Annotated in this window: 67 protein-coding genes and 2 tRNA genes (2 of these 69 running past the window's edge); 36 read left to right on the top strand and 33 right to left on the bottom strand. The window is 54.4% G+C overall.

What is annotated here, in order from left to right; genetic code table 11:
* The 6 genes in view from flgG to flgL are tightly spaced (at most 30 nt apart) and all read left to right on the top strand, a layout consistent with a single transcriptional unit that may run on beyond the window.
* Positions 1 to 52, top strand: the end of a protein-coding gene (gene flgG, locus PS2015_RS10070; protein WP_058022123.1) for a flagellar basal-body rod protein FlgG. Its footprint begins 734 nt before the window's first position; the window shows 52 of its 786 coding nt (coding positions 735-786); its start codon lies off the left edge, out of view; its stop codon occupies positions 50 to 52.
* A 30-nt stretch (positions 53 to 82) separates the two neighbouring features.
* Positions 83 to 754: a flagellar basal body L-ring protein FlgH gene (gene flgH / locus PS2015_RS10065; RefSeq protein ID WP_058022122.1), complete on the top strand. Its 672-nt coding sequence runs from the start codon at positions 83 to 85 to the stop codon at positions 752 to 754.
* A 20-nt stretch (positions 755 to 774) separates the two neighbouring features.
* On the top strand, positions 775 to 1,920 hold the full coding sequence (locus PS2015_RS10060) for a flagellar basal body P-ring protein FlgI (protein WP_058022121.1): 1,146 nt from the start codon (positions 775 to 777) through the stop codon (positions 1,918 to 1,920).
* A 12-nt stretch (positions 1,921 to 1,932) separates the two neighbouring features.
* A complete protein-coding gene (gene flgJ / locus PS2015_RS10055) occupies positions 1,933 to 2,892 on the top strand; it encodes a flagellar assembly peptidoglycan hydrolase FlgJ (protein WP_058022120.1) in 960 nt (319 codons plus the stop codon).
* Entirely contained in the window at positions 2,889 to 5,570 is a 2,682-nt protein-coding gene (gene flgK / locus PS2015_RS10050; protein ID WP_058022119.1) for a flagellar hook-associated protein FlgK, read from the top strand. The genes flgJ and flgK overlap by 4 nt, the downstream gene beginning before the upstream one ends.
* Before the next feature lie 2 nt (positions 5,571 to 5,572).
* Positions 5,573 to 6,817, top strand: a complete 1,245-nt coding sequence (flgL, locus tag PS2015_RS10045; RefSeq protein ID WP_058022118.1) for a flagellar hook-associated protein FlgL — start codon at positions 5,573 to 5,575, stop codon at positions 6,815 to 6,817.
* Between the two features lie 14 nt (positions 6,818 to 6,831).
* Here the strand turns inward: flgL and PS2015_RS10040 are convergent, their stop codons facing one another.
* Positions 6,832 to 7,179 (bottom strand): flagellar protein FliT, encoded by a 348-nt coding sequence (locus PS2015_RS10040; protein ID WP_058022117.1) that lies wholly within the window; start codon positions 7,177 to 7,179, stop codon positions 6,832 to 6,834.
* Between the two features lie 244 nt (positions 7,180 to 7,423).
* Between PS2015_RS10040 and PS2015_RS10035 the strand changes: the two genes are divergently transcribed.
* Together PS2015_RS10035 and PS2015_RS10030 are read left to right on the top strand one after the other, a co-directional pair.
* Entirely contained in the window at positions 7,424 to 9,529 is a 2,106-nt protein-coding gene (locus tag PS2015_RS10035; protein ID WP_058022116.1) for a flagellin N-terminal helical domain-containing protein, read from the top strand.
* A 140-nt stretch (positions 9,530 to 9,669) separates the two neighbouring features.
* Entirely contained in the window at positions 9,670 to 10,146 is a 477-nt protein-coding gene (locus PS2015_RS10030; protein WP_058022115.1) for a flagellar protein FlaG, read from the top strand.
* 85 nt (positions 10,147 to 10,231) lie between these two features.
* Here the strand turns inward: PS2015_RS10030 and PS2015_RS10025 are convergent, their stop codons facing one another.
* Positions 10,232 to 11,272, bottom strand: a complete 1,041-nt coding sequence (locus PS2015_RS10025) for a hypothetical protein (RefSeq protein ID WP_058022114.1) — start codon at positions 11,270 to 11,272, stop codon at positions 10,232 to 10,234.
* A 256-nt stretch (positions 11,273 to 11,528) separates the two neighbouring features.
* Between PS2015_RS10025 and fliD the strand changes: the two genes are divergently transcribed.
* From fliD to PS2015_RS10010, 3 genes are all read left to right on the top strand, one after another.
* The gene (fliD, locus tag PS2015_RS10020; protein WP_058022113.1) at positions 11,529 to 14,348 is read left to right on the top strand and encodes a flagellar filament capping protein FliD; all 2,820 of its coding nucleotides are present in this window, start codon (positions 11,529 to 11,531) and stop codon (positions 14,346 to 14,348) included.
* 23 nt (positions 14,349 to 14,371) lie between these two features.
* Positions 14,372 to 14,770: a flagellar export chaperone FliS gene (fliS, locus tag PS2015_RS10015; protein WP_058022112.1), complete on the top strand. Its 399-nt coding sequence runs from the start codon at positions 14,372 to 14,374 to the stop codon at positions 14,768 to 14,770.
* Positions 14,771 to 14,886: 116 nt separating this feature from the next.
* Positions 14,887 to 16,359, top strand: a complete 1,473-nt coding sequence (locus PS2015_RS10010) for a sigma-54 dependent transcriptional regulator (protein ID WP_058023262.1) — start codon at positions 14,887 to 14,889, stop codon at positions 16,357 to 16,359.
* A 45-nt stretch (positions 16,360 to 16,404) separates the two neighbouring features.
* On the opposite strand, the gene PS2015_RS10005 is transcribed toward PS2015_RS10010, so the two are convergent.
* Genes PS2015_RS10005 through purM form a run of 3 tightly spaced genes read right to left on the bottom strand, consistent with a single transcriptional unit; the run spans position 16,405 to position 18,986 of the window.
* Positions 16,405 to 17,190, bottom strand: a complete 786-nt coding sequence (locus PS2015_RS10005; RefSeq protein ID WP_058022111.1) for a DUF3108 domain-containing protein — start codon at positions 17,188 to 17,190, stop codon at positions 16,405 to 16,407.
* A gap of 60 nt (positions 17,191 to 17,250) precedes the next feature.
* On the bottom strand, positions 17,251 to 17,916 hold the full coding sequence (purN, locus tag PS2015_RS10000) for a phosphoribosylglycinamide formyltransferase (protein ID WP_058022110.1): 666 nt from the start codon (positions 17,914 to 17,916) through the stop codon (positions 17,251 to 17,253).
* Positions 17,913 to 18,986: a phosphoribosylformylglycinamidine cyclo-ligase gene (gene purM, locus PS2015_RS09995; RefSeq protein ID WP_058022109.1), complete on the bottom strand. Its 1,074-nt coding sequence runs from the start codon at positions 18,984 to 18,986 to the stop codon at positions 17,913 to 17,915. The genes purN and purM overlap by 4 nt, the downstream gene beginning before the upstream one ends.
* A 107-nt stretch (positions 18,987 to 19,093) precedes the next feature.
* Between purM and PS2015_RS09990 the strand changes: the two genes are divergently transcribed.
* Together PS2015_RS09990 and hda are read left to right on the top strand one after the other, a co-directional pair.
* Entirely contained in the window at positions 19,094 to 20,194 is a 1,101-nt protein-coding gene (locus PS2015_RS09990) for a DUF2066 domain-containing protein (protein ID WP_156412715.1), read from the top strand.
* On the top strand, positions 20,194 to 20,943 hold the full coding sequence (gene hda / locus PS2015_RS09985; RefSeq protein WP_169792297.1) for a DnaA regulatory inactivator Hda: 750 nt from the start codon (positions 20,194 to 20,196) through the stop codon (positions 20,941 to 20,943). The genes PS2015_RS09990 and hda overlap by 1 nt, the downstream gene beginning before the upstream one ends.
* Here the strand turns inward: hda and PS2015_RS09980 are convergent.
* The 6 genes from PS2015_RS09980 to PS2015_RS09955 all read right to left on the bottom strand — a co-directional run bounded on the left by PS2015_RS09980 (position 20,921) and on the right by PS2015_RS09955 (position 25,918).
* Positions 20,921 to 21,337: a DUF2069 domain-containing protein gene (locus PS2015_RS09980; protein ID WP_058022106.1), complete on the bottom strand. Its 417-nt coding sequence runs from the start codon at positions 21,335 to 21,337 to the stop codon at positions 20,921 to 20,923. The genes hda and PS2015_RS09980 overlap by 23 nt on opposite strands.
* Entirely contained in the window at positions 21,334 to 21,945 is a 612-nt protein-coding gene (gene wrbA, locus PS2015_RS09975; RefSeq protein ID WP_058022105.1) for an NAD(P)H:quinone oxidoreductase, read from the bottom strand. Before wrbA ends, PS2015_RS09980 begins: the two co-directional genes overlap by 4 nt.
* Before the next feature lie 16 nt (positions 21,946 to 21,961).
* A complete protein-coding gene (gene arsC / locus PS2015_RS09970) occupies positions 21,962 to 22,339 on the bottom strand; it encodes an arsenate reductase (glutaredoxin) (RefSeq protein WP_058022104.1) in 378 nt (125 codons plus the stop codon).
* Positions 22,336 to 23,682 (bottom strand): YihY/virulence factor BrkB family protein, encoded by a 1,347-nt coding sequence (locus tag PS2015_RS09965; RefSeq protein ID WP_058022103.1) that lies wholly within the window; start codon positions 23,680 to 23,682, stop codon positions 22,336 to 22,338. The genes arsC and PS2015_RS09965 overlap by 4 nt, the downstream gene beginning before the upstream one ends.
* A 32-nt stretch (positions 23,683 to 23,714) precedes the next feature.
* Positions 23,715 to 25,454 (bottom strand): proline--tRNA ligase, encoded by a 1,740-nt coding sequence (locus PS2015_RS09960; RefSeq protein ID WP_058022102.1) that lies wholly within the window; start codon positions 25,452 to 25,454, stop codon positions 23,715 to 23,717.
* Positions 25,455 to 25,549: 95 nt separating this feature from the next.
* On the bottom strand, positions 25,550 to 25,918 hold the full coding sequence (locus PS2015_RS09955; RefSeq protein WP_058022101.1) for an HU family DNA-binding protein: 369 nt from the start codon (positions 25,916 to 25,918) through the stop codon (positions 25,550 to 25,552).
* Positions 25,919 to 26,129: 211 nt separating this feature from the next.
* Here PS2015_RS09955 and PS2015_RS09950 point away from each other — a divergent pair, with 211 nt between their 5' ends.
* From PS2015_RS09950 to PS2015_RS09885, 14 genes are all read left to right on the top strand, one after another.
* Positions 26,130 to 26,390 (top strand): FmdB family zinc ribbon protein, encoded by a 261-nt coding sequence (locus PS2015_RS09950; protein ID WP_058022100.1) that lies wholly within the window; start codon positions 26,130 to 26,132, stop codon positions 26,388 to 26,390.
* A 57-nt stretch (positions 26,391 to 26,447) separates the two neighbouring features.
* Positions 26,448 to 28,229, top strand: a complete 1,782-nt coding sequence (gene aspS / locus PS2015_RS09945; protein WP_058022099.1) for an aspartate--tRNA ligase — start codon at positions 26,448 to 26,450, stop codon at positions 28,227 to 28,229.
* 46 nt (positions 28,230 to 28,275) lie between these two features.
* Positions 28,276 to 28,800: a crossover junction endodeoxyribonuclease RuvC gene (ruvC, locus tag PS2015_RS09940; protein ID WP_058022098.1), complete on the top strand. Its 525-nt coding sequence runs from the start codon at positions 28,276 to 28,278 to the stop codon at positions 28,798 to 28,800.
* A 42-nt stretch (positions 28,801 to 28,842) separates the two neighbouring features.
* Complete coding sequence (gene ruvA, locus PS2015_RS09935) at positions 28,843 to 29,463, top strand: Holliday junction branch migration protein RuvA (protein ID WP_058022097.1); 621 nt, start codon at positions 28,843 to 28,845, stop codon at positions 29,461 to 29,463.
* A 20-nt stretch (positions 29,464 to 29,483) separates the two neighbouring features.
* Positions 29,484 to 30,494 (top strand): Holliday junction branch migration DNA helicase RuvB, encoded by a 1,011-nt coding sequence (ruvB, locus tag PS2015_RS09930; protein ID WP_418054918.1) that lies wholly within the window; start codon positions 29,484 to 29,486, stop codon positions 30,492 to 30,494.
* Between the two features lie 121 nt (positions 30,495 to 30,615).
* Complete coding sequence (gene tolQ, locus PS2015_RS09925) at positions 30,616 to 31,308, top strand: protein TolQ (protein ID WP_058022095.1); 693 nt, start codon at positions 30,616 to 30,618, stop codon at positions 31,306 to 31,308.
* A 21-nt stretch (positions 31,309 to 31,329) separates the two neighbouring features.
* Positions 31,330 to 31,764, top strand: coding sequence for an ExbD/TolR family protein (locus PS2015_RS09920; protein WP_058022094.1), 435 nt, complete (start codon positions 31,330 to 31,332; stop codon positions 31,762 to 31,764).
* Positions 31,765 to 31,768: 4 nt separating this feature from the next.
* Positions 31,769 to 32,596, top strand: a complete 828-nt coding sequence (locus PS2015_RS09915; RefSeq protein WP_058022093.1) for an energy transducer TonB — start codon at positions 31,769 to 31,771, stop codon at positions 32,594 to 32,596.
* Positions 32,596 to 33,903, top strand: a complete 1,308-nt coding sequence (gene tolB, locus PS2015_RS09910) for a Tol-Pal system beta propeller repeat protein TolB (RefSeq protein WP_058022092.1) — start codon at positions 32,596 to 32,598, stop codon at positions 33,901 to 33,903. The genes PS2015_RS09915 and tolB overlap by 1 nt, the downstream gene beginning before the upstream one ends.
* Positions 33,904 to 33,965: 62 nt before the next feature.
* On the top strand, positions 33,966 to 34,499 hold the full coding sequence (gene pal / locus PS2015_RS09905; protein WP_058022091.1) for a peptidoglycan-associated lipoprotein Pal: 534 nt from the start codon (positions 33,966 to 33,968) through the stop codon (positions 34,497 to 34,499).
* 6 nt (positions 34,500 to 34,505) lie between these two features.
* The gene (gene ybgF / locus PS2015_RS09900; RefSeq protein ID WP_058022090.1) at positions 34,506 to 35,324 is read left to right on the top strand and encodes a tol-pal system protein YbgF; all 819 of its coding nucleotides are present in this window, start codon (positions 34,506 to 34,508) and stop codon (positions 35,322 to 35,324) included.
* Positions 35,321 to 35,962 carry a 7-carboxy-7-deazaguanine synthase QueE gene (gene queE / locus PS2015_RS09895; RefSeq protein WP_058022089.1) on the top strand — a complete coding sequence of 214 codons (642 nt, stop codon included), beginning with the start codon at positions 35,321 to 35,323 and terminating at the stop codon, positions 35,960 to 35,962. Before ybgF ends, queE begins: the two co-directional genes overlap by 4 nt.
* A gap of 8 nt (positions 35,963 to 35,970) precedes the next feature.
* Positions 35,971 to 36,660: a 7-cyano-7-deazaguanine synthase QueC gene (queC, locus tag PS2015_RS09890; RefSeq protein WP_211271209.1), complete on the top strand. Its 690-nt coding sequence runs from the start codon at positions 35,971 to 35,973 to the stop codon at positions 36,658 to 36,660.
* 74 nt (positions 36,661 to 36,734) lie between these two features.
* Positions 36,735 to 36,809: transfer RNA gene (locus PS2015_RS09885), tRNA-Lys, on the top strand.
* A 70-nt stretch (positions 36,810 to 36,879) separates the two neighbouring features.
* Here PS2015_RS09885 and PS2015_RS09880 read toward each other — a convergent pair.
* The 18 genes from PS2015_RS09880 to PS2015_RS09800 form a co-directional block, all read right to left on the bottom strand.
* Complete coding sequence (locus PS2015_RS09880) at positions 36,880 to 38,034, bottom strand: site-specific integrase (protein WP_058022088.1); 1,155 nt, start codon at positions 38,032 to 38,034, stop codon at positions 36,880 to 36,882.
* On the bottom strand, positions 38,031 to 38,240 hold the full coding sequence (locus PS2015_RS09875; protein WP_058022087.1) for a hypothetical protein: 210 nt from the start codon (positions 38,238 to 38,240) through the stop codon (positions 38,031 to 38,033). The genes PS2015_RS09880 and PS2015_RS09875 overlap by 4 nt, the downstream gene beginning before the upstream one ends.
* Before the next feature lie 4 nt (positions 38,241 to 38,244).
* A complete protein-coding gene (locus PS2015_RS09870) occupies positions 38,245 to 38,712 on the bottom strand; it encodes a hypothetical protein (RefSeq protein WP_058022086.1) in 468 nt (155 codons plus the stop codon).
* 93 nt (positions 38,713 to 38,805) lie between these two features.
* Positions 38,806 to 39,060 (bottom strand): hypothetical protein, encoded by a 255-nt coding sequence (locus PS2015_RS09865; RefSeq protein WP_058022085.1) that lies wholly within the window; start codon positions 39,058 to 39,060, stop codon positions 38,806 to 38,808.
* Positions 39,057 to 39,212: a hypothetical protein gene (locus tag PS2015_RS15625; protein WP_156412714.1), complete on the bottom strand. Its 156-nt coding sequence runs from the start codon at positions 39,210 to 39,212 to the stop codon at positions 39,057 to 39,059. Before PS2015_RS15625 ends, PS2015_RS09865 begins: the two co-directional genes overlap by 4 nt.
* The gene (locus tag PS2015_RS09860; protein ID WP_058022084.1) at positions 39,209 to 40,045 is read right to left on the bottom strand and encodes a zinc metalloprotease; all 837 of its coding nucleotides are present in this window, start codon (positions 40,043 to 40,045) and stop codon (positions 39,209 to 39,211) included. Before PS2015_RS09860 ends, PS2015_RS15625 begins: the two co-directional genes overlap by 4 nt.
* A gap of 31 nt (positions 40,046 to 40,076) precedes the next feature.
* On the bottom strand, positions 40,077 to 40,289 hold the full coding sequence (locus tag PS2015_RS09855; RefSeq protein WP_058022083.1) for a hypothetical protein: 213 nt from the start codon (positions 40,287 to 40,289) through the stop codon (positions 40,077 to 40,079).
* Positions 40,286 to 41,062, bottom strand: a complete 777-nt coding sequence (locus PS2015_RS09850) for an HNH endonuclease signature motif containing protein (RefSeq protein WP_169792296.1) — start codon at positions 41,060 to 41,062, stop codon at positions 40,286 to 40,288. The genes PS2015_RS09855 and PS2015_RS09850 overlap by 4 nt, the downstream gene beginning before the upstream one ends.
* A gap of 19 nt (positions 41,063 to 41,081) precedes the next feature.
* Positions 41,082 to 41,336, bottom strand: a complete 255-nt coding sequence (locus PS2015_RS09845; protein WP_058022081.1) for a hypothetical protein — start codon at positions 41,334 to 41,336, stop codon at positions 41,082 to 41,084.
* Positions 41,333 to 41,560 carry a hypothetical protein gene (locus tag PS2015_RS09840; protein ID WP_058023259.1) on the bottom strand — a complete coding sequence of 76 codons (228 nt, stop codon included), beginning with the start codon at positions 41,558 to 41,560 and terminating at the stop codon, positions 41,333 to 41,335. Before PS2015_RS09840 ends, PS2015_RS09845 begins: the two co-directional genes overlap by 4 nt.
* Positions 41,561 to 41,575: 15 nt before the next feature.
* A complete protein-coding gene (gene ssb, locus PS2015_RS09835; protein WP_058022080.1) occupies positions 41,576 to 42,037 on the bottom strand; it encodes a single-stranded DNA-binding protein in 462 nt (153 codons plus the stop codon).
* On the bottom strand, positions 42,034 to 42,657 hold the full coding sequence (gene tmk / locus PS2015_RS09830) for a dTMP kinase (protein ID WP_058022079.1): 624 nt from the start codon (positions 42,655 to 42,657) through the stop codon (positions 42,034 to 42,036). Before tmk ends, ssb begins: the two co-directional genes overlap by 4 nt.
* Before the next feature lie 106 nt (positions 42,658 to 42,763).
* Entirely contained in the window at positions 42,764 to 43,612 is an 849-nt protein-coding gene (locus PS2015_RS09825) for a YfdQ family protein (RefSeq protein WP_058022078.1), read from the bottom strand.
* Positions 43,613 to 43,617: 5 nt separating this feature from the next.
* Entirely contained in the window at positions 43,618 to 44,007 is a 390-nt protein-coding gene (locus PS2015_RS09820; RefSeq protein WP_156412713.1) for a YfdP family phage-associated protein, read from the bottom strand.
* On the bottom strand, positions 43,982 to 44,164 hold the full coding sequence (locus PS2015_RS09815; RefSeq protein ID WP_058022076.1) for a hypothetical protein: 183 nt from the start codon (positions 44,162 to 44,164) through the stop codon (positions 43,982 to 43,984). The genes PS2015_RS09820 and PS2015_RS09815 overlap by 26 nt, the downstream gene beginning before the upstream one ends.
* Positions 44,161 to 44,811, bottom strand: a complete 651-nt coding sequence (locus PS2015_RS09810; protein ID WP_058022075.1) for a hypothetical protein — start codon at positions 44,809 to 44,811, stop codon at positions 44,161 to 44,163. Before PS2015_RS09810 ends, PS2015_RS09815 begins: the two co-directional genes overlap by 4 nt.
* Entirely contained in the window at positions 44,801 to 45,055 is a 255-nt protein-coding gene (locus tag PS2015_RS09805; protein ID WP_058022074.1) for a hypothetical protein, read from the bottom strand. The genes PS2015_RS09810 and PS2015_RS09805 overlap by 11 nt, the downstream gene beginning before the upstream one ends.
* Positions 45,052 to 45,816: a helix-turn-helix transcriptional regulator gene (locus PS2015_RS09800; protein ID WP_082628084.1), complete on the bottom strand. Its 765-nt coding sequence runs from the start codon at positions 45,814 to 45,816 to the stop codon at positions 45,052 to 45,054. The genes PS2015_RS09805 and PS2015_RS09800 overlap by 4 nt, the downstream gene beginning before the upstream one ends.
* A 247-nt stretch (positions 45,817 to 46,063) precedes the next feature.
* Between PS2015_RS09800 and PS2015_RS09795 the strand changes: the two genes are divergently transcribed.
* The 3 genes from PS2015_RS09795 (at position 46,064) to PS2015_RS09785 (ending at position 47,579) form a co-directional block, all read left to right on the top strand.
* Entirely contained in the window at positions 46,064 to 46,465 is a 402-nt protein-coding gene (locus PS2015_RS09795) for a hypothetical protein (RefSeq protein ID WP_156412711.1), read from the top strand.
* 11 nt (positions 46,466 to 46,476) lie between these two features.
* Complete coding sequence (locus PS2015_RS09790) at positions 46,477 to 47,052, top strand: helix-turn-helix domain-containing protein (protein WP_058022071.1); 576 nt, start codon at positions 46,477 to 46,479, stop codon at positions 47,050 to 47,052.
* A 62-nt stretch (positions 47,053 to 47,114) separates the two neighbouring features.
* Positions 47,115 to 47,579, top strand: a complete 465-nt coding sequence (locus PS2015_RS09785) for a hypothetical protein (RefSeq protein ID WP_156412710.1) — start codon at positions 47,115 to 47,117, stop codon at positions 47,577 to 47,579.
* Between the two features lie 21 nt (positions 47,580 to 47,600).
* On the opposite strand, the gene PS2015_RS09780 is transcribed toward PS2015_RS09785, so the two are convergent.
* A complete protein-coding gene (locus tag PS2015_RS09780) occupies positions 47,601 to 48,215 on the bottom strand; it encodes a hypothetical protein (protein ID WP_156412709.1) in 615 nt (204 codons plus the stop codon).
* Between the two features lie 41 nt (positions 48,216 to 48,256).
* Positions 48,257 to 48,931 carry a type VI secretion system-associated protein TagO gene (locus PS2015_RS09775; protein ID WP_058022068.1) on the bottom strand — a complete coding sequence of 225 codons (675 nt, stop codon included), beginning with the start codon at positions 48,929 to 48,931 and terminating at the stop codon, positions 48,257 to 48,259.
* Positions 48,932 to 49,608: 677 nt separating this feature from the next.
* Here PS2015_RS09775 and PS2015_RS15470 point away from each other — a divergent pair.
* Together PS2015_RS15470 and PS2015_RS09765 are read left to right on the top strand one after the other, a co-directional pair.
* Positions 49,609 to 49,860, top strand: a complete 252-nt coding sequence (locus PS2015_RS15470) for a transcriptional regulator (protein WP_082628083.1) — start codon at positions 49,609 to 49,611, stop codon at positions 49,858 to 49,860.
* Between the two features lie 36 nt (positions 49,861 to 49,896).
* Positions 49,897 to 49,972 (top strand) — tRNA-Met (locus tag PS2015_RS09765).
* Between the two features lie 65 nt (positions 49,973 to 50,037).
* Here the strand turns inward: PS2015_RS09765 and PS2015_RS09760 are convergent.
* Positions 50,038 to 50,367, bottom strand: coding sequence for a hypothetical protein (locus PS2015_RS09760; RefSeq protein WP_058022066.1), 330 nt, complete (start codon positions 50,365 to 50,367; stop codon positions 50,038 to 50,040).
* A 465-nt stretch (positions 50,368 to 50,832) separates the two neighbouring features.
* Between PS2015_RS09760 and PS2015_RS09755 the strand changes: the two genes are divergently transcribed.
* Positions 50,833 to 51,444 carry a hypothetical protein gene (locus PS2015_RS09755; RefSeq protein WP_156412708.1) on the top strand — a complete coding sequence of 204 codons (612 nt, stop codon included), beginning with the start codon at positions 50,833 to 50,835 and terminating at the stop codon, positions 51,442 to 51,444.
* Here PS2015_RS09755 and PS2015_RS15620 read toward each other — a convergent pair.
* Entirely contained in the window at positions 51,406 to 51,669 is a 264-nt protein-coding gene (locus PS2015_RS15620) for a hypothetical protein (protein ID WP_156412707.1), read from the bottom strand. The two genes, PS2015_RS09755 and PS2015_RS15620, sit on opposite strands and share 39 nt — an antisense overlap.
* A 173-nt stretch (positions 51,670 to 51,842) precedes the next feature.
* Here PS2015_RS15620 and PS2015_RS09750 point away from each other — a divergent pair, with 173 nt between their 5' ends.
* The 3 genes in view from PS2015_RS09750 to PS2015_RS09740 are tightly spaced (at most 10 nt apart) and all read left to right on the top strand, a layout consistent with a single transcriptional unit that may run on beyond the window.
* A complete protein-coding gene (locus PS2015_RS09750; RefSeq protein ID WP_058022064.1) occupies positions 51,843 to 52,811 on the top strand; it encodes a helix-turn-helix domain-containing protein in 969 nt (322 codons plus the stop codon).
* Positions 52,812 to 52,821: 10 nt separating this feature from the next.
* Complete coding sequence (locus PS2015_RS09745) at positions 52,822 to 53,229, top strand: hypothetical protein (protein WP_058022063.1); 408 nt, start codon at positions 52,822 to 52,824, stop codon at positions 53,227 to 53,229.
* Positions 53,226 to 53,415 carry the start of a hypothetical protein gene (locus PS2015_RS09740; RefSeq protein ID WP_058022062.1) on the top strand. The gene runs 356 nt beyond the window's last position, so the window shows 190 of its 546 coding nt (coding positions 1-190); its start codon is at positions 53,226 to 53,228; its stop codon lies beyond the right edge, outside the window. The genes PS2015_RS09745 and PS2015_RS09740 overlap by 4 nt, the downstream gene beginning before the upstream one ends.

The raw sequence follows: 53,415 nt of genomic DNA, 5'->3' as shown, positions 1-53,415 counted from the left end.
AGTCATCTCCACGGCAGATCAAATGCTGCAGTTTGTCACGCAGAATCTTTAAACATTGATTTACCGGGATTGGAGAAGCGCCATGCACACCATATTCAGATTTGTCAGCCGTTTTGCACCCTTGCTGCTGTTGACCGCCTGCGCCTATCAGATGCCGCAGCCGCCCGCACCCGATGATCCGCGTTACGCGCCGGTGTGGGTAGGGCAGCAGCAGGCTGACGATGCGCTGGCAGGTTCCATCTATCGACCGTCCACGGCATTGAATCTTTACCAGCGCCGCGCTCATCGTCTGGGCGATGTACTGACTATAGATTTGAATGAGGCAACCACGGCCAGTAAGTCTTCCGGGACTTCGTTCAATCGAGAGAGTAGTAACAGCGTTGGCGACATGACGTTATTTGGTGCCAATATTGAAACCAACACATCAGTGGGCAGCAGTGCCGATTTTGGCGGTTCAGCCAACACCGACCAGAGTAATCAGCTGCGCGGTAATATCACAGTGACTGTGACCGATGTATTGCCCAATGGTCTGCTGGAAGTGCGCGGCGAAAAATGGCTGCAGCTTAACTATGGCGAAGAATTTATCCGTATCACCGGCCTGGTGCGCAAAGAAGATATCTCTCCGGATAACACCATTTCCTCTACCCGTGTTGCCGATGTGCGCATTGCCTACAGCGGCACCGGCTCCCTGGCCGATGCCAATCAGCCGGGCGTGTTGAGTCGCTTTTTTGTCAGCCGCTGGTGGCCGCTGTAGGTTTACGCGAGGAACAGATAATGTCAGTGATGAAATTTACCGAGCTTCGCAAGTCTTCATTTAGCAGTGTGCTCAGTCTGCTGTTGATCGCACAGCTTTGGCTGGGCAGCTCGCCGGCGCAGGCCGATCGTCTAAAAGACATCGCCAATCTGCAGGGCGTGCAGTCCAACCAGTTGGTAGGTGTGGGTCTGGTGACCGGTCTGGACGGCACGGGTGACCAGACTACACAGGCACCATTTACGGCGGAATCCTTTCGCGCCTATCTGGATCAGTTTGGCATTCCCATGCCAGCGGGACAGACTTTTCAGCTCCGTAACGTCGCGGTTGTGTCTGTGCAGGCCGAATTGCCAGCATTTACCAAGCCTGGTCAGACCATCGATGTAACAGTTTCCTCGCTGGCCAATGCGTCCAGCCTTCGCGGCGGCAGTCTGGAGCGAACCTTCCTGATGGGTGTGGATGGCGAAGTGTACGCCATGGCGCAGGGCAATCTGATTGTTGGCGGCCTGGGTGTCGAAGGTGCGGACGGATCGCGCATTTCCATCAATGTGCCCAGCGTCGGTCGCATCCCCGGCGGTGCCACAACCGTTAAAGAAGTTGAGACTGCTTTCAACATGGGCGACCACATCACCTTTAACCTGAAGCGTGCCGACTTCACGACTGCGCGCCGTGTCTCCAAGGCCATCAATGATTTTATGGGAGAGGGGACGGCGGCCGCTATTGATGCCGTGTCAGTACGTGTGCGTGCTCCTGTGGACTCTCAATCTCGAGTTGCCTACGTCTCTGAGCTCGAAAACATTGAGGTTGAACAGGGTTCTGCGCCCGCACGAGTGATTGTCAATTCCCGCACCGGCACCATTGTTATTGGCGAAAACGTGCGTGTATCCCCGGCTGCTGTCACACACGGCAGCCTGAGTGTCACCATTTCCGAAGGTTTTGGTGTAAGCCAGCCAGCGCCGTTCTCTGATGGGGAAACCGCCGTGCTGCCGCAGACAGACATCACAGTGGCACAGGAAAACAATCGTATGTTCCTGTTTGATACCGGCGCCACCTTGTCTGACATCGTGCAGGCGATTAATGCCGTGGGCGCTGCCCCCGGTGATTTGAGTGCCATTCTGGAAGCATTAAAACAGTCCGGCTCCCTGCGCGCCGACCTGATCGTGATTTAAGGACGCAAATCGATGAGCGCCACATTGTCAGATGCATCTGTTTTTACCGAGCTGAATGGCCTGAACTCCATTCGCCAGTTGGGTAAGGAAAATACCTCGCAGGCCATGCGCAAGGTGGCTGAGCAGTTTGAAGGTATTTTCCTGAGCATGATGCTGAAGGGTATGCGCGCCGGCGAAGACTCGCTGTTTTCGGACAATTACCTGAACAGCAATGAAATGAAGTTTCATCGCGAAAACATGGACAATCAATTGGCTCTGCACATGGCATCTTCCGGCGGCATTGGCCTGGCCGACGCCCTGCACCGGCAGTTGATGGCGCGTTATCCGGAAGAGGCGGCACGTGCCGCCGGTAGCGCAACCGAGCCTGCAGAGATGAATGGTGCGATTAATCCGCAGCGCCGCTTCAGTGGTCGCCCGGCAGCGATGTCGGTACCTGCGCCGCATGGCCAGGCCGCCGCCACCGCGCAACACTTTGAAACCCAGCAAGACTTTGTAAATGCCCTGCTGCCATTGGCTGAAAATGCAGCCGCCCGCCTGGGTGTGCAGCCGCGCGAGCTGATTGCTCAGGCCGCACTGGAAACCGGCTGGGGCCAAAAAATGGCTATCGGTGATAACGGCGAGCCAAGTTTTAACTTGTTTGGCATCAAGGCCGGCGCGTCCTGGCAGGGTCGTTCAGTCAGTGTCAGCACACTGGAGTTTCGCGATGGTGTGATGCAACGCGAGCGGGCAGATTTCCGTGCCTACAACTCCTTTGCTGAAAGCTTTGAAGACTATGTGACGCTGCTGAGCAGCCAGCCGCGCTATCAACTGGTGCTGGCTGACAGTGCCGACAGTCATGCCGGAAACAGCAGTCTGGGTCACCGCCTGCAACAGGCCGGTTATGCCACCGACCCTGAATACGGCAACAAAATTGAGAGTGTCATGAACAGCCCGGTGCTGCGTGATGGCTGGCAAGAGGTCAATCTTAGATGAGCGCTCTGTTAAATACAGCTATCACCGGTATTCGTCTTAACCAGACGGCCATGTCGGTCACCGGTCACAATATCGTCAACGCCAACACCGAAGGGTACACACGGCAGTCGGTGATTCAGAGTACCAATCCGGCGACCGCGACAGCAGCTGGCTATCTGGGCACTGGCGTCAATATTGACCAGATTAACCGTCACACAGAAAAGTACCTGGTTGATCAGGTCATCCGGGATATGGGTGTGCTTAGTGAGGCCGACGCTTACCTGGTAAATGTCTCGCAGGTCAACAATCTGCTGGCGGCTGATCAGACCAACCTGGCCAACACCATGAATGGCTTTTTTGATGCCGTCAATCAGGCTGTCAACGATCCCGGCTCCATGCTCGGCCGCGAGCTTCTGATGACCCAGTCGCAGCAAATGGTGGCCGGATTTAAAGCCATTGAATCTCGCCTGCTGGAGCAAAACAGCGCGGTTAACAAACAGCTACAGGGCGCGGCCGACAATATTACCTCCCTGGGTCAACAGATTGCCGCACTTAATAAATCCATTGGCGATGCTGGCAGCGGCAACGGTTCACCCAATGATCTGCTGGACAAGCTGGATGTACTGGTGCAGGAGCTCGGCCGTTACGTGAATGTCTCAACCGTTGCCCGAGACAACGGTGCGCAGGATATTTTTGTCGGCCAGGGACAAGCGCTGGTGGTCGGGACAGCCAGTCAAACGGTAAGAGCCATACCTGGCGCCACTGATGCGAGTCGCTTTGATCTGGTGTTTCAGAGTAAGTCCGAATCCAAGGTAGTCAACCGGCTGATGACGGGTGGTGAGGTGGGCGGTTTGCTGCGTTTCCGGCAGGATGCACTATTGCCAGCCATTGGGTCAGTGGGCCTGCTTGCCACTTCCATCGCTGCTGGCGTGAATGAACAAAACAAACTGGGCATGAACCTGGAAGGCAGTCTGGGCGGCAATATTTTTCGCGATGTGAACGATCCGCGCATCGCTGCGAGCAGGGTCAAGTCCTCACTCAACAATTTGCCACCGAATGACCGGGAGTTAAACGTCACCATCGAGTCGCTGGCTGATCTGCAGGTCAGTGACTACGAATTAAAATTTGATGGTCCCGGCAAAAAATATACACTCGTCCGGTTGTCTGACAACAAAGTGGTGGCCGATGGATTGTTGTCCGATGCCATGCCGCAATCTGTGAAAGTGGACGGGTTCAGTCTTAACTTTGAAGGCGGCAGTTATCAGGTCGGCGATCGCTTTTTGCTGAAACCGACCAGTAGCGGCGCGACCGATATGTCGGTTCAGATCAAGCGTGCAGAAGAGTTTGCCTTTGCGTCACCGATTCGCGTGCAGACCGGCAGTGCCAACCAGGGTGGGGCGAGGGTACTCAGTTCCCGGGTGATGAGTGTGGATACGCCGTTGTTCAGTAAAGACGGACAACTGACCCCACCGCTGATGGTACGTTTTACCTCGCCTACCACTTACGATGTTCTGAATTATTCCGATCCGGCCAATCCCGTACATACTGATCCGCCCATGCGCAATCTGAGTTTTGTACCGGGTTCAGACAACAGCCTGTTCCCGACGGAGCCTGGCGGACTGACGCTGACCAGCAACGGCCTGGCTGCTGGTGCCTTACAGGTGGGATCGGCAAGCAATGGTTATCCGGGCGAGGAGCTGCGCTTTCAGACGACTGACCCCGAAACCGGTTTTATCCGATATCAACAGCTAACAGTGGTCGCTGATGAAAGTGCGGCCAGTATGGCGCGTCGACTGTCCGGCCTGAATGGCGTGCAGGCAACGGCCTATACAGAAACGGTGATCGCGGGATTTGATGCCAGCGATGCCGGTAATGATCTGGTTATTCAATTAAACGGCAAGGATGTCACAACCGCCGGTTGGTTGTCTGGTGACCCGCTTAACAATATCGCCCCGGACCCATCCTATAGCGGCAATATGCCTGATTACCTGCGCGACAAGATAAACGGTAGTGCAGATCTGCAGGCGCAAGGTATTTACGCGCGCAGTGATGGCAGCAAACTGACTGTTTATGCCACCTCCGGCGTGGACCTCAATTTCAGTCTCAGTGGTGGCGGCTCGCTGACTGTTGATCAAGGTGCGGATCCGGCCCAAACGGTAAGTGCCGCCGATGTGGATCCACAATTTACTGTTGGTGGGAAATTGCAGATGCAACTGGCTGCCAATACCCAGGTCTTTTCTAATCGCAATGACGGCATAGTAGGCTCCACACCCGAGCTGAAAGCAAACTATCTCGGCATTGATGTGGTGATGGCCAGCGGCAGTGGTGCCGATGGTGCACCACGCGCTGGTGATACCTTTATGATTGGCTATAACCGCAATGGCAGTGCGGACAACCGCAATGGGCTGTCCATGCTGGCGCTGAACAGCAAGGCCATGCTGGGAGGAGAGAATCAGACCTATCAGGATGTCTACGGGCAGCTCGCTGAAAAGGTCGGTATTTTGACCAGCCAGGCGCGTGTTAATCAAAACGCTGGTGAATCTATGTTGCGTCAGTCCATGGATGCACTGCAGTCGGTAGCCGGGGTCAATCTGGAAGAAGAAGCCGCCCGACTGATTCAACTGGAACAACATTACAATGCGTCAGCTCGCCTGATTACCCTGGCGCGCGATCTGTTTGATACTTTGCTGAGGATCTGATCATGTCAGTCAGAATGTCGACCTATCAACTCTTCAGTCGTGGTCTGAATCCCATGCTGGATATTCAGCGTCAGGTCAGTAAAACTCAGGAGCAGATTTCCACCAATAAAAGAGTCCTGACTCCTGCGGATGATCCCATTGCTTCAACCCGAATTCTTCAGTTGAATCAGGAACTGGCTGGTCTCAAGCAGTTTAACAACAGTCTGTCGACATTGAACTCCCGACTGCAGCGCGAAGAGAGCGCTCTTGGCGGCGTCAGTGATCTTATTCAACGTGCCCAGGAGCTGATTGGTCAGTCTGGTAATGGTGCGCTGGACTTTGATCAGCGCAAAACCATCGCCGTTGAGTTGCAGGCCGTGGTTGATGGCATGGCGCAGTTTATGAACTCGCGTGACGCCAGTGGTGAGTATCTGTTCTCCGGTTATCAGGGCAACGAGCAGCCGTTTGTGAAAAATGCCGAGGGGCGTTATGAGTATCGAGGCGATGAAGGCCAGCGCTTTATTCAGATTGGCCCTGTGACGTCAGTAGCAGCCAATGACTCCGGACATGAAGTCTTCATGAAAGTCCGGAGTGCTGAACCTACGGCCAGGAGCAGTGCTTCTGAAACCAACCAGGCGCAGCCACCGGCTGCAATTGGTCGTCCAGTGATTCGCGATCAGCACGCATTTCAGGCGTTTTACCCGGAAAGCGTGGTTGTAGAGTTTAACCCGACCAGCAATATCAATCCGCCGGGCTTGAATTACACGATCAAACAGGCCTCTGATGGACGCGTCTTGGTGCAGGATAAGCCGTTTGCCAGTGGTGGCGAGATTGAAGTGGCAGGCATGGCCTTTCGCATATCAGGTAGTCCGGCAGTAGGTGATACCTTCAAGCTGGAGTCCAGTAATCAGAAAGGTCTGCTGGAGGGTCTTGAAGACTATATTGCGGATCTTCAGCGATTGGGTAACAGCAGTAGTGAGCGTGAGCAACTGGCTCAATCGATGCAGAGTACCATGCTGAATCTCACCAATGCTCAGGATCAGGTAATCAAAACGACCAGCGCTATTGGTGCACGCCTCAATCAAGTAGATGCCGCCAAAGCCAGCAATGAGGATTTTGAGCTGGTGGTGCGTACTACCTTATCTGAACTGTCAGATCTGGATTACGCCAAGGCGATCAGCCAGCTTACACAGGAGTCGTTTGTGCTGGAAGCAGCGCAGGCCACCTTCACCCGCATTAATCGAATGTCGCTGTTTAACCAGATTTAAACAGCGATTAAAGTTTACGACTTTTCTGTCGATACATACTGCTGGATGCGATTTTTCATCGACTTGAGCCGCTGTGCTTCAGCACCTAGTTGCTCACGATTTTTTTCTACCATCTGAATGATTTTGCGATCCTGATCACAGATTGTTTTGATGTCAGATTGAATTTTCGAAATCAGTTCCGGGTGCGGCTGTGCTAAAAAAAACTGCTCGATCAACTGATCACGATCCTGTTGCAGACGCTCCAGACGCGACCAGTTTTTTTGTTCGGCAAGTTGCACCAATTGCTGACTGGCATCCAGGATTTTCTTCCAGCTAATCCATTGATCAGTAATTGATTTATCATGATTTTCCGGTTTGCTCATGGTGCGGGTATCTGCCTGTATTGTTAGTGGCTAATTCAGTAGCTATATAAAAGTCTGCAGGTAATAGCAGTTTGATTACTTGTAACATAGTCAAAAAAAATCCTAAAGAAAAAAAATTTCTGTCGAGCCCCGACAAATTGAAAAAAAACGTCTAAAGCTTTGTTTTCCTGTGTCGTTAAACGAAGTAACGCATGTGATGTGATATGCGGTCCGGTTTTAATGTGTAAACTCAGGAGTAAACAGCATGGCTCAAGTCATCAATACAAACATTGCTTCACTTAACGCGCAGCGTAACCTGAACAGTTCTCAGGCCGGTACCAACCAGGCTCTGGAACGTCTGTCTTCCGGTCTGCGTATCAACAGTGCAAAAGACGACGCCGCAGGTCTGGCGATCTCCACGCGCTTCACTTCCCAGATCAAAGGTCTGAACATGGCGGTTCGTAACGCCAATGACGGTATCTCTCTGGCTGAAACGGCTGAATCCAGCATGGGCTCCATGACAGACTCTCTGCAGCGTCTGCGCGAACTGGCGGTACAGTCTGCTAACGGTTCCTACAGCGATGCGGATCGTCAGCTTCTTAACGAAGAAGCTCAGGCACTGATTGCTGAAGTGGGCCGCGTCGCTGATACAGCCAACTTTAACGGCGTTAAACTGCTGGATGGTTCTTACAATACGAACTTCCAGATTGGTGCGAATGCCGGTGAAACTATCGAAGTTTCTATTGGCAAGTTGAGCACTGATGCATTGGGTGTGGCTGAAAAGAGCGGTTTGACCGCGTCTGCAACAGATTCAGCGTTGTCAGTTGGCAACCTGACCATCAATGGTGTAGCCGTCGGTGCCTCTAAGGCGTCTGATGATTCTGCATCTACCGACAATAAGGCAGGCAGTGCGATTGCCAAAGCCGCTGCTATCAATGCAGTGTCTGATCAGTCTGGTGTGACTGCTGTTGTTGACGAAAACCTTGTCGGCGGCACCTCAATGACTGGCGCCGGGGCTTCAGGCAGCGTGACCATTAATGGCACGGAAATCACACTGACGACTACTACTGACACAGCGGCAACCCGTACATCAGTGGTTGATGCAATCAACGCTCAGTCAGGTTTGACCGGAGTGACGGCTATCGATACCGGGGACGACTCTCAGGGTATCGAGCTGGTTGCAGCTGATGGTCGCAATGTACAAATATCTTTTGACACTGTCACGGCTGCTGCGACAGGACTGGCTGCCGCCGGTACTTATGAGGGCGGCGTGACTCTGGTGGCTAATGCGGGTGTAGACGAGATTGTGATCGGTGGTACAGCGACTGCTAACGCAGGTCTGACAGCTGGTACCTATTCTGCTTCAGTCGCTGCGACAAGCACTGAATCTCGAACGCAAGCCGACAATGTGGTGCCAGATGCCCTGGTTGCAGGTGACCTTGTCATCAACGGCGTGGGTATCGGAGCGGCTGTCGCAACTGACGATACAGCGTCCTATGCCGGCACAGAATCGAGCTCCAAAGAAGCTTCGGCAATTGCGATTGCGGCGGCGGTTAACCGCTCGTCAGCGGAAACCGGCGTGACTGCTGTTGTCAATGAAAATATTGTTAGCGGAACCAGCACAACCAGCGGTGCTGCAGCCGGCGACCAGGGTACTCTGTTCCTGAATGGTGAGAGCATTACCCTGACTGTAGGTGCTACTCTGGAAGATAGTCGCACAGCGGCTGTAGCGGCAATCAACGCCGTCAGCGGCAACACAGGTGTTGTGGCTACAGATACCGGAACAGGTCTGTCATTGTCAGCAGCGGACGGCCGCAACATCGTCATGTCACTTGACGATGATGTGACTAATACTGTTACCGCTGCAGACTTTGGTATTGCGACCGCAGCCGTGTTTGCCGACAATGCCGCTACCGCTGCAGACGGTGTCACCTCTTATGGCACTATCACGCTGCAATCTGCAGGGCAGTTTACAGTATCCAGCGGCAACAACGGCAATGCCGAACTTGAAGCGCTTGGTTTCGAGGTAGGTACTTTCGGTGGTGCGGAAGCAGGTCAATTCCTGAAAGATGTTGACCTGTCTACCCAGGCTGGCGCAACGGAAGCTCTGGCTGCTATCGACAATGCCCTGGCGTCTATCACAGCGTCACGTTCCGAGCTGGGTGCGGTGCAGAACCGCTTTACAGCGACTATCGAGAACCTGTCAGCGACCTCCGAGAAGTTTGCAGCCGCCAACTCTCGAATCCAGGACGCAGACTTTGCGGCTGAAGCTGCCAACCTGGCTCGTAGTCAGGCCCTGCAGCAGGCGGGTGTCTCCATGCTGGCGCAGGCCAACGCTCAGAGCCAGCAGGTACTGCAGCTGCTGGGTTAATTTCCCGAAAAGTAAGCTAAAGTCCTAAAGTCCGCCCGGCCGCTACCGATAACAAGGTAGACGCCGGGCGGATTTTTTTGTGCCAGACGTGCTGGTGAGTGTTTTTCTGTGGCAGATACACGTTTTCTTGGAGACCTGCTGTGAGTGAAATCAGTATTACCCGGTTTCAGCCCGCACCCGTAACCCGGGGGAAGGTCAATTCTGTTGAATCTGTGGAGAATGATCTTGACGCTAATCCCAAGCGTCGTAATCCGCAGGAAGATGTGCACAAGGATTCTCAGCACAAGGGTTCTGGAAACAAGCAGCAACAGCGCCAGGAGTCACAGCCAGCGCAGCGTTTCACTTCAGCAACTCCGGGCGCGAAATCAATGCTTTCCGAACCGCCTCTTGAAGACGGTGAGCTGGAACAGGCGGTATCGCGCCTCAATGAGTATGTGCAGACAGTAAAGCGTGATCTGATCTTTGATATCGACCCGGAGAATCAGGAGCCGTCGGTGACGGTGGTGGATCGGGAGTCGCGCAAGGTGCTGCGGCAGTTTGACAGTAAAGAAGCACTGGAGTTGGCTAAAAAGCTGGAATCCCAGGAGCCGATTTCTCTTTTTAAAACTCAGGTTTAAGATTCTCGCTCGAACAGATATAAAAAGGCCGACAATTGGTTTGTCGGCCTTTTGCTTGTGGCATGGCTTGCTTCGCTCAGTGTTTTCAGTTTGCGGCGTCTTCAGCCGCCTTGCGAGCTTCTTCCTCAGCCATGCGGGCGCCGGCCAGCGTACCAGCCAGAGCGTAGTTGCCCTCGTGACAGGCATACTCAAACAACGGATCATCATACGCAGTCAGCGCCAGTTCGCCGGTGAAACTGGATTCAAACACAGTCGGATCATCCACGGTGAAACTGTAAATGATCTTGTGGTCTGATTCTCGACGGAATCGCTCAGTCACTGTCAGATTCTCCGAGGCACCACGGAAACTCTGCCAGGGGTTAAAGTGGCGGGTTTCTACCACCAGCGTGTCACCTTCCCAGCGTCCAATGGAGTCGCCCATCCATCGGTTCATTACGTCAGCATGGGGGTCATGATCATCCTGTATTTTAATGATGCGGGCATCATTAACCATCTCCACGATGATGGTGACATAGCCAGGTGATTGCACGATCTGGTAGTGACTGTTGTACATCACTGGCAGCATGGGCGGCCCGGAGTTCGAACCGAAGGCGAGCAGGCAGCGCTCACCTACACCACGACCCTCGGGGCCGTCGAAGGGGTCCGGGCCGGTGGCGCGCTCACGGGCGCGACGCTCCAGAAATTCCTCGGTATAACCGGGCATCTGGCCATCGGGCGGGTCGATAATGATGGAGGTACGGAACTCTCCGTTGATGGTGGGCATAAACATACCACGGTCGGTCCAGAACAGGTCGTAGTTGCCGACAGGAGGTAGATCCACGGCTGGTGGTGGTGGCCGGTTGGGATCCAGGGGTTCGTTATCTTCTTCCACAGCCTGCTGGGCGGCACGTTCCAGCTGGAACGCCTCTTCGCGAGTATAGGTCTGGCGGGTGCCCAGCTCGCGTGGCCGGGTCAACGGCGTTACCGTGGCATTACGCCACACACCCTGCAGATCGGGTACGCCGTCCCAGGTGCGGGGCGGGGTGTAGTCCTCCTGAGCCAGCGCGCCTGATGAGAGCATGGCGGCTGACAGAGCGCTGGCACCCAGCAGCGCGAGACCGCTGGCGAGTGTTGGTCTACTGAACATAGCTTCTTCTCCTTATAAGGTAAGGCCGATTCTAGCCGGACAGGGGCTGACACTCAATCCCCTGTGCGACAGCGTGTGTGACGGCTTGTGACTAACCGGGGACGGCAGACAGCGGCAAGGCTTTGCCGCTTAAGGGTCAAGATTCTCCGCTGCTGACCGATACATGGGGAGTAAGTGGCTGATATTACAGTCCCGGCTTAGCTGGCTCGTAATTTGCTTTATCAGCGCAAAGTGCTTGATCACACGAAAGGACACTATGGCAACTATTCAATCCTTGGGTATCGGATCCGGGCTCCTGACCAGCGAACTGCTGGAGCAGTTGGTCGAGGCGGAGCGTGCGCCAGTCACCGCGCGACTGGATCGGGATCAGGAGATCACCGAGGCGCGACTGTCGGCTTTCGGAGAGGTCAGCAGTGTGCTGGGCGAATTTAATACAGCGGTCAAGCAGCTCAACAATATTTCTGCCTTCAACGCCAGTCAGGCTAATAGCAGTAACGAGTCTGTGTTGACCGCCACCGCCAGCAGTGTAGCCGCCGACGGCAATTACAGCATCAACGTGCAGCAACTGGCGCAGCAGCATACCGTAGCCTCGCAGGCTTATGCAGCTACCACCGAGACGGTGGGGCTGGGCACACTGACCTTTCGCTTTGGTACAACAACATTCGATGAGTTCGATAATTATCAGAGTTTTGCTGTCAACCCGGAAACTCAGTCGCGCTCTATTACCATCAATAGCAGTAACAATACACTGGCCGGTGTTCGTGATGCTGTGAATAAGGCGAATTTCGGTGTTCAGGCCACCATTGTTGATGACGGTACGGGTTTCCGCTTGCTGTTTACCACCGAAGAAGGCGGTGCCAATAACAGCATGGAATTGACTGCCACTGGTTCAGCCTCGTTCGAGGCCTTTAACTATAACCTGGCCAGTCAGGAGATGTTGCAGACCCAGGCAGCCCAGGATGCACAGTTTACGGTTAACGGTCTGGCCATTACCCGCAGTGACAACCTGGTGGGGGGAGTGATTCCGGGTGTGACCCTGAACCTTAAAGGGGTCTCAAGCGGACCTGCGACCCTGAGCATCAGTAAAGATCCTTCAGACCTGATGGATAAAGTGCAGGGCGTGGTGGACAGCTACAACGCCCTTAAAACCGTGACGGATGTGTTGACGGCGTTTGATCCGGATGCCGGAGATAATGGGCAGGGCAGTGTGCTGACCGGTGACCGTGGCATACGCACGGTCATGAATCAACTTAACTCGACCTTGCGCTCGTTTACTCTGGGCTCAACTTATGGATCTTTGGCTGAAGTGGGTGTGACCACCAACCAGTTTAACAACTACATGATGGAGTTCGACCGCAGTGCTTTTGAGGAGGCATTTCAGGCGGATCCTGAAGCCATCACAGCCTTGTTTGCGACTACGGGTATACCCAGCGACGAAAGCGTGTCATTTGTCTCAGCCAGCAGTGCCACTCAACCCGGTAGCTATAGCCTGGAAATTACCCGCATGGCCGAGGTCGGTCGTTATCAGGGTATCGCTGTCGCTGCCCTGGACGCTGGTAATATCGAGATTACCGATGCCAACAACAGTTTTAATATTTTTCTCAATAATGTCGAGGTCAGCATTGATCTGACCGAAGGCACCTACGCCACCGCGGACCTGCTGGCCGAAGAGTTGCAGCGGCAGATCAACAGCAATGCTGAGCTGATCAATTCCGCAAATTCCGTCACGGTAACCTACAACAGCGACGAGTCACGCTTTGAGATGACCTCCAACCGCTACGGCAGCGAGTCGGTGATTCGCATTATTGAGGCAGATGCAGAAACCTCTGCCACGCTGGGACTGGTTAAAGAGGGGCAGGGACCCTACCAGGGGCGCGAGCTGTCTGGACTGTCGACGGCAGATGGTCAAAGCAGCAGCAACTTTATTACGCCATTGCTGGTGGACAGCGATACCCAATACAGTCTGTCTGTGAATGGCATCAGTACGGGACTTTTGGCGTTGCCTGGCGATGCCGGTACGCCGGTGACTTACAACACGCCCGATGAGTTAACCGCCGCGCTCAAGTCTCAGATTGATGCCGCACTGGCCGGTGATAGCATCAGCGTGAATGTTGACTATGTCTATAACAGTGATGATTCGACGGCGCGACTGGTGTTCTCCACCGCCAATGCCGGCGATGAAATCATCTTCAGTGATATCAACCTGGCCAGTGCCACGCGACTGGGCCTGTTTGAGGGGCACGGCGAGCCGGTTACCTCGATTCGCGGTACCGATGTGCAAGGTCTGATCAATGGCATTGAAGCGCAGGGCTCGGGGCAGGTGCTGGTGGCTTCCACTGGCGAGAATCCAGCCACGGCGGGTTATTACCTGAATGCGGCGCATGGTGATCTGTCGACCAGCACGGCAGCAGACAAGTTCCGCCTGCGGGTGGATGGCGTGCTGTCCGGATCCATCACCCTGGGTGTACTGGCTAATACGGATAGCAATGCCGTGGCCGAGACCCTGCAGACGGCGATCAACAATGATCCGGCGCTGATAGCCGCTGGCAAGTTGGTGGCTGTGACATATGATGCGGAGGTGGGCGGCTTCAAGGTGACCTCCGGCAGTCGTGGTGACAACTCCTCGGTGACCATTTCCAGTCTGGAAGGCAATGCCGCGGCGGTCTTTGGTTTTGCCACAGGCAACGGGGCCAACGGCCAGGCGGGCGCGGCGGCCAGCGGCACTGCCGATGCAGCTTCCGGACTGCGCGTGCGTATTACCGACGGTGAGGTCGGCAGTCGCGGCACGATCGACTACTTTCGCGGTGTCGCCAGTCGCCTGACGGCACTGGTTGACTCCATGCTGGGCAGCGAGGGGGTGCTAACCGGTCGTCGTGATTCATTGAATGCCGAGCTTGAGCGCATTGCTGAAAAACGTCAGGAGTTGGAGGAGCGGCTGGCGGCGACCGAGCGCCGTTTGCAGTCATCCTTCCTGGCCAATGACATCATTATCTCCAATTTCAATAACACGGTGAGTTTTCTGGAATCGCAATTGCCGATGCTGGAAGCCATGATGACCCCGAATCGTAAAAAATAATCTGATCTGACGAGGAAAAACCCATGTACGCACCCAACAGCGCCATTGCCCAGTATCAACGTGTCAATAATGTTGGCTCGGTAGAAGGTGCCAACCCCCATCAACTGATTCTGATGCTGATGAACGGCGCTCTGGAGCGATTGACTCAGGCTCGTGGTGCCATCGAGCGTCGTGATATTGCCCTGAAAGGTGCCATGATCGGCAAGGCTACCACTATCATTGGCGGTCTGCAGGGCAGTCTGGATCGCAATCAGGCACCGGACTACGTGGATAATCTGGATCGCCTTTACGATTACATGCAGCGCCGCCTGCTGGAAGCCAACCTTAAAAACGACGTGACCATCGTTGATGAGGTCTCTGATCTGCTGAAAACCCTGAAAAGCACCTGGCAGGAAATTGATCCAGCTCGCAAATCGGCATGATGACCCTGTTTTAACCCATATTGATGTTTGACGCCGAACAAGCGCTCATTGTCTAATTGAGGCTTTTGAAGGCAGAACAATTTGCGTGCTCACCATCTGGGTGAGCCGGTATGGGCATGACACGAATATTACTGATTGAAGACAGCAAAAAACTCAGCCACGATCTGGAAATTGTGCTGCAGTTTCTGGGTGAGTCCACGGTCACTGTGCCACGTACCCGGTGGTCTGAACAGCTGTCCGAGCTGCAGATTGAGCCAGACGAGCTGAAGCTGGTGCTGGTGGGTCACTACAAACCATCTTTGATGCAGACGCTGCTGGAAGAACTGGTGGCCTGGCATGATGGCATACCACTGGTGATTCTGGGTGATCAGGACATGCCCGGGCTGCCAGATGCGGTGCTTAACCGTCTGGTCGCCACGCTACCCATGCCGCTGAGTTATCAGCCCATGCTGGATGCGCTGCACAAAACTCAGGTTTACGGTGATCATTATGCGCGCCTGCGCGAGATCGGCAAGGTGCGCGACTACAATATGTTCCGCAGTCTGGTCGGCGACAGCCCGGCGGTGCAAAAAATCCGTCAGGTCATGTCGCAGGTGGCCAATACTGAGGTCACGGTGCTGATTACCGGCGAGTCGGGTACCGGCAAGGAGGTAGTCGCCCGCAATCTGCATGCTAACTCGGCGCGCTCAACCAAACCTTTTGTTCCCATTAACTGCGGTGCCATTCCTCCCGAGCTGCTGGAAAGCGAACTCTTTGGTCACGAAAAAGGTGCGTTTACCGGCGCAATTTCCACCCGTGTTGGCCGTTTTGAGCTGGCTCAGGGCGGCACACTGTTTCTGGATGAGATCGGCGACATGCCCCTGAATATGCAGGTGAAACTGCTGCGGGTGATTCAGGAGCAGTGTTACGAGCGGGTGGGTGGTACCAAGACCATGCAGACCGATGTGCGCATTCTGGCCGCTACCCATCGTAATCTGGAGGACATGATCAGCGAGGGTAGTTTCCGCCAGGATCTGTTTTATCGTCTGAATGTGTTTCCCATCGAGATGCCTTCGCTGCGCGAACGTGCCTCCGACATTCCGCACTTGCTGAACGAATTGATCAGTCGGCTGGAGCACAGCAAACGTGGCTCTGTGCGTTTCAACTCGTCAGCCATCAAGGCGCTGTCGCAGTATGCCTGGCCGGGCAATGTGCGGGAGCTGGCCAACCTGGTGGAGCGCATGGCTATTTTGCATCCGCATGCCGTGGTGGGTGAGAACGATCTGCCCGAACAGTTCCGGCGTCCGCTGGATGTCGCGCTGGCTGATGAGCCACCAGCTATTCCTGTGGGCAGCACGCCGGTCGCCGACGAAAACAATAGCGCCGGTGGCATGGCCGAGATGATGCTGAGCAGTGGTAATGTTGATAACAGCCATTTGCTGCCGCTGAATGGCCTGGATCTGAAAGAGTATCTGGCCAATCTTGAGCGCAATCTGATTGAGCAGGCGCTGGATGACAGCGGTGGTGTGGTGGCCAGAGCGGCCGACCGACTCAATATTCGCCGCACCACACTGGTGGAGAAGATGCGCAAATACGATTTGCAGCGCTGACGCAAATGGGTCGAAATAGCGCCGCCGTATGGCGTAACCGGAATATTATTGATTCATCTCAATGGATTTAAGCAATAGCTCGGTGCGCGTGCCGCCTTCCACCTGTTCCAGTCGGGCCAGAGTGTATTCGTGATCGACGGCCAGCCAGATGGTCGTGCTGCGGTCACGCTCTGGTGCACGTACCCTCTCAATTTTTAGAGTATCGACTTCACCAAGCAGTGTTTCTATGCGCTCTGCCCCCACGATGGTGTAGGTGTGAATATCCACTTCATTCCAGTCCATCAGTTCGTATTGTAGCGTCTGGCCGCCGGCAGTCAGGTCGGTGGTTTGCGCCAGACGCAGCAGATCGGCACTCATTTGTGCGGTAAAGCTCAGATTATCCAGCAGTCCGCCTTGCAGCTCTGCCTGTTTCTGTCGCTCATCGCGGTTCATCATCGCAATCGATGAGTCCCAGTCAAAACTGATGCGCTCATCGCGCTTGCGCACGCCGCCCTGCCGGTAGTGATAGTCCAGCGGTACAGCGCCCCGGTCGCTCCAGTTGAATTGACTGCTTTCTTCCACGGAAATCAGGGTGGCACCCAGTACCGACAGCTCCAGTCCGTGACGAACGTGGTAGCTGTCGTCTTGCTGCAGATTGAGCTGGCGGTAGGCCTCGGTGCGAAAACCCATAGCGCGGGCCTGATAGGTAGCAGCGTAAGGTGTGGGGGCGGGCAGGGCAACGCCATCAAGTTCGATGCCGGATTGCGCCAATGATGTAGATGTGGCCATTAACAGACTGCTGAACAGGGCGAGCTTTCCGGCCATCAACATGCAAGTGCGAGTGTTGGTCATGCAAATCTCCTGGTCTGTCCCTTGATATCTGTGTGTCGCCCGGCTGATTTTTTCGTTGCCCTAGCTGATCGGGTCGCGAACACCTTGCGGCGGCAGGATCTCTCCGTCCAGCTCGGGTCCCTGTGCTGTCAGGCGCAGACGTCCGGCGGCAAACCACGCAACTACCTGCGGGTAAATGCGGTGTTCCTCAACGGCCACACGCTGCTGCAATGATTCAACGCTGTCCTCAGCGCCGATCTGGATCACAGCCTGTCTGACTACCGGGCCACCGTCAAGTTCCTCAGTGACAAAGTGCACACTTACCCCATGCTGGCGCTCACCAGCCTCCAGCACCCGTTTATGTGTTTGCGTGCCTTTATAGGCCGGCAACAACGATGGGTGGATGTTTAACAGTCTGCCCTGATAATGCTGAACAAAACCTGAACTGAGAATGCGCATAAAGCCGGCCAGCACCAGCAGGTCCGGCTTGCACTGGTCGATCAGTTGAATCAGCGCGGCATCAAAGGATTCACGGCTGTCAAAACTCTTGTGATCCACTACCTGAGCGGCAACGCCTGCGGCTGCGGCGCGCTGCAGCCCGAAGGCTTCCGGGCGGTTGCTGATGACGGCAACAATGCGGTAATGGCTGTTGGCCTGCGCATCCAGCAAGGCCTGCAGATTGCTGCCATTGCCTGAAATCAGCACCACCACCCGGCATGGCCGCGCGGGATTGTGTGCCTCACTCATGCATATTGACCTGTCACATTGACATGCGGTTTTTGCTGATCACTGTCGACGATCCTCCCGATGATCGCGGCGCCGCGGGTCATTTGGCTCAAAATTTCCACCGCCTGTTCAGCGTCTTTCTCGGGCACGCAGACAATCATGCCCAGGCCGCAGTTGAAGGTGCGCAGCATTTCGCGTGGCGCAATATCGCCGTTGCTCTGCAGCCAGTCGAAAATCGCCGGGCGCTGCCAGCTATCGCTGTCGATGTTGGCCTGCGTGTAGTCGGGCATGACCCGCGGCAGATTTTCCAGAATGCCACCGCCGGTAATATGTGCCATACCGTGCACGGGCACCTGCCTGATCAGCTCTTGCATGGCTTTGACGTAAATTTCGGTGGGTGTCAGCAGAACTTCACCCAGGGTGGAGTCACCAAAAGGATCGTCCAGTTTTGCACCGCTTACCTCAATGACTTTACGAATCAGCGAGTAGCCATTGGAATGCGGACCTGACGAGGCAATGCCGATCAGGCAGTCGCCACTCTGAACCTTGTCATTGGTGATGATGCCGTCTTTTTCAACAACACCGACGGAAAAACCAGCCAGATCATAGTCACCTTTCTGATACATGCCTGGCATCTCGGCCGTCTCGCCACCAATCAGTGAGCAATTGGCCTGGCGGCAGCCTTCACCTATGCCGCTGACCACTTCGGTGGCAACATCCACATTCAGACCACCTGTTGCGTAATAATCCAGAAAGAACAGCGGTTCGGCACCGCAGACAATCAGATCATTTACGCACATGGCCACCAGGTCAATGCCGATGGTGTCATGCCTGCCCATGTCAATCGCCAGCTTCAGCTTGGTGCCCACGCCGTCGGTGGCGGAGACCAGCACCGGTTTCTGATAACCCTGTGGCAGCTCACACAAGGCACCAAAGCCACCCAAGCCGGACAGTACTTCGGGACGACGGGTGGATTGAGTGACCGACTTTATCTTTTCCACCAGCGCATCGCCGGCATCGATATCCACACCGGCGTCTTTGTAGCTGAGGCCTGTCGTTTTAGGGTCGGACGGGGCATTGTGATTAGTCATGGTGGTGGTCGCTGAGTCCTTGTATATTGAATGCTGGGAGTAATGATTTTACAGGCCGCGTATTTTAACAGTTGGCGCACTCTTCGTCAGTCGATTATTATGCGCGCATGTCTGATCTTACTTACAAGCCGCAAAAGTGGTTGTCGATGCAGGTGCCGTTGGCAATTTTACGGTCGCTGGGTGCATTGATTCTGATATTGATGAGTCTTGCCGCACAGGCGCTTCCGGTGCAGGGCCTTTACGAAAGCGAAATTGCTGTGAGCAATCAGAGTGAGGCTGAACGGAATCGGGCCTATCGCCAGGCACTGGAGCAGGTGGTTGTCAAAGTGACTGGCGAGCGGCGCTGGCTGGACAATGCTCGTATTGCGCAGGCACTGAGCACGGCTGGCAGCTATGTGGCTGAAGTCAGCTACCGGGCAGAAAACATGCAAGGCTGGATTCATGTGCGATTTGATCAGCGTCAGCTGGACGCACTTTTGAATCAGGAAAACATTCCGGTCTGGGATAACAACCGTGCCTCAGTCCTGATGCTGCTGACCATTCAGGCAGCAGATGGTCGGCGACAAATGCTCAGCTCCAGTTCTGAACATGATTATCTGGAACAGGCAAAGCAGTTTGCTGACAGGAGAGCTGTGCCCGTGTTGTTCCCTCTTCTCGATTTGACCGACCGGCGGCTGGTTAGCAGCCAGCAGGCCTGGGATCTCAGCAATGAGGCACTGAGCGCTTTGGCTGAGCGTTACGCGGCTGACAGTATACTGGCGGCCCGTATTCTGGAGACCGCCGATGGCCAGCAAGTGGGTCTGTGGAAGTTTTTGTTTCGCGATTCAGAGACTGTTTTTGATCACATTGCCATGAGCAGCGAGGCTTACATGGAAATGCCGCTGGATCGGGTTACTAACCGCCTGGCACAGCATTTTGGTCTGGTGTTAAGCGAGTTTGACCGGCGCGAGCAGGTGACGGTGCGAGTGGATGGCGTCGGAACATTAAGTGATCACCGACAATTGGTAAGTTACCTGGAGTCGTTGACTGTGGTGCGTTCTGCCAGGGTGGCGGCACTGCATGGCGATTCGGTTGAGTTGCGTCTGGATCTGGCCGGCAATCAGCAGATACTGGCGGAATTTATCAGTCTGGGGCGTGATCTGCAGACGGTGAGCGCTGCAAACGATGCACGGCAAACGGCTGACCTGCATTATCGATGGACGCGTTGATGACCGGTCGTGCGCCCAGGCAATTATCACTGCGCGTCAGTCTGGATGATGAGGCCACTTTCAGTAATTTCTTTGTCCCTTCCGATAGCGCTACGGGTGCGCTGGCTGTCAAACATCTGCAGCAGCGCCTGTTGAATTGGCAACAGTGTGAGGCGCGCAAGGGTGCCACATTGCTGGAGGATTTTACCTGGCTGTGGGGTTCACAGGGGGCGGGTTGCTCACATTTGCTGCAGGCTGTCTGTCACGCTGCGGATGAAGCAGGGCTGAAGGTTTTTTATCTGGATTTTGCGGACGCGGACTCGCTTCGCCCAGAAGTACTGGACGGTCTGGAACAGCTTGATGTGCTGTGCCTGGATCATCTGGATCAGATGCCGGCACAGTCCGCCTGGGAACAGGCGCTGTTCGGTCTGTACAATCGTCTGGCGCAGTCTGGCTGTGCCCTGATCGCGGCCGCTTCGCGCAGTCCACAGCAGATGTCGTTTATGTTGCCCGATCTGCTCTCGCGGCTGCAGTCTGCTGCGGTATTTTATGTGCAGGTGCTGGACGACCAGCACAAGGCTGCCGCGCTGCAGATGCGGGCAATACGGCGCGGGTTTACGATCAGTAATGAGGTGGCAGAGTTTCTGGTGCGTCGCAGTGAGCGCAGCACCAGCAGCCTGTTTAGCCTGTTGAATGAGCTGGACCGTCACTCACTGGAAGCAGGGCGCAGAATTACCATTCCGATGCTCAAGACTTTGATGGGCTGGTAGGGCTCATCAGGTTCTGGCCCAGATACTTGCGGGCGACCCGTATATACCAGATCAGTGCACAGAACAGTGCAGTGCACAGAACACTGTAGAGCAGGCCATAGAACAATTCACCCGGCACAAACGACACCACCACGGCATGCACAAAATACATCAGGATGGCGAAGCTCAACCAGGCGTGAGTGCGAAGGTGATTTTTTCGCAGTCCCGGCCAGAAGATTGACAGGGGTAAGATCCGGAAAACCCACCAGAAAATGGCAACCGCCAGTGGTGCGCCCTGGAAGAGACTCACCAGCGCATCACCGGTGAACAGGCCCAGTATGCCAAAGTAAGAGACCATCACCGCCATGCGGGCGTTTTTTACAGGTTTGGGTACCGGTTGCCACACTTCCGTCATGATGATGTTCCTGTCAATTGCAAGGTCAGTGTGCCAAGCCGTTTGCCCAGCGCCAGGCACAGGGTACTTTCGTCTTCGCTTAGCGGCAGGTCACTGTTGGCTCCGGCCAGATGGCTGGCCCCATAGGGGGTGCCACCACTTTGAGTGCGCATCAGCGCCGGCTCACTGTACGGCAGACCGCAAATCAGCATACCGTGATGCAGTAGTGGCAGGGACATGCTGAGCAGGGTGCTTTCCTGGCCACCATGCATGCTGGAGGTGGAGGTGAATACCGCCGCTGGTTTATTCACCAGAGCACCCGTGGCCCACAAAGCGCCAGTGCCATCCAGAAAATATTTCAGGGCTGCAGCCATGTTGCCAAAACGGGTCGGGCTGCCAAGTGCGAGGGCACTGCAGTAACGCAGATCGTCCTCGCTGCAGTATACGGCACCTTCGGCAGGCACGGCTGGCGCGCTGGCCTGGTGGTCCGGCGAGACGGTTGGCACGGTTCGAAGCCGCGCTTCAATGTCACCGGCCTGTTCGATACCGCGGGCAATCAGCCGGGCCATGGCGGCGGTGGCGCCGGAGCGGCTGTAGTACAACACCAGCGCATAAGGAATATCTGCCATCTTAGTCTCCGCTCTGTCAGGCCAGCAGGGCCAGTACGTTTTCCGGTGGGCGACCCAATACGGCCTGTCGTTGTGTCTGCTTGCCCTCGGTCCGCGTCCTGACAACAATCGGCCGCTCTATCAGACGCGGGTGATTGTGCATAGCACTGATCAGAGCCGCATCATCCAATGAAGGGTCCGCCAGGGACAGCTCTTTGTATTCGGCCTCGCCCTTGCGCAACAGTTCGCGGGCACTGATACCCAGCAGCTCCAGCAGCTCGCGTAGTGTATGCTGCTCCGGTGCTGAGTCCAGATACAGAATCTGCTCTGGCTCGATGCCGTGCTCCTGCAATAAGGCCAGTGCCTGACGGGACTTGGAGCAGCGTGGGTTATGGTAAATCTGGTATTCGGTCATGAGTCTGAGTGTTGTTCCTTGATAAGTTCAGAAAAAGTTTTGTTGCCACAGTTTTCGTGTCCATGCGTTTCCGCGGTATCCAGCCAGCGGCGGACCTGCGCCAGCTCGGGCACGGCGGCATGCCAGTGCGCCTGGTCATAGGACCAGTGGCGCAATTGTTTATGCAAATCAGAAATGCGCAGCGAGTCGACGCTGTGCACGGGTAAATAACGGGGCGGATGTTCATCTGTACTACTGATAAAACCAATATCAGTGAGCGTCTGCAGGGCGCTTTCCAGAGCGGGTGTGCCCAGATGTGTATAGGCTAATAGTTCTTCCAGCGTCCACGGTGGTTCGTCGTTTTGAAAGCGCCGAATGATCAGGTAAGCAACGCTCAGATTCAACTCTTCCTGATCACGCAGGCTTAACTTAAGGGGCTTGCGGCCCGTGCGGGTTTTGGAGGGATACTGATGATAAAACGCCACTGAAGAGCCGATCAGTAGCATCAACCAGCCCAGGTAGATAAACAGCATCAACAGGATCAAGGCAAAAAAAGCCGCGTAAATGATGGCGTTGGGAGAGTTGACTGTGATGAAATTCTGGAACACCCAGGCCATGACCTTCCAGGCGACGGTGGTGACAATGCCGCCGATAAAAGCCGAGCTGAATTTAACCCGGGTGTTGGGGATGAAACTGAATGCAAACGCAAAGGCCAGCGACATAAATACCGCCGGCATGACCGCGGCCATAAATTGCAGGATGCTTACCCCGACGCTGAGAGTCTCCAGGTAGCGCACAAAAAAGGTGGTGTTCACATAGGAGGCGATACCCACCGACAGCAGAATCAGCAGCGGGCTGACAATGACAGCAAACAGATACTCACTGACGCGATTGGCCAGTGAGCGGGCCTGCGAGACAGACCAGATGTAGTTAAAAGTCAGCTCTATGCGCTGCATCATGGTCAGCACGGTATACAGCAGCACGCCCAGGCTGACTACACTCAATACATCAACCCGCACGTTATCAACAAAGTTGACCACGTTGCTGGTGATATCGGTGCTGTACTCCCCCATAAAGGGTTCCAGCAGCCCCAGCAGCATTGGCTCCATGGCGTTGTGCACACCCAAGCCCTTTAATACTGCAAAGGTCAGAGCCAGCAGCGGCACAAAGGCTATTACCGTGTAGTAGACCAGGCTCATGGCCCGCAATGACAGGTGGCCTTCGGCCATGTCGCGGACGATGGCGTAGGCTATTCGCAGGGCCTGCATGCCGGTTCGGCGCCACCAGGGATTGCTGGTCGCGTCATCGCGCCACAACCACTGCTCGGTGAGTTGTTTCAGATCTGCAAGAGATCGAACCTGCATGTCAGACTCCTGTCAGTCATGGCGACAGTTGTTCAAAGCGAGATGCGTTGTGCCAAAAAACTGATGATATCATCATGCACCACCATTTCCGGCTCGCTGGCGCGGCGGGCTTTGTACTCAAGCTGGCCGTTTTCCAGTCCGCGGTCAGATACCACAATGCGATGCGGGATGCCCATCAGCTCCATATCGGCGAATTTCACACCGGGGCTGGTCTTTTTGTCTCGATCATCCAGCAGAACTTCATAACCGGCTGCCTGTAGTTCGGCCATCAATTTTTCGCTGACCTGGGTGACTTTTTCGGATTTGTGGGCATTCAGCGGAATAATGGCTACCTGAAAAGGTGCCAGGGCATCCGGCCAGATGATGCCGTTTTCGTCATGGTTCTGTTCAATAGCGGCGGCGACGATACGGCTGACACCAATGCCATAACAGCCCATGGTCATCAGCACCGATTTGCCGTTTTCATCCAGTACGGCGGCATTCATGGCCTGACTGTATTTGGTACCTAACTGGAAAATGTGACCGACCTCAATGCCGCGCTTGATAGACAGCGGGCTGTGACCATCCGGGCTGATATCGCCTTCGCGTACCTTGCGGATATCGGCAGTACCCGTGTACCGGCAGTTGCTGTCCCAGTTGGCATCGCGCAGATGCTTGCCGGTTTTGTTGGCACCGCAGACAAAATTGCGCAAGGCTTCGGCACTGCGGTCAGCAATGACCGGGAAGGGCAGGTCGATTGGTCCCAGGCAGCCGGGTCTGCAGCCTACGGCAGCCACCACTTCTTCGTCGCTGGCAAAGGTCAGCGGCGTGACAATGCCGGTGAGTTTTTCGGCCTTGATATCGTTTAATTCCTGATCACCACGCAGCACCAATGCCATCAGGCCGTGCGGGTTGTCATCCGTCACGGCCGCTTTCACAATCAGGGTTTTGAGCAGGCGGCGCGCCTCGATCTGCAACAGCTCTGCGACGTCATCAATGGTGTGCGCAGTGCCGGTGTCGACCTCTGAGGCGGCTGCGGCCACGGGTTCATCGGCAGAATAGTCCAGGTCGGGCATGTGACCGTCGGCCAGTTCAATATTGGCGGCGTAACTGCCATCGGCGCTGAATACAATATCATCTTCGCCGGAGTCGGCCAGTACGTGAAACTCGTGTGAGGTGCTGCCGCCGATGTTGCCGGTATCGGCCAGCACGGCGCGGAAATCCAGACCCAGGCGGGTAAAGATGTTGCTGTAGGTCTGGTACATAACCTCATAAGTCTGCTGCAGGGATGCTTCATCCAGATGGAAGGAGTAAGCGTCTTTCATTAAAAACTCGCGCGCGCGCATCACGCCAAAACGGGGGCGGCGCTCGTCCCGGAATTTCATCTGAATCTGATAGAAATTGGCCGGTAGCTGCTTGTAGCTGTTGAATTCGTTGCGGATCAGATCGGTAATGACCTCCTCGTGGGTCGGACCCAGGCAGAAATCACGGTTGTGACGATCCACAAAACGCAGCAGTTCAGGGCCCATCTGATCCCAGCGACCAGACTCCTGCCAAAGCTCGGCTGACTGTACGACCGGCATGGATACTTCCAGTGCACCGGATTTGTTCATTTCCTCGCGCACCACCTGCGTGACTTTTTGCAGCACTTTAAGCCCGGCTGGCAGCCAGGTGTACATGCCGCTGGCCAGTTTGCGGATCATGCCCGCGCGCAGCATTAATTGGTGGCTGATGACTTCTGCATCGGCCGGTGTTTCTCGAAGGGTGGCTATCAGATATTGACTGGTACGCATGGACTATCCATAGAACGGTTAATGGCAAAAAACCCGCGAACTGCCTGGCAGAACGCGGGTACAGAAGTTTTCGGCTGCTTGCTCTGCGAAGCGTTTTACTGAGCAAATTCCTTGAGCTTTTTCAGCGGCAGGACCTTGACCCGGGTGCTGGCCGGCTTTTTTGGAATGTCCATGAATTCACCCGGTCGGAAGGGGTTGGGGACATTTTTGCGGGCCGGTTGGGCCGGCTTTTTTACGGCTTTGATTTTCAGCAGGCCGGGCAGGGTGAATTCGCCGCAGCTGCGCTTTTTGATGTGACGCTCGATCAGATCGCCCAGTTCGTTCAGAACGGCATCTACCTGTTTTCTGCTCAGCTCAGTGTTCTGGGCTATTTCGGCCAGGATGGCTGACTTGGTGTATTTCTCGGTAATCGCAGTGGTTTTTTTCTTGGGGGCTGGTTTTGCTGTTGCTTTGCTCGCTGCCATGCTGCTTCTCTTCTGAAATTAAATGAGTGGATTGAAAATTCCTTTAGAGACGCTATTTATAAAGGATTGAATGGGTAGTAGCAAGCCTGGAATGACGGGGGTTGGAAAAGCGTCAATTCAGGTGATGAATACAGATAAAACAGGTATAATCGGCGGCTTTTCAATAAGTCTGCTTTTAAACTGAAAATCAGGCGGAGGTCACGGTAGAATCATGCCAATCTATGAATATCGGTGTGCACAATGCGGGCATCAACTGGAGGCTATCCAGCGTATGAGCGATGCTCCGCTGACAGAGTGTCCGGTTTGTCATAAGCCGGCTCTGGCCAAGCAGGTATCAGCTCCCAGCTTTCGGCTGAAAGGTGGTGGCTGGTACGAGACTGATTTTAAAACGGGCAACCGTAAACACGGGACCCAGGACTCCGCCGGCGACAGCGGTTCAAAAAGCAGCGCAGCCAGCACACCGGCGGCCTGATGGTCACCGGTGCGTTAAACAACGCACCACGCTCACAAAAGGAAGACAGGAAACAGTATGCGCAGCCATTATTGCGGACAACTAAACGAAGCCCATATCGGCGAAACAGTCAGCTTGTGCGGCTGGGTGCACCGGCGCCGGGATCACGGTGGTGTCATATTCGTTGATTTGCGTGACCGGGATGGTTTGAGTCAGGTGGTGTTTGACCCTGATCGGGCAGAGACCTTCGCTCTGGCAGAAACTCTTCGCAATGAATTTGTAGTGCGTGTCACCGGCCTGGTCCGTGCTCGTCCGGAAGGCACAGTGAATCCGGAGTTGCCTACGGGCGGTATTGAAGTGCTGGCGCATGAACTCGAAGTGCTGAGCGTGGCCCGCACGCCGGCCTTCCAGCTGGATGAGCACGCATCGGTCAGTGAAGATGTGCGACTGCGCCATCGATATATCGATTTGCGCCGTCCGGAGATGATTGACCGGCTGCGTTTCCGCTCCAAAGTGTCCAATACCATCCGTAACTTCCTGGATGATAATGGCTTTCTGGATATTGAAACCCCGATCCTGACTCGTGCGACGCCGGAAGGAGCCCGCGATTATCTGGTGCCCAGTCGCACTCATCCGGGTGAGTTTTTTGCCCTGCCGCAGTCGCCGCAGCTGTTCAAGCAGATTCTGATGGTGGCCGGCATGGACCGTTATTACCAGATCGCCAAGTGTTTCCGAGATGAAGACCTGCGCGCCGACCGCCAGCCGGAATTCACCCAGATTGATATAGAAACCTCATTCATGGATGAAGAGGGCATCATGTCGATTGCCGAGACCATGATCCGGCAGATCTTCCAGCGCCACCTGGGCGTGGATTTGGGCGATTTCCCGCGCATGACCTGGACTGAAGCCATGCGCCGTTTTGGCTCGGACAAGCCGGATCTGCGCATCGATATGGAATTTACTGATATTGCCGATCTGATGGCAGGGGTGGATTTTAAAGTGTTTGCCGGTCCTGCTAACGATCCGCAGAGCCGGGTGGTAGCGCTGCGTGTGCCTGGTGGTGCAACGCTAAGCCGCAAAGAAATTGATGACTATACCCGTTTTGTTGGCATTTACGGTGCCAAGGGTCTGGCCTGGATCAAGGTCAACGACATAAATGCCGGGCTGGAAGGTCTGCAATCGCCCATCATTAAATTTATGCCGGAAGATGTTGTGCATAAAGTGCTGGCGCGTGCGCAGGCGACTACTGGCGACATCATCTTCTTCGGGGCCGACAAGATCAACGTTGTTAACGAAGCCATTGGCGCCCTGCGTCTGAAGGTGGCTGCTGATACCGGTCTGGTGCGCGAAGGCTGGGCGCCGCTGTGGGTGGTGGACTTCCCCATGTTTGAGACCGATAAAGAAGGTAATCTGAATTCTCTGCATCACCCGTTCACAGCGCCGTCGTGCTCGCCTGAAGAACTGCGTGACAGTCCTGCGACGGCATTGTCGCGTGCCTATGATATGGTGCTCAACGGTACCGAGCTGGGTGGGGGTTCCATTCGTATTAACCGCCCGGACATGCAGCAGGCTGTGTTTGAGGTGCTGGGCATCGGTGAGGAAGAAGCACAGGAAAAATTCGGCTTCCTGCTCAACGCGCTGGCGTCCGGTTGTCCGCCGCATGGTGGTCTGGCCTTCGGCCTCGATCGTCTGATCATGCTGATGACCGGTGCATCGTCTATCCGTGAAGTGATTGCCTTCCCGAAAACGCAGTCGGCGGCCTGCCCGCTGACCGACGCGCCGGGACCGGTGTCGACCAAGCAACTGCGCGAGCTGAATATCCGTCTGCGTGAGACTCAGCAGCAGGCTCAGCAGTCATAAAAACAAGCAGGGCCGCTGTGCGATACGCGGTGGCCAGAGGTCACAGATGACATTGATACTTGGCATTGACCCGGGTTCGCGGGCGACCGGATACGGCGTCATCGAGTCTGTGGGCAATCGCCTCAAGTATGTTGGCTGTGGCTGCATCCGTCCGACGCCGGGTGATCACCCGGCGCGTCTGAAAGATATTTTCCGGCAGCTCAGTTCGGTGATTGAGGAATACTCTCCCCAGGAATGCGCCATTGAAGAGGTGTTTCTGGGCAAAAGTGTTTCCTCGGCGCTTAAACTGGGTCAAGCCCGAGGGGCTGCCATGGTAGCCTGTCTGCATGCTGATTTGCCCGTGGCTGAGTATCCTGCGCGCACTATCAAACAGTCGGTAACTGGCTCAGGCGCTGCCGATAAATCCCAGGTTCAGCACATGGTACGTGTGCTATTGGGTTTGCAGGGTAAATTGCAGGCTGATGCCGCCGATGCGCTGGCGATTGCAATCTGCCATGCCAATACCCGTGTCAGTATGATAAAAATGAGTGCGGCATCCGGATTCAGCCGGCGCCGGTTTCAGGGGCTATGATGCTGATAACATTCCTGATACAAAGTTTGGGGCGATGACAAAGTGATAGGACGCATTACAGGGACATTGCTGGAAAAAAAAGCACCCGAGTTGCTGGTCGATGTGGCCGGTATCGGTTACGAGGTGCAGGCGCCCATGAGCACCTTCTATCAGTTGCCGGCAACCGGTCAGGGTGTAGTCCTACATACACATCTGGTAGTGCGCGAAGATGCGCACCAATTGTTTGGTTTTTTTGAGCAACAGGAACGGGAGCTGTTCCGCGCGCTGATCAAGGTCAATGGCATTGGTCCCAAGGTGGCGCTGGCTATCTTGTCAGGTGTGCCTGCTGATGAATTTGTGCGTCTGGTTCACAGCAACGATGTAACGGCGTTGACGAAGATACCGGGTATCGGTAAAAAAACTGCAGAACGTCTGGTACTGGATATGCGCGATCGCCTCAAGTCGTGGCAGATCTCGAGTGCTGGCGAAGATGCCTCCGCACTGCCAGGATTCAGCGAACAGTCCGACGCCAGGCAGGGCAGTGAAGAGGCTGAAACAGCATTGATAGCCTTGGGTTACAAGCCGGCAGAAGCGGCGCGCATGGTGGTGCGTGTGATGCGTGATAAACCTGAGTTAAATCGTAGCGAAGACATCATACGCCTGGCGTTGCGGGCCATGTTGTAATCGGACAGGATACAGACATGATTGGCGATTCCGAACGATTGATTTCACCTGAGCTGGCGCCCCATGAGCAGTCAGTAGATCGCGCTATCCGTCCGCTGGCGCTGACGGATTATATCGGCCAGAGCGACGTCAAACAGCAGATGGAAATTTTCATCAGTGCAGCCCGCAACCGGAATGAACCGCTGGATCATACGTTGATATTTGGTCCGCCGGGTCTGGGCAAAACCACACTGGCCAATATTATTGCCAATGAGCTCAATGTGTCGATAAAAACGACATCTGGCCCGGTATTGGAGAAGGCCGGTGACCTGGCAGCACTGTTGACCAATCTTGAACAGGGCGATGTGCTGTTTATCGATGAGATTCATCGACTCAGCCCGGCTATTGAAGAGATCCTGTATCCGGCGATGGAAGACTATCAGCTGGATATCATGATTGGTGAAGGGCCGGCAGCGCGTTCCATTAAACTGGAATTACCGCCGTTTACGCTGGTCGGTGCTACAACCCGGGCTGGCCTGCTGACCTCACCACTACGGGATCGTTTTGGCATTATTCAGCGTCTGGAATTTTATTCCAATGAACAGCTCAGCGAGATCGTCAGCCGTTCGGCGCGAATTCTGGGTTGCATCATTGATGCTGAAGGTGCCTTTGAAATTGCCCGCCGTTCGCGTGGCACACCGCGCATCGCTAACCGACTGTTGCGCCGGGTGCGGGATTTCAGTGAGGTCAAACACGCGGGTCAGATCAGCCGGGAAATCGCCGGGCAGGCGCTGGACATGCTCAGTATTGATGACAATGGCTTTGATCATATGGACCGGCGTCTGCTGTTGACCATGATTGAGAAGTTTGGCGGTGGTCCCGTGGGTGTGGACAGCCTGGCCGCGGCCATCAGTGAAGAGCGCGATACGATTGAGGATGTACTGGAGCCCTACCTGATTCAGCAGGGTTACATGATGCGTACGGCACGCGGGCGAATGGTGACACCGCACGCCTACCTGCAGTTCGGTCTGCCGGTGCCGGGTGCGGAATAGTCCGCCATGATTTAGCCATATTTGATCAGCCTTAAGACACCCCTGTCTGTATGACAAGTGTCTGAATTACTTTATAATGCGACACGTTTTACTGCTGTAAAACCGGACTGGAGAACAAAGGGTGCACGATTCATTAAATGTCTGGGGCCTGATACTGGATGCCACCATCACGGTGCAGCTTGTCATGCTCACTTTGCTGTTGGCGTCAATTATTTCCTGGGTCATGATTATTCAGCGCTATCTGGTTCTGAGCAGTGCCGAGCAGAGCATGTGGTCCTTCGAAAAGCGCTTCTGGTCCGGTATGGATCTGAGTCAGTTGTACCGCGATGGCAGCAATCAGCAGAAAGAAGATAAACCCACCGGTGGTATGGAAAACATCTTCCGTGCCGGCTTTAAAGAATTCATGCGCCTGCGTCAGCAGGGTGGTGTCAGTGCGGAAGGCATCATGGCCGGCGCGCAGCGCGCCATGCGTGTTGCCTATTCACGCGAAGAAGAAAAGCTGGAAAAGAATCTGCCGTTTCTGGCAACAGTTGGCTCAGTGACACCATACATCGGCTTGTTCGGTACCGTGATTGGTATCATGAACTCCTTTATCGGTCTGGCGCAGCAAAGTCAGGCAACCCTGCAGGTGGTAGCGCCTGGTATCGCCGAAGCGTTGATTGCGACAGCGATGGGATTATTTGCCGCCATTCCGGCAGTGGTTGCGTATAATCGTTACTCATCACGGGTAGATGCCATTGCAGGCAACTACATTACTTTTACAGAAGAATTTGCCGGTATCCTGCATCGTCAGGTTGCCAGCACGCCGAAGTAACTGACCGGGGACTGCGATTTAATGGAAATTGTCCGCAAAAAACGCAGACCGATGTCCGACATCAACGTCGTTCCGTACATAGATGTCATGCTGGTGTTGTTAATTGTGTTTATGGTGACAGCGCCGCTGCTGACGCAAGGTTTGCGGGTGGATTTGCCGCAGGCCAGCTCCGAGCCGCTGGAACTGGATGAAGAAGCCGAGTCGCTGGTAATTGAGCTGACTGCCGATAATCAATATTTTATCAGCCTGGGAGTCACCTCTCAGGATGAACAGCAGCCAGTAGAGCTTGCTCTGATTGGTGAACAGGTTGCCCGCATTGTGGAAGTCAATCCGGGTATCCAGATTTTTGTGGAAGGCGATTCACAGGCCAGCTACGGGCCTTTTATCAGTTTGATGGAGGCATTGCGCGAGGCCGGTATCACCAGTCCGAATCTGGTCACCAAACCACTGGAATAATGGCGTGACAGCATTTAACGGATATCCATTCTCGGTTTTGCTGGCAGTGTTGTTACACGGCCTGATACTGGGTTCGCTGTTTATCATGCAGCGTGCTGATTCCGAGTCGGTGGAGCTGGTGCGCCCGCAGGCAGTCAAAGCCTTGCTGGTGGCGGAAAATCCGCAGACCCGTAACGAACAGATACAGCAACAGCGCACTTTGGAACAACAACGCCAGCAGGAGCAGGCGCGGCAGCAGGAACAGGCCCGTCAGCAAGAGCAGGCCAGGCAGGAAGAAGCGCGTCGTCAAGAGGAGGCGCGCCGCGAAGAACAACGTCAGGCCCAACTGCGACGTGAGCAGCAGGAACGCGAGCAACAGCAACGCGAACAGCAGGAGCGCGACAGGCAGGAACGAGAGCGACAGGAGCAACAGCGACTGGAGCAACAAAGGCTGGAGCAGCAACGTCTGGAGGAACAGCGGCGCCTGGAGCAGCAACGCCAGCAGCAGGCCGCGCAGGAGTCAGCCGCACGTGAGCTGGCTGAAACTGAAGCCGAACAGGTCATGGCCTATACTGGCATTATTCATGATCTGGTTCAGCAAAATTGGTCGCGACCGCCCAGCGCTCGCAATAATATGACAGCCGTGTTGCGCATCCGACTGGTGCCAACCGGAGAAATCGTGGACGTTGAGATAGTGCGTTCCAGCGGTGATGCCGCCTTTGATCGTTCGGCGGAAAATGCGGTGCGGGCAGTCAGGCGTTTCGAGCAACTGCAGGGCATGCCGCCACGCATGTTTGAGCGGAATTTCCGTTCGCTGCTGCTGACATTCAGACCGGAGGATTTATTAAATTGATGTACCGACAGTTTGTGATTCTGGTTCTGGGCGCGCTGCTGTCAGCGCGTGTGATTGCCACTGAGCTGAACATTGAAATTACCCGCGGTGTGGATAACCCCATTCCGGTCGCCATTGTGCCGTTTGCCTGGGAAGGCGCCGGCCTGCCGGATGAAGATGTCGCACAGATTATCGCCAATAATCTGGAGCAGGTCGGTGAGTTCCGCGCACTGTCGCGCGCCAATATGCTGAGTCTTCCTACCGAAGAGAGTCAGGTTCACTACCGTGACTGGCGTATTCTGGCGCAGCAGTATCTGGTGGTGGGCAAAATCAGTCCGGTGCCCGGTGGGCAGATGGTGCAGGTGCAATGGGAGTTTTTTGACATCAATCGTGAGCGCAAGGTAATGGGCGAAGTGTTGACCGGCAGTGTGTCGCAGCTTCGTGATATTGCCCACGAAATAAGTGATGTGGTGTATCAGGAAATTACTGCCCGGCGCGGCGCTTTCTCGACCAAAATCATGTATGTGTCTGCAGAAGGTCCTATCGGTGATACGGTATATCGGCTGCATGTGTCTGATTATGACGGCCGCCGTCCGCAAATTCTGCTGGAGTCGCGCGAGCCCATCATGTCACCGGCCTGGTCGCCGGATGCCAGCCAGATTGCCTACGTCTCGTTCGAAACAGATCTGCCGCGCATCTATATACAGGATCTGGCTACTGGTCAGCGTCGTCAGGTTACCAACTTTTCCGGTATCAACAGCTCGCCGGTCTGGTCACCGGACGGTCGTCGTCTGGCCATGGTTTTGTCGAAAGATGGCAGCCCGGATGTATATGTGCTGGATCTTGCCACTGATGAGCTGACCCGGCTGACCGACCATCCGCGCGCCGAGACAGAACCGGCCTGGACCACGGACAGCCGCAGCGTGATTTTTACGTCGGATCGCACAGGTCAACCGCAGATCTATAAAGCCGATGTGGTGGGCGGTGGATTCCCTGAGCGCCTGACTTTTGATTGTTTTTATTGTGCAAAAGGTCAGTTTCTGCCGGATGGCGTGAATCTGGTGCACGTCCGGCGGGATACACGGCAGGATAATAGCTACAGTATTGCAGTATTAAATGTGGAGACCGGGCGCGTACTGACGCTGACGGATACTTCACTTGACGAATCACCCAGCGTGGCGCCTAACGGAAGCATGATCATGTTTGGTACCACCTACAATGGCAGGGGCGTTCTCGACGCAGTCTCCATTGACGGACGTGTAAAATTCCGTTTACCATCCTCGCAGGGCGATGTACGGGAGCCGTCGTGGTCCCCGTACTTGAATTAGGGCATTGCACAACAATTTGATTGCTAGCTTGTCTATTGGAGGACACTACTTTGGGTACGCAAATGAATAATATATTAAAAACCACAGCACTGGCTCTGAGCATGTTTGCCCTGGCAGCATGTAGCTCTACCAGCGAGCCGGAAGAGACGATGCCGGTAGCCCAGGAATCTGCGGGTGAATCTGCAGCCGCACGTGCAGCCCGTCTGGAGCAGGAGCGTCTGGAGCGTGAGCGCCAGGAGCAACAGCGCCGTGAACAGGCTGCGCTGAATACCACCGTATTCTATTTTGACTTTGACGTGGCCGAATTCCAGCCTTCCGATCGTGAAACGCTGATTGTTCACGCCCGTAATCTGGCTGCCAACCCGAACCGTCGTGTACGACTGGAAGGTCATGCTGACGAGCGCGGTACCCGTGAATACAACCTGGCGCTGGGCGAGCGTCGTGCCAATAACATTCGAGATTTCCTGATTGTTAACGGTGCCTCACGCAACCAACTGGAAACAGTCAGCTATGGTGAAGAGCGTCCGGCCGTTCGCGGTCAGACCGAAGATGCGTACCGTCAGAATCGTCGGGTTGAAATCCAGCCGGCAGGTTAATAACTGATGCACATATCCCGATTGCTGTTCTCCGCTGTGGCGCTGGCTGCCGTTTTTAATACGACAGCCATGGCACAGTCTAACGACGCCATGGTCCTGTTGCTGGACCAGGTTCGTGCTCTGCGCACAGAGGTTGAAACCTTGCGTGGCATGGTTGAAGAGCAGGGGTATGACGTCAGGCGTTTGCAGCAGGAGTCCATGGATCGGTATACCGACCTGGATTCCCGTATCAGTGCCCTGTATCAGGAACTGGAAGCCGGTGTCGCTGCTGCACCAGTCAGCTCTGCTCCGGCAGCGGCCAGTACGGCCGGTATCAGCGCCGGAACCGTGAGCGCATCCCCGGCCAGCCAGAGTCTTGGCACACCGACATTTGTTTCCAGCGATCCGGGCGCACTCAGTACCGGATCGTCCAGCATCAGTCCGGCTGCACCCACAACGCAGCCGGGACTGCTGACTGAACAGCAGTTATATGAATTGGCCCTCGATTCCCTGCTCCAGGATGAGGCCTATCAATTATCCATCACGCAATTTGATCAATATCTGTCCGAGTATCCGGCGGGTCGCTTTGTGACTAATGCCTATTATTGGAAAGGGCAGGCCTACGTGAATCTGTCGATGTTCGAAGAGGCCAGAACGGCCTTCGAGACCATCACCACGCAATACCCCGATGGCCGCAAGATAGAAGATGCCATGTACTCGCTGGGCACGGTCTATCATCGCCTGGGTGACAATGCCCGCGCCAGACAGATGCTGCAGGAAGTGCGGACACGTTTCCCCAATACCTCTGCCGCCAACCTTGCGGATATCTATCTGCGAACTCTGTGAATCTCCGAATCAACGAAATTTTTCACTCTTTGCAGGGTGAAAGCAGCACTGTGGGTTTACCAACTACCTTTGTGCGGCTGACCGGCTGTCCGCTGCGTTGTGGCTATTGTGATACTGAATATGCCTTCCATGAAGGACGGCAGTTGAGTTTTGAACAGATACTGCAGCAGGTTGATGACTACGGTGCCAGGCATGTCTGCGTCACCGGCGGAGAGCCATTGGCTCAACCTAATTGTCTACCGTTGCTGACGGCGCTGTGCGACAAAGGCCTGCAGGTGTCACTGGAAACCAGCGGAGCCATGGATATAGCCTCTGTGGATTCACGCGTGCATGTCGTGATGGACCTGAAGACACCGGGGTCAAACGAATGTGATCGTAATCTGGAATCCAATATTGGCTGTCTGAAACCCATTGATGAAGTGAAATTTGTCATTTGTGACCGACGCGACTACGAGTGGGCCAAGGCAAAAATTGATCAATATGATCTGCGCAACCGGGTGGCGGAAATTCTCCTGTCTCCATCATTCGGGCAGGTGGCGTACCGTGACCTGGCTCAATGGATTATCGACGATCGATTGCCGGTGCGCATGCAGGTTCAACTTCACAAAATTATCTGGGGTGAAGAGCCAGGGCGCTAATAATTTCTATGAACACGTCTGCAATAAGAAAAGCGGTGATTCTTGTTTCTGGCGGGCTGGATTCAGCCACCTGCCTGGCGCTTGCCAAAGAAGCCGGATTCGAATGTTATGCGCTCAGCTTCGATTATGGGCAGCGGGCCAGCAGTGAGCTGTTGGCCGCGCAGCGCCTGGCTGATGAGGCCGGCGTAAGCCGACACCTGGTCATTCCGATCGGCATGGGACAGATGGGTGGTTCGGCACTGACGGATTCGTCTCTGACCATGCCCGAAGATGGCGTGCAGGAAAATGTCATACCGATTACCTATGTGCCCGCCCGCAATACAGTGTTTTTGTCTTATGCGCTGGGCTGGGCAGAGGTGCTGGGTGCCAGTGATATCTATATCGGTGTGAATGCCCTGGATTATTCAGGATATCCGGATTGCCGGCCTGAATTCATCAAGGCCTTCGAGACCATGGCTAATCTGGCAACGCGTGTCGCAGTCGAGGGTCAGCCCATGCGTATTCACACACCACTGATACACCTGAGCAAAGCGCAGATAATTGCCGAAGGTGTGCGTCTGGGTGTGGATTATGGATTGACAGTTTCCTGCTATCAGGCTGACGCTGAAGGGCGCGCATGTGGCCGTTGTGACAGTTGCAGACTGCGCCGCAAAGGCTTTGCAGATGCCGGTGTCACAGATCCGACACGGTATGTATGAGCCGGGCAATGCGGATTTTTTTGCAAAAATACTTGAGTTTTTTCTCTCGCGTAGTATGATGCGCACTCTCTTTTGGGGCGTTAGCTCAGCGGTAGAGCAGTTGGCTTTTAACCAATTGGTCGATGGTTCGAATCCATCACGCCCCACCATTTCACGCCACGTTCGTGGTTAGTGCTCCCTCACAAAAAACCGTACCGGAAAAAGCACCGGAAAATTAAGTCACTCTGCGACCGCATCGACCACCGGAATTGAGTGGTCATAGACCTTGAGCATCTGCAGCGAACTGTGGCCACCGGCCTCCAATTTGTCGGCCTTCGTGCCCTTCGTATCGGTCAGTCCCCGACGCTTCATATCGTGCAGCCCGAACTTCTCTTCCTCAGTAATGACACCCTCCCTGACAGCCAGTTTCATGAACCGCGCCCAGGCACTTTGCCAGCTTGATTCGGCGATTCGCTTGCCACCGGTGGTGACCATGAGAAAGCGATCTTCGGGGCGAAAAGGTATCGGCCTGCCTGATTTGCGAAAAATCTCGCTGCGCAGCTTCTGCGCCTCTGAGAACACTTCACGCAGCCTGGGGTTCCATCTGGTGACGCTGGCGCCTGATCCCTTAGTTCGCTGGCACAGCAGGCCATCATCGAGCTCACAGGCATCCGTCAGGGCGAACACCTCGATGCCGCGCAGGCGGTTCAGGTAAGCCAGCTCCAGCGCCAACCAGATATAGTGCGGGCAAGACCCCTTTGTCCGGCTGGGCCTGGCGCTTCGCTCCCTGGCGAACGCGACCAACTTGGCAACCAGGGCAGGTGCTGGCAGCCGCCGGCGCTGACGCTCTTTCGGCAGCTCGATCACCCCGCGCGGACATGGGTTGCTGGCGCAGTAACCCCTGGCGATTCCCCAGTTGAACACCCGCTTGATGTAGGAATGGCAGTGCTTCGCGCTGGATGGTCCGCGCGTTTCGGTAATGCCATCGATCAGCTTTTGCACCAGCGCTGGCTTCCAGGCGGACAATGGTATCTGACCAATCAGCACGCCAGGCTGCTTTGATGGATATGTGCAAACAACGCCCTGGCAATATGTCCAGTCGTCCTGCATTCGCTCAGACACGCTTTTGAATTTTGCTGATTTCTCAAACTTATCGGCCAGCCAGTTCAGGCAATCCAGGGGCCGCCCAGCAAGCGCTTCCATTTCTTTGTGCAGATCCGCCAGAGTAGCGCGCGGACCTGCAACCTTGCGCCGGCGCCACTTCCCATCAGGGTCTTTTATCTTCGTGTACCAGTGACCCTTGCCGGATCCGTCCCAGTAACAATAGTCAGGCAGCTTGCGCGCATCGATGTGCGCCGGGCAGGCTGGTTTTCTGCTGCGCGGTCTACCCCTCACAGGTATTGCTCCTCATTGGCTGGTTGATCCAGGCCCATCTTGCGTTTGCCCGCCGCGGCAATCAAGTCGCGCGTTGTCCAGGGGCCATTCTTACCCATGAATACGGCAATGCCCTGCTTCTCCAGCTCACGCCGGATTGCTGCTGGTTTCTCCAGCCCGGTGACCCTGGCAAGCTCTTCTGCGTACACAATGTTTGATTCAGCCATCGACTCATCTTCCTGGTGGACTTGGCAATAATGCCGGCATATCACCACTGTCATAGGCTCTGGCAATTTGCGGGCGCATCCAGCGGCCTGCTGTTTCACCGTTCGGCAGAACGATGTGTGCCAGGAATTCATCCTCGAACTCAGTGATACCGCTTTCCACAGCTTCAAGTTTGGCTTTGATCACCAGAGCCAGGGCACGCCAACGCTGGCGCTGTGCTTGCTCCCAGGCCGCTTCCGCCTGTGCCGGTGACCGGGATTTCCCTGTTGGTGTCCGTGTGAACTCTGCGTCTGCACGGTTTGGCATGGCCAGGTTGAACATGACGCGTCGCTGGCTCATCTCGAAAGCAACGACAGCCGAGCCGGCGTTCCAGCCGTACATAAAACCACTGGCACCGTACCTGCCCAGCGTGCGTTCAATCTCCGCCCTGGATTTCTCAACGGAAACCGATGTGCTCTCTGCGAATTTAGCCATCCTTCAATGTCTCCCTAAAATAACCCGAGCTGACCGTCCGCGCTTGGGCGCTCAACTGTTCACGAATCTGAGAAACTCCGATTGACCAGCTCATCAGAACAGCCCCATCTGGCCGCTGACTGAATTGCCCACGGCCGCCGAATCTTGAATAACCCACTGCCACATTGTCAGCCCGTCAGTATCCAGATCCGCATTAGGCGACAGGTGAGCATAAGACAGATCGGACTCTGCCGGCCGGTTGTGCTCAGCCTTGCCTCGGATCACAAAATACGCATCAGCTTTTGCCGCTTCTATTGTTTCCCCGATGCCCCACACGCATTTGTGCTTTACCTCGATGACTGCCATCATTTGATCGCCCTCGATGCCTGCTCAATGCTCATCCACCGGCCGAACTTCAGGCGCAGCTTGAGTGCCAGCCGAAGTACAGCGCGGGTCTCTTTCCAGGCGCCCTGGCGCATCATCTTTTTTGCAATCTGTCGTTGCAGGCGTGTTCTGCTCATTCAGCGTACTCCAGTATCAGCCCGTTTTTGACCAGCGCCATCTCAGCTCTTACAGTCATGTCGGGGTGACGGACCTGCCGCATTTTCACAACATGGGCGGGCTGGCCGTGAAACAATTTTCCATCACCAAGTTGTACGTTATCCAGTCTCGGCCCGTCCCACTGTATATCTGACGCCAGCTCCCAGCTATGCACCAGCATGTTCCCGCGATGCTTGCACTCAACCCACAGCACTCTACCGTCCTGCATGTCCACAGCAGGGCAGCTCATTGAGTAGTCGCGATGCAGTTCAACAGGGTATGGGTTCCACTCGTCAAGCATCTGACAGTCATGCAGGGTTAGTTTTTCGTTGCCCATGCTACTGGTGTACATGACGCTTCCAGGCTGATCATTGTGGCCATGTATGCCGCAGGCGTGGCCCAGCTCATGTTTGATCGTTGCACGGGCAAATCGGTTCGGCAGTGGGCGGTTGTCTGAGTTGATGTAGATTTCAGCCGAAACTAAGCGCCGTTTGTCTCCGATGTAGCCGTCCGGGTGGTATCGGCACAGTCCATTGACCTCTTTGCCGTACCAGGAAAGAAGCTGCGCAGAACTGTTGTAGTTGATGACGATGGCGTCTCTGGAAACAGTGTTATAAAAAAGCCCTGCATATCGCAGATCATGGCTGTACCGCAAAGACCAGCTAAAGCAAGCGTCTTTTATCATCTGCTCTGCTTGTTCGACAGTGGTTGTCGGTGGCAGGTTTTTTGGATTCAGGTAGACAGGGATTGTTGGTATACCCCAGTCCGTGGCATCGTATTGCTCGTTGTCTTTTCCTGCTATGTATGGGCTCATTTGATTTGCTCCTGCTCCTGTGATGCGCACATTACTCCACCACCTCCACGCCGATCTTCACCTTCACCAGCTCATAGTCATCCAGCAGTGACCCGCGCCGAGCCTTTAGCTCACGCACCTCCGCTCGAGTAGGGCGGACAGTCCAGGGCAGCACCTTGCAATCAGGCCTGCCACGATAGCGAAGCGCCCAGCCGTGGTATCCATAACGCGAGTTGTGCCGGTGGATCCTCTGAAATTCATTCACGCCGCTTTCCCCTTTTTCAGTTTCCGTTTCGCTTCGGCCGCTGCGATCTTCAGCTTGGCCACGTTGTTGGCCACCGGCTTCAGCTCCGAAGGAACGCTGCTCAACCCCATTCGGTTTCGCACGGCCATCACTGATCGCTCGACCAGCTCCAGATTCTCGATTGCACAGTTTGTCCGGTCGCCATCCAGGAAGCTGACCACCCAGCCGTCAGGTATCGGGCCGTGATGCTGTTCCCAAGTGCGCTTATGAATAAATTCCCACTGGTTAGGTTCTGCGACCTTGATCTTCAGAAACCCGTCTTTGGTTTCAACTGATATGGTCCCCACCGGCACCGTGTTGTGCGTTCGATGACCTTTCTTGAATGAGGTTCTGTTCGCCCCGGTCAGGCCCTGGCCCTTGGTGCCCGCATTGAATGGCACATTGCCTTTGGGGAAGTGGCCAGTCCGTCCGCTGTTGATCTTGTGATTTCTCACATAGCCGGAGATTTGGCTGACTTTGAAGCTGGTCCCGAACTGCTCATTGATCGCAGCTGTCAAATCCTTTCGGCTCAGGGCACTATAATGTTCTCTGATAAATGCTTGCTGCTCTGCGCTAAAAACGGAGCTTCGCCCCTTGTTCATCTGTCCCGTAGGCCGGCCGCAGCGCATCTTGTAATTCTTAGTGGCATAGCGAAATTGATCCCGGTTCACCTGGGTGCCAAAGCGCTCATTGATCAGCCTGGCACACTCTTCATAGTCGTGTGAGAGATACAGCTGACGGCCATAGGCAATCATTTCGGCGGACCATTTCAATCTAGGCATCAGACTCATTCTCCAGCGCCAGCAGATGATCTGTCTTTGAGTTGCCCAGCGTGACGTTGCCGCCGTTTGCCTGTTCTCGGGCCTTCAGGATGATGGCGGCATTGTGAATTACTCTGTCGGCAACCCCGGCAATCGCTTTGGCTCGCTCGATCTCCAGCTCGATCTGATCCGGACTGGCGTTTTCATCACCCAGGCGCTCCAGCTGGCAAAACAGGTGATCATTCAAATCTGTCAGTGAGTTCTTCATGCGGCGTGCTCCTGCTTGTCTGTATCCATCCGGTAATACCAGGCATCACCACGCCTGGAGCAGCTGATCTGATAGCCATTGGCGCGCAGCTCAGAGATAATCGAATTGACTGCGCACACATTGCCCGCCTGGATAATGTCCAGGGTGGAATGCTCCCGCCCATCTTTCAGCAGCTTCAGAACGCGCTGCAATCTTTCAGAGTTATCAACCTTTGCTGCTCTCATGGTCATGCCTCCGATTCAGAACGGTATGTCATCGTCAAAGTTGTCAAAGTCAGGTGCTGGCGCTGCTGCTGGCGCAGGATCGGCCGCAGGCGGCTCCGGCTCGCGCTCGGTTGAATAATCACTGCCGCTGGAGCGCTGCTTGCCATCTGGCTGCATTTTCATATCCCTGGCCACGACCTCTGTGGCGTAGCGCTTCACGCCATCCTGCTCCCAGCTCCTGGTGCGAAGCTCTCCTTCGATATACAGCCTGCCGCCTTTGTGAACGTGCTGTTCGACCACTTCTGCCAGGCGCTTGAAAAACACCACGCGGGTCCACTCGGTTTTCTCCTGTGGCTGCCCGGTGTTTTTGTCCTTCCAGTGCTTGCTGGTGCCGATCGGCAGGCTGGCCACACAATCACCTGACGGCATGTATCTGATCTCGGGCTCCGCCCCAACATTGCCAACCAGAATCACCTTGTTTACATCACCTGAACTCATGCACTTATCCCCATCAATTTATTGACCGCCGCCACAGCGCCAGCAGTTACTGTTTCAAGATCCTGATCTGCATCGATGAGGGCAATGCGCCTTGCATCCCTGCTTAACTGGACGTGAGCCAGGCAATCGAATATCTCTGCAGCCTGGGTAAAGAAATCGGCACCGCGCTTTTCAAAGGCATCACCTTTGCCACGGGCGGTGACCCGCTTTTTCGCTATGTGATAACTGCACTGCAGCTGGATGGTCAGATCTGGCCAGAGCATTTCATCCTGATCATGCTCATCCAGGATGCGCCGAACGGGCAGGGCATCTGTCTGGCCTTGATAGGCGCAAGTGCTGGCAATATAGCGATCCATCAAAACGACACGCCCCAGCTCGTGGGCTGGCTCCAGCACCTCATAGGCATGGAAGCGCCTGGCTGTTCGAACAACATCGTATTCATCCAGCGGATTGCCAGCAGCTTCGATCAGGTCCGCCTTGAGACCCGGACCCCATGGCATGTGCGGCCCGAACTCGCTGGTCATAAGCGGATCCACCCCGCGGCCTGCCAGATGCGCTGAAACGCGCTCCATCACCGCTGACTTGCCGCAGCCGTCTATTCCTTCAAACACTATGAGCATGTGATCTCCAATATCAGCGCCAGCACACAGATCACCGACAGCCAGCCAATGAACGCCTGGCGAGCTGCTGTGATCTGTTCAGCTTTGGCGGGGGTTGGTTTCACCTTTAGCGGCTCCGGTGACTCGGTCCGTTAAAACTTCCCTTAAGCACTTTCAACCCTGTGGCTTCGCGCACATCGTCAATCACCTTGTTGAAGGCCTCCTCCCTCAGCCCTTCTGCATCGGGGATCTTGATCATAAAAAGCACGGCCTCTTTGCTGGTTCTGGTGCGCAGGTACACTTCAATGGGATAGGCCTTGTGGTTTTTGAAGATGCGCAGCGTGAAGTACAGCTTCTCTGGGAACTCCAGCTCCTTGCCATCCTTATTCTGTCCACGAAGGGTGCTGTCATCTTTAATGACCATCTTGCGCAGCCCCCTGGACAATGTTTCCTCGACCTCGATGTCACCCTTGATATTCACCTTAAAGGTCTGTGCCATCGTCAGAAGGTCAGCGCCAGTCATACCGCTCGCTTCTGAGTCGACATAGGCCACATTGTCTTCCAGGAATTCTGCGAACTCCCGCGGGGACATTGCCTTGCTGTCGAACCGGGTGAACCGCTCCCACTCTGGCGCTAGGTTCATCTTTATGCTGGCGCTGTGATCACACCAGGCAGGTGCGTCTGGTGCGTGAAAGTCGAACACGGTGACAAATCGCAGCGCTGTTTCATCGACAAACACGCGACTACCGACCTGCTTGAACTCCTCGACGTAATCAGCGAAGCCTGCAATGTCTGCAAATTCGGGGTGCTCGCGGATTCGGGTTGGAGCCGGCAGCAGCTTTTCCATGTTTTCGAGCGATGAGCCAGGTGGCACCAGAACGTGTGGCACACCTTCAATATCGTTGATGACCAGATCAGTGGCCGCCCCAAGAGCGTGTGCCGCCCCAAATTCAGTGTCCAGAAATGCCTCTTTCATTAGGTTTATGCTCCCCTGTTAAGGCGGGTGACTGACCCGGCTGATTCAGTAAGTGTTGCGCGCTTATGCTCCTTGCCTTCGCCCAGCGGCAGCGCCCCCTGCTCTTGCTGTTGGTCCACCAGACCGTTGCCGTGAGTTACAAACATGGCTTTGGCAGGCCGATCTTCTTTCGGGTGTTTCGCCGCCACGTCATGCGTGATGGTCACGGCCGACTCAAGATCCCGCAGCCGCTTGATATTGATCTTCAGCGTGATCTGGCTTGATCCGCCATGATCCAAGATAGCGCCCACGCCTTTGATCAGCTCCTTGTCCAGCTCCTCGATCACTGCGCCCTTGTTCAGCCCGCGCAGCATGTTCAGAAACCCGTCTTCAGATATTTCTATTGGTAAGGGCATCATTGCCTCCGTTGGTTTTCAGTTTTTGTTCCACCTGATTCACACCGCGCAGGTAGTTGTCATAATCGCCGCGATACTGCTCCCGGCTTTTAACACCATCAGGCAGAAACATTGAATCGAACTGCCCGTTGAATTGGTCCAGATCCATATGTGTCATGAGGCCACCGCTGTCATGGAAAATGTCGCATGATGAATGTCATAAGGCCTGTTAAGAGGCATCAGGCATCCAAAGCCACCACGAAACTCGATAAAGCAGCCACCGAAACTGAGATTATTTGGGGTGATATATAGCCTGCAGTGCGGCAGCTCCTGCTGGAGAAGGCGGATGTACTCCAGGTTGAAGTCACGATCGATCAGCGACACCGACTGATCGGCCATGCCGGTGGCTTTGCACTTGTGGCAATCTTCATCTTCGTGGCGATGGCAAAGATCACATGGCCCACTCAATACACCTTCACCTCGGCAAATCTCACACGGCGCTATGGCCGGAAGATCAAGCCGCCAAATATCAACCCAGCGCGATTGATCCTGTCCGCGATCGATTATTGAGCGCATCGGACGAAGCAGCAGCGCGGTCTTTTCTTCGGCGAACTTGTCGGCCGAACTGGAGTATGGATTTGTGTGAGGATCTTTGCCTTCGGCGATGATCATGATGTGCCCGCCACTGGCCGCCATTGCCCACTTATCCTGGGCTGAATCCAGGCAAATCATTCCAGGCGCATACAGCCAGCTCCTGCTGTCGTGCTCCTCGCTTGCGCAGAAGCGAAACATGTTGATTGGCTTTTCTCCGACTTCATTGATCATGTTGCTCGGCTCCACGTGAAATTGGTTCCCACTTCTCAGCACCGTTATAGGGGTCGCCACCGGCGGCAATCCACCTGTTGCCCCGCTCATCGATGGCGACTGCGCCTGGCTTCTCACTACAAGGCGAGCGGACCTTGTCCTTCCAGCCATAAATCTGGCCGTTGTAGATCAGAACAACACCACCTTGCAGGCAATAGTCTTTGCGGAATTTCCTGGCGGCCTTAAAAAGCTGTCGGGTTTTCATAAATCGCCACCGATATCGGTATCGGCCAGACGGCGCGCCGCCATCGTTCCGGGTGGATAGTAAATCTGGCGCATGGATCGCTGCTGGCGCTGGTGCTCAGCATCCAGATCCGCCTGGATCTGCCTGGCATTCTCGTCGTGCTCATCGATGATGCAGATATCCGGCCAGAACACAGCTCGCCCGCACCTGCTCACGACTTTGAGCACCTTGCTGCTGGCGCTATTCATGCCGCCCACCCTAGCGTCAGCATCACGCCCATAAAAAACGCTATCAGGCAGCTCAGAAGACAGCTCATGGCTTCTGACTTTAGCGAAGGCGGACTGGCTTGGTTTTTGTCGCTCATGATCTGGCTCCTCTGTTACCAATAAGTGAAAACCGTTCTCTGATGCCCTGGCGCCAGCCGCCATTCTGTAACTCAAGCTTCTGCTGGGAGTGGGGCGTCTTGCTGGCGCTGATCGTGTTGGCATCTGCTGCTGTGCATCGGCGGTTTGCGGGACAGTGCTGGCGAATGCGCCAAAAAATAAAGCCATGCACATAAGCTTCAATACACCTGCGCGAAAAGCGTTCTGGACGGCCTCAGCTGCGTTTTTCGCATGCAGCTTGTAATAAACCTCCCGCATCAACATGATCACGTTCTGAGGGCTGCAGCCCATGCGCTTGGCCGCTTCTTTGCGTGTCATACCATTGGCCGTGTGAAGCAACGCTTCAGCCTGGCGGGGTGGTAATCCGGTGACTTGTAAGGTTTGTATATTTGTCCTCATGAAGAAAAGATAGCAAAAGCTATCTATCAATACAATAGCAAATGCTAATTTGTTTCTGAAAATTGTTACCGGAATGGGTGATTGGTCCGGAATTGCTTGAGATAGCGTTGAATTCTTGCTACTACAGGCGCGGGGGTTACAGGAAGGCAGATGGCACGCCACTGTATTTAGTTACAGTGTGGATTTTCTAAAGGCACCGGCGTATAGTTCGCCGGGTGGTGAATATTACTTTAAAGTGATAATTCCTATGGCATGGACGTTTTTCGAATTCATAAGCAAATCGCGCAAAAGCTACTATAGAACCTGGTTGAATAGTCTTCCTGTGCCAGCGCAGCCAAAAATTGAAGCGCGAATCAAGTATGTACAGGCAATGTCCAGAATAGAGAGGCCGGAATGGGCCCGGCTGGGCGGCAGCGGTAAAGGCCTGTTAGAAATCAGGGTAAAAGGCCCGGCCAGGGTGCAGTATCGGCCCATTGGGTGTGATGACAGCCAAATGCTTGATGGGCTGCACAATACCAATAGAATATTTTTACTGGGTGGCGCAATCGAAAAAGACAGAAAATTTCAGCCACCAGATGCCGTGACGACAAACCAAAAAAGAAAACAAGATCTTATAGCGACGAATCGATTCATTGAATACGGATCTTAAAGAGTAAGAAAATGGCAAATTCTGATAAGTACACCGACCTGTTATCAAAATTCCAAGATAAAGAGTACCGCGATGCCTATGTAAACGCCGAAATTGTTAATGGGCTGTCATACCAGATCCAAGCGATGAGATTGGACAGAGGCTGGACTCAGGAAGAGCTTGCTGAACTGCTGGGCACCCGCCAGTCTGTTATTAGCAGACTGGAAAACCCGAACAACGAAGCTTTTAGCATAAAAATGCTGGAAGCCTTGGCCAGTATTTTTGATACTGGTCTGATGATTAGATTCGTGCCATTTACTAAGCTTGTTGCGGAGACTGCTAAAGTCAGGGATTCAGACCTGAGACCAGATTCTTTTGAGAAGGAACAATCATACATCCGAGCAGTGACACAAGAAATCAGCGCTGCCCGGCGCGGTGGAAACGTCTTCAATACCATGCCTTTGCTAGTTGAGGATTTCTCATCCGGAGAGCTCGACGTGTCTTCGATGTTTAAAGTATCAGACACTGACCCCAAACGCTCACGAACCGAATATAGTGAGGTTTCAGTGAAACCAAAAAGACATGTTTATTACGTTACAGGTGCCTGACAATGCCTCGTTTTAACTGGGGAGTGATCTGCCGTAATCCTATAGTTGACCAGAGAACGGGCATGCCCACGCTGGTAGAGGTTGTAGAGAGCCTGGCCTTTTCAAATGACGCCGCCGATTTGAAAAGTCGACTGGCAGAAGGTGAATGGATTATGGTGCCCGTTGGCATCCATGTAGCGTTCTCACTTAGCAGGGCGGATGATCAGGTGCCAGAGACCGTTTCTGTCGTGGTCAAGGTAGTTGCTCCCGATGGAAGGGTTCATGCGGATCGCGACGTGCCGATTCTTCATCTCGACATGACCGAAGTGCTTAAGCAAAGAGCATTTTTGAGATTTGAGCACTTCCCATACATTGTCGACGGAACATATAAGATTTCGCTGGAATTTGTTTCGGACAGTACTGGCGATAAAAGCCACCAGGAAATCCCGTTAGATTTGATATTTTCGCAGGAAGAAGGTGATCAAGAACAAACTGATTCACCTCCGCCAAAGAAAAAGGCCAAGCGAAAAGAGCCGAGTAAAAAGTAGTCGCCTTTTCGCTGGCATTAACTATTTGTGTCTGGCGATATTCTTAAGAAGCCTGACGACATCCGAGAAGCCGCGCAAAATTACCGACGCCAGCAGTCCGTTGAGAAGCACCGCAGCTGGCAAAACCAGGGTTTGCAAGTTTGCCACGCCTGCTGAAAAGATAGGTATAGCTATGAGGGCTGTGACTACTAGGGTAAGCACGAAAAAGATCGTAGAAAACATGCCCAGGGTTGAATCACTGGTTATCTCTGTCAGATCGTCACTTTGGCTGGCGCCCTCCGACCCATCATTGCACTTGTAGCACGGCATCCCGGCGTATTTCTTGTGACCGCAACTCTGACAGTCTTCCGTGTATTCCGATCCCAGTGCATTATCATCAGCGGCCAGAAGTTTGGCGCACCCTACACAGACGCCACTATCGTTTGCTGTGGGGATTTTGCAGATCTTGCAAGCTTTCATGCCCGGCTCCATTTGCGTGAATAAAAACCGCCCCTCTCGGGGCGGGCACCCGCGGTTTGCTTCCAGCTGGCTTAATGGATTGATAGCATATCCACCAGAAAAATCCATTTTTTCTAATCGGGCTATCGACCACCCAGCTCCATTCGTCGAAAAAATTAGGTGGGCTTTTTTAATCAATTATCTCTAGGACGCGGCCGTCCAGGAACACCCGATCAGGATCACCATCCGCATTCCTCTCTAATGCCGGATATAGCATTTGGCATGCCGCTGGTTTCAAATATTGCTGTTATCGGGTTTTGATTATATGGAGTTGCCTGCGCTATAAACCTAGTGGCTTCAAGCATTTCCTTTAACAGGGGTATTGCCCGCCTGCTAAAAGACGACTCTTTGTCGCTAGAGGCCGACCATTGCGCACTAATCGCATCCGCAGAACCGACTCTCGTGGTAACACGAACGCTATCAGTCATATAAGAGTTCCAGTCAATATAGAATTCGGTTTCGTTGCTTCGGCAGCGCACCACGAGAGTTACCGGATCACCATAGATCCCAGCCCCGCTTGTCGCTGTAAGTACGGCAACAACGGTCGATGAATCGTCTAGAGGATTTGTCGATTTGGAAACTCTCCACTTTCCAACACCTTCAACACTCGCAGCAGGAACGTCCATTCCTGTGATTCTATGTCTATCAGCGAGCTCGTCAAAACACTGAAGCCGAGTTATATCATCGGTTATCGCGGCACATGCCGCCATAGCTTGCCGCGATACCTGCGCATGCGCTGGTAGCGCTATCGACATAGGAATCAAAACCGCCACCAATGATTTCATATCTATAACCTCACAATGATTGTACAAAAGCCACCATTTCAATGCGCTGACATCCAGTTTTATGGTCAACCTAGTCTTGCCAGAACTCGGTTCGTCGTCACTGGGGGCAACGGTTCGTCGTATTTAGGACGAAAAATTAATATTTCAGACACATGCAGCAAAAAATACTGTATAAAATAACAGTCTATTTTTCCGTTAATCGAGCTATGAGCGAGGTGGTAGATCAATGGGCGAGGAGTCACAGGCAGTGATCTTTACTGACGAAGAAAAGGAATTTATTGTCTATTATTTGGATCGCGCCTGCTGCCCGCCTGAAAACGCTCAAGCATCATCACTACCGCCTCCAGTTCCTCCGGAGGCAGTTCCATCGCTTTCCGACAGGCTTCGAACAGTCTTGCGTCTAAAGCAGATGTAGGACCGTCAGGTTTCAGTAGTGAGCCCTGGTCAAGGTATCCCACCGGTAGGCCGGCCTTCTCTTCTATATTCCTGGCTGACTTTTCACCTATATCTCGATGCCCGCTAATTAGTTGTCGTATGTAAGTTGGGTCGAGCCCGTACTTTCGAGCGAAAGATGAGACAGTGCCGCGCTCTGACGGATCACCCATCACACGTACCAAGTTGTCTCTCCGAGTCTTTGAAATATCCATAACACATTCTCCGCAAACGATAGCAAAGAGTAAATTACCGTTTGCTATTGTTTATATGGATAGCAGTTGCTATTATTTGTGCGTACCTATGGAGGCATCATGCAATTAAGCGAGTTTCTAAAAACAATTTCTGGAGACCCGAATGACTCAATAAAGAGCTTTGCACGCCGTTGCGGAACCACCGCTGGCCAGCTTCGACAAGTTGCCGGTGGTTACAGACGCGCCGGCGAGTCTCTGGCCATAAACATAGAGAGAGAGTCAGCTGGCGCAGTAACCTGCGAAGAGCTTCGGCCCGATGTCGATTGGGCTTATCTCAGATCGACTTCAGTGTCACAGACCTCTGCTGCATGATCACTCAATCGATGGGTATGTATGTATTTACAGTATTGATGGGTAGAGCAGATGGCAGCTCGCTGGGCTCATAATCCGGAGGTCGCTGGTTCGATTCCAGCCCCCGCAACCAATCACCGTGACATCTGCGCCGGGGAATCTGCCCAGTGCGCGGAGATCTCGGCAGCAATTCGTGGTTCAGTGATTTTTGCTGGCGCTATCAATGACCGGCAGCAAGGGTATTTCCCCCCTGGCCACCTGCGCAGCGACCATGTTGGAGTAGGCGGTGCGTGCGCTGGAATCGACATTCATATGATTGCGATAGCACCAGGCGAGGAAAAGATCGGGCTCAGTTTCTACTCGGTGGATATGACGCCCTTTCAGGTCCGGGAGTTCGCACGCCTGATAGGCCTTGATAAGCCAGAGATCATAACTGGCAGGAAGTTTCAGTGCGTCTTCGAAGATGTCGAGAAAGGCGGAGTAGTTTTCAGGCTTGTACCAGAACATGCCGATGATTGATGGCTCCATAAGAAATTTGCCGTGTTGATTTGTTGTTTGTGGTGATCAGTAAGTTAACACGGGATAGGGCAAAGGCCGAAGTCCTTGAGGATTGGGGGTAACCCGGTCGAAGAGGCCAACATCAAAAAATGAAAAAAGCCGTAGGCAAGTTCCACTTGCTCAAGGCAAAAAACACGCTCGGCCTGAGCGTGGCTGTGCTTACGGATGCCGCCAAGGGGGTTCGTAATCAGCGACCCAATGGCCAATCTGGGGGCAGAGCCCGGAGCCAATTTAATAGATTCATGGAGGCAGCATGAGCGAATGCTTGTCAGGTAAAGAAACCAGCAGCGGCACCCAGGAGGATAAGTATTTGGCACCGCTGGGCGCTCTGGCTGAGTTATCAGAAGACCTCGATAACGCCATATCAAGCCTGGTAGCACCGAATTCGTCACAAAGATGGCGGATGTCCTCAATGAAATCATCCAGGGTAGCGATATGACCAGTTCAGAAGTCCTTATATTATTGGTAGCGATAGCCGGGATGCTGACTAGCGGTTGGGCCTGGAAGGAGTGGCTGCAGTCCAAAGAAAGGGCTCACGGCGAAGATGTATCCGTCAAGCTATCGGAGCAGGAAACCAAACGATTAGAGCTTGTCACTGAGGCTATGTCGCGCAACACCGTCGTCGCTGAAAGCAAGGCGGCTGTTGATCAATTCAGATCAAGTATCGCCCGGAAATTAAAGCCAGAAGACAAGCTGAATATCGATGACCAGCCGATCGTAACTGGCGATCGAGCAGCAGAGGTCGCGCCTCCCATGCGTGAAACCGCGCAAGAGACTCGAGTTGATGGAGAATTTCTGATCAACGAGGTTAACGCTTATGTAAATGATGCGCACCAAGTACTTCGCCGCGAAGAAATCTCAATGTCGGAGATTGATGCGATTGCTGGTTCACTCCTTCGCGCAGAGGCACAGCTGGCCGCTGCTGTCAGGGCAATGGGCCAGACTGCCGCGAATGCTTCTGTTGAGTTTGCACGCGTTTGCGCGCTACACGATGAGCTTGAACAGATTTTATCCGGGCTCAAGCCAACCATTCTCTTGAAGAGTTAGGTATCGGTTGTCGGGGCCTGATGAAGCGTGGCATTGAACATAGGGCACCAATGAGTCGCCCCGGAAAAGGTAGCTGACGTCATGCACAAGCATGGTTTCATTTTTTTTTACATAACCAGCTGCTTCTTCAATAACGATTTGTTCGCCCACTCTGGGGACATGCTTGGCATTTATCTCGAGAGTATGTAGCAGGGAAAGATTTTTTGAATAGAAGTCAATAATCATGAGTATCTCCGTGTTGGTTTGTTGTTTGTGGTGATCAGTAAATTAACACGGAATCAGGGCAAAGGCTGAAGTCCTTAAAGATTAGAAGTTTCTGGTCGAAGAGGCCGCCAATTGAACTGTCAAGGATTCCTTGTCAGTTGAGTGGCATCAAAAAATAACGAAGGGGCGCTCTTATGAGCATGAAACTGATGGTAGACGCACTGAAGGCCCAGGTCGGCAATGCCGGCCGTAAGCTGGTGCTTATAAAACTGGCTGACAATGCTAGCGATGACGGCTGGTGTTGGCCCTCGTATCAGCACATTGCCAATGACTGCGAAATGGGCAGATCGACGGTTAAGGAGCATATCAAGGTGCTTGCCGAGCTCGGGTTCATCACCGTCAAATCGCGCAATGATGGAAAGAGCAGCAACGGCTACATTTTGCACATCCAAAAAGGTCGATCAAAGGGAGAAAAGACCCGGTCAGAATCCAACCCGGTCAGATTTCAACCCGGTCAGATTTCAGACGACACCCGGTCAGATTCTGACCCCCACCCGGTCAGATTTCGACCCCCACCCGGTCAGATTCTGACCCCAGAACCAGTCATTGAACCTATCAATGAACCAGTCATAGAACCAGAGATGGCTGATTCACCTGCTGGCGCAGATGAATCGACAGCCAAATCGAGCAAGCCTGATTACCCGAAAGAGTTCGAAGCGATCTGGTCAGCATACCCGAAACGGGAAGGGTCCAACCCGAAGAACAAAGCGTTCGCATGCTACCGGGCGCGGATTCGTGATGGAACTCAGCCGATCGACATCGCCGCCGGCGTTTCCAGGTATCGGCACTTTTGCCAGGCCAAGGGAATCATCGGCACTGAGTTCGTCATGCAGGCTGTTCGCTTTCTGGGCACTGAGCGGGCATTTGAAAACGATTGGATCATCACGGAGACAGGCAATGCACCAGGTCAATCAGCTGCTGGATACAGTTCGAAATCAGACCGAGACGATGAGGCCATGCGCAGATTCCTCGAAGAGCACCAGGGTCAGCCTGGAGACGATGACGCGGGTGTGGCGCACTTTGCAGGCGTGGAAGCTGGTGACATCCCCGGTGGGGAGCACAGAGTTTTTAAGCTGGCAAGCGGGTTTGAAGGATCTCGATGACCGGTCTCTGATGGCTGGGCTGAATCGGGCGAAAGATTTCGCCGGGTATTTCAGCTTGCCGGTGTTCCGTGGCCTGTGTGCCGAGCAGGGAATGTCTGAGCACGGCATGCCAGCCACCAAGGCGGCATACGAAGAGGCTTGCCGGGCACCCAGCCCAAAGGCCAGGCACCGATGGAGCCATCCGGCGGTGTACCAGGCAGGCGTTGCCACAGGTTGGTTTGAGCTGGCCAGCAGGCCAACCGATGAAATCTATCCGCGCTTTGAATATCACTATGAGCAGCTGTGCAAGCGAGTGATGGCAGGTGAGGACATCACCCTACCAGTGCCAGATGCGCTGCCCGAGAAAGTGAATGTTCGTTTGACCAGAGAGCAGCAGCAGGCGCGCATGCAATCGCTCAAGGAGGTTGTGGGCCTGTGAACATCACACCAGAGTACCTGATGGAGCTTACCGCCACCATGCCGATGAAGCAGATCGATGTGCTGGGCAAGCCTTACCTGCAGCGCTACTTTGCTGGCAGCCTTTTTGGTGGCGAGGCTGATGTGTGGATCCACCGGTTTCTGAGCTGTGATGGCGACAGACACCTGCACAATCATCCGTGGCAGG

This window comes from Pseudohongiella spirulinae, assembly GCF_001444425.1.
GTDB classification, from domain to species: Bacteria; Pseudomonadota; Gammaproteobacteria; order Pseudomonadales; family Pseudohongiellaceae; genus Pseudohongiella; species Pseudohongiella spirulinae.
The sequence above is the reverse complement of the archived record's forward strand: the minus strand, read 5'-3'. Positions and strand labels throughout refer to the sequence as shown.

Excerpts from the sequence above, each read along its gene's own strand:
- fliD (WP_058022113.1), top strand. The coding sequence starts at position 11,529 with ATGGCAACTATTCAATCCTTGGGTATCGGATCCGGGCTCCTGACCAGC.
- PS2015_RS09825 (WP_058022078.1), bottom strand. The coding sequence starts at position 43,612 with ATGAAAGAGGCATTTCTGGACACTGAATTTGGGGCGGCACACGCTCTT.
- flgK (WP_058022119.1), top strand. The coding sequence starts at position 2,889 with ATGAGCGCTCTGTTAAATACAGCTATCACCGGTATTCGTCTTAACCAG.
- PS2015_RS09860 (WP_058022084.1), bottom strand. The coding sequence starts at position 40,045 with ATGAGCCCATACATAGCAGGAAAAGACAACGAGCAATACGATGCCACG.
- fliS (WP_058022112.1), top strand. The coding sequence starts at position 14,372 with ATGTACGCACCCAACAGCGCCATTGCCCAGTATCAACGTGTCAATAAT.
- PS2015_RS10005 (WP_058022111.1), bottom strand. The coding sequence starts at position 17,190 with ATGACCAACACTCGCACTTGCATGTTGATGGCCGGAAAGCTCGCCCTG.
- PS2015_RS09990 (WP_156412715.1), top strand. The coding sequence starts at position 19,094 with ATGTCTGATCTTACTTACAAGCCGCAAAAGTGGTTGTCGATGCAGGTG.
- pal (WP_058022091.1), top strand. The coding sequence starts at position 33,966 with ATGAATAATATATTAAAAACCACAGCACTGGCTCTGAGCATGTTTGCC.
- aspS (WP_058022099.1), top strand. The coding sequence starts at position 26,448 with ATGCGCAGCCATTATTGCGGACAACTAAACGAAGCCCATATCGGCGAA.
- PS2015_RS09920 (WP_058022094.1), top strand. The coding sequence starts at position 31,330 with ATGGAAATTGTCCGCAAAAAACGCAGACCGATGTCCGACATCAACGTC.
- PS2015_RS09850 (WP_169792296.1), bottom strand. The coding sequence starts at position 41,062 with ATGATTGCCTATGGCCGTCAGCTGTATCTCTCACACGACTATGAAGAG.
- PS2015_RS09840 (WP_058023259.1), bottom strand. The coding sequence starts at position 41,560 with ATGAGAGCAGCAAAGGTTGATAACTCTGAAAGATTGCAGCGCGTTCTG.
- PS2015_RS09785 (WP_156412710.1), top strand. The coding sequence starts at position 47,115 with ATGCCCACGCTGGTAGAGGTTGTAGAGAGCCTGGCCTTTTCAAATGAC.
- PS2015_RS10060 (WP_058022121.1), top strand. The coding sequence starts at position 775 with ATGTCAGTGATGAAATTTACCGAGCTTCGCAAGTCTTCATTTAGCAGT.
- purN (WP_058022110.1), bottom strand. The coding sequence starts at position 17,916 with ATGAGTGAGGCACACAATCCCGCGCGGCCATGCCGGGTGGTGGTGCTG.
- ruvC (WP_058022098.1), top strand. The coding sequence starts at position 28,276 with ATGACATTGATACTTGGCATTGACCCGGGTTCGCGGGCGACCGGATAC.
- PS2015_RS09960 (WP_058022102.1), bottom strand. The coding sequence starts at position 25,454 with ATGCGTACCAGTCAATATCTGATAGCCACCCTTCGAGAAACACCGGCC.
- PS2015_RS09875 (WP_058022087.1), bottom strand. The coding sequence starts at position 38,240 with ATGGCTGAATCAAACATTGTGTACGCAGAAGAGCTTGCCAGGGTCACC.
- PS2015_RS09980 (WP_058022106.1), bottom strand. The coding sequence starts at position 21,337 with ATGACGGAAGTGTGGCAACCGGTACCCAAACCTGTAAAAAACGCCCGC.
- PS2015_RS09815 (WP_058022076.1), bottom strand. The coding sequence starts at position 44,164 with ATGACACATATGGATCTGGACCAATTCAACGGGCAGTTCGATTCAATG.
- PS2015_RS09750 (WP_058022064.1), top strand. The coding sequence starts at position 51,843 with ATGAGCATGAAACTGATGGTAGACGCACTGAAGGCCCAGGTCGGCAAT.
- purM (WP_058022109.1), bottom strand. The coding sequence starts at position 18,986 with ATGACTAATCACAATGCCCCGTCCGACCCTAAAACGACAGGCCTCAGC.
- PS2015_RS09965 (WP_058022103.1), bottom strand. The coding sequence starts at position 23,682 with ATGCAGGTTCGATCTCTTGCAGATCTGAAACAACTCACCGAGCAGTGG.
- PS2015_RS09805 (WP_058022074.1), bottom strand. The coding sequence starts at position 45,055 with ATGAAAACCCGACAGCTTTTTAAGGCCGCCAGGAAATTCCGCAAAGAC.
- flgH (WP_058022122.1), top strand. The coding sequence starts at position 83 with ATGCACACCATATTCAGATTTGTCAGCCGTTTTGCACCCTTGCTGCTG.
- PS2015_RS09800 (WP_082628084.1), bottom strand. The coding sequence starts at position 45,816 with ATGAGGACAAATATACAAACCTTACAAGTCACCGGATTACCACCCCGC.
- tolB (WP_058022092.1), top strand. The coding sequence starts at position 32,596 with ATGTACCGACAGTTTGTGATTCTGGTTCTGGGCGCGCTGCTGTCAGCG.
- PS2015_RS09820 (WP_156412713.1), bottom strand. The coding sequence starts at position 44,007 with ATGCCCTTACCAATAGAAATATCTGAAGACGGGTTTCTGAACATGCTG.
- PS2015_RS15470 (WP_082628083.1), top strand. The coding sequence starts at position 49,609 with ATGCAATTAAGCGAGTTTCTAAAAACAATTTCTGGAGACCCGAATGAC.
- PS2015_RS09755 (WP_156412708.1), top strand. The coding sequence starts at position 50,833 with ATGACCAGTTCAGAAGTCCTTATATTATTGGTAGCGATAGCCGGGATG.
- tmk (WP_058022079.1), bottom strand. The coding sequence starts at position 42,657 with ATGCTCATAGTGTTTGAAGGAATAGACGGCTGCGGCAAGTCAGCGGTG.
- PS2015_RS09810 (WP_058022075.1), bottom strand. The coding sequence starts at position 44,811 with ATGATCAATGAAGTCGGAGAAAAGCCAATCAACATGTTTCGCTTCTGC.
- PS2015_RS15625 (WP_156412714.1), bottom strand. The coding sequence starts at position 39,212 with ATGAGCAGAACACGCCTGCAACGACAGATTGCAAAAAAGATGATGCGC.
- PS2015_RS10040 (WP_058022117.1), bottom strand. The coding sequence starts at position 7,179 with ATGAGCAAACCGGAAAATCATGATAAATCAATTACTGATCAATGGATT.
- ybgF (WP_058022090.1), top strand. The coding sequence starts at position 34,506 with ATGCACATATCCCGATTGCTGTTCTCCGCTGTGGCGCTGGCTGCCGTT.
- flgJ (WP_058022120.1), top strand. The coding sequence starts at position 1,933 with ATGAGCGCCACATTGTCAGATGCATCTGTTTTTACCGAGCTGAATGGC.
- ssb (WP_058022080.1), bottom strand. The coding sequence starts at position 42,037 with ATGAGTTCAGGTGATGTAAACAAGGTGATTCTGGTTGGCAATGTTGGG.
- arsC (WP_058022104.1), bottom strand. The coding sequence starts at position 22,339 with ATGACCGAATACCAGATTTACCATAACCCACGCTGCTCCAAGTCCCGT.
- PS2015_RS09845 (WP_058022081.1), bottom strand. The coding sequence starts at position 41,336 with ATGAAGAACTCACTGACAGATTTGAATGATCACCTGTTTTGCCAGCTG.
- PS2015_RS09795 (WP_156412711.1), top strand. The coding sequence starts at position 46,064 with ATGGCATGGACGTTTTTCGAATTCATAAGCAAATCGCGCAAAAGCTAC.
- hda (WP_169792297.1), top strand. The coding sequence starts at position 20,194 with ATGACCGGTCGTGCGCCCAGGCAATTATCACTGCGCGTCAGTCTGGAT.
- PS2015_RS09950 (WP_058022100.1), top strand. The coding sequence starts at position 26,130 with ATGCCAATCTATGAATATCGGTGTGCACAATGCGGGCATCAACTGGAG.
- wrbA (WP_058022105.1), bottom strand. The coding sequence starts at position 21,945 with ATGGCAGATATTCCTTATGCGCTGGTGTTGTACTACAGCCGCTCCGGC.
- PS2015_RS10025 (WP_058022114.1), bottom strand. The coding sequence starts at position 11,272 with ATGTTCAGTAGACCAACACTCGCCAGCGGTCTCGCGCTGCTGGGTGCC.
- PS2015_RS10035 (WP_058022116.1), top strand. The coding sequence starts at position 7,424 with ATGGCTCAAGTCATCAATACAAACATTGCTTCACTTAACGCGCAGCGT.
- PS2015_RS09745 (WP_058022063.1), top strand. The coding sequence starts at position 52,822 with ATGGCTGGGCTGAATCGGGCGAAAGATTTCGCCGGGTATTTCAGCTTG.
- PS2015_RS09870 (WP_058022086.1), bottom strand. The coding sequence starts at position 38,712 with ATGGCTAAATTCGCAGAGAGCACATCGGTTTCCGTTGAGAAATCCAGG.
- PS2015_RS09760 (WP_058022066.1), bottom strand. The coding sequence starts at position 50,367 with ATGGAGCCATCAATCATCGGCATGTTCTGGTACAAGCCTGAAAACTAC.
- PS2015_RS15620 (WP_156412707.1), bottom strand. The coding sequence starts at position 51,669 with ATGATTATTGACTTCTATTCAAAAAATCTTTCCCTGCTACATACTCTC.
- queC (WP_211271209.1), top strand. The coding sequence starts at position 35,971 with ATGAACACGTCTGCAATAAGAAAAGCGGTGATTCTTGTTTCTGGCGGG.
- PS2015_RS10010 (WP_058023262.1), top strand. The coding sequence starts at position 14,887 with ATGACACGAATATTACTGATTGAAGACAGCAAAAAACTCAGCCACGAT.
- PS2015_RS09955 (WP_058022101.1), bottom strand. The coding sequence starts at position 25,918 with ATGGCAGCGAGCAAAGCAACAGCAAAACCAGCCCCCAAGAAAAAAACC.
- PS2015_RS09790 (WP_058022071.1), top strand. The coding sequence starts at position 46,477 with ATGGCAAATTCTGATAAGTACACCGACCTGTTATCAAAATTCCAAGAT.
- PS2015_RS09865 (WP_058022085.1), bottom strand. The coding sequence starts at position 39,060 with ATGATGGCAGTCATCGAGGTAAAGCACAAATGCGTGTGGGGCATCGGG.
- flgL (WP_058022118.1), top strand. The coding sequence starts at position 5,573 with ATGTCAGTCAGAATGTCGACCTATCAACTCTTCAGTCGTGGTCTGAAT.